Source organism: Agromyces sp. P2_B3, from assembly GCF_056404815.1.
Map to the genome: position 1 here is coordinate 1 of NZ_JBFUDH010000019.1, position 54,839 is coordinate 54,839.

The following is a 54,839-nucleotide window of genomic DNA, read 5'->3' on the forward strand; positions in this document are numbered from 1 at the left end:
GGCGCGATGCGACCCGGCCGGTGGTGCGCGGGGCCGGCGACGAGGTGGGGCGGGCGCCGCGGGCGGCGGCGGCCGGTGCGGTCGTGCTCGTGGCCGTGGCGGCCGCGGTGTCGCTGTGGCAGTTCCGGCTGTACGGGTCGCCGCTCGTCGCGAGCGCGTCGGGCACGCCCGAGGTGGACCCGGTCGCGGTGCTCGCGCCCGTGCTCGTGCTGCTCGCCCTGAGCCTGGCCGCCCTCGGGCTCGCGCGGCCGGCGGGGAGCCTTCTCGAGCGGATGGGCGCCCGGAGCCGGGGGCTGGTCCCGTCGCTGCCCATGCGCCAGCTCGCCCGGCGCGCCGGGCTCTACGCCTCGGCGTCGCTCGTGGTGATGCTCGGCGTGTCGGGGCTCACGCTGGCGGCCGCGTTCGCCGGGAGCTGGCAGGCGTTCGACCGCGAGGCGGCGGCCATCGCCACCGGCGGCGACGTCCGCGTGTCGTTCGCCGGCCGCGACGTCGTGCAGGGCGCCGACCCGCTCGCCCTCGCGGATCCGTTTGCGAGCCTCGACGGGGTCGGCGCGAGCGGCGCGGTGTACCGCGGCGAGGCCCGCATCGGGTCGGATGCCGCGGCACTCGTGGCGCTGCCGGCTGATCGGCTGAGGGCCATCGCCCCGGGAAAGGCGAGTGGGGCCGACGCCTCTGACAGGGACGGGCTCGATCAGCTCGTCGATTCGGGACGAACGGCCGCACCTGACCTGCCCGCGGGTGCGCGCTCCGTCACGGTGAGCGTCGGCATCGAGGCGGCGGCGGGGACGCCCGGCACCGTGACCGTGTCGGCGTGGGTCCTCGGGCCGTCGGGCGAGGCGAGTCGGCTCCCGGGCGTCGCCTTCCCGGTGGCGGCGGGCGGCGGCACGGCCGAACTGCAGCTGCCGGATGCCGCTCCCCTGCGCCTGCTCGGATTCGAGGCCGCCCTCGCCGGGTCCCAGGGCGCCGGGCCGGTCACCGTCGCCATCGACGACGTGCGGGTCGAGGGCGGCGCGGACGGCGCCGCCGCGGTGTCCGCCTCGGGCGAGGTGGAGCTGACCGCGACCGCCCCGAGCGGCCGCGTCGTCGCGACCGCGCCCGACGCCGCCTCGACCTCGGACGACGCGCACCCCGTGCCCGTGCTCCTCGGCGAGGCCCTCGCAGCACGCATCCAAGCCGAGCCGGGCGACGCGCTGGCCTTCCGCCTGCTCACCGGCGGGGCCGACGTCGACGCCGTGGTGGCGGGCGTCGTGCCCGCCGTTCCCGGCGCCGGCGACCGGGGCATCCTCGTCGACCTCGGCGCGCTGTCGACGGCGGCCTTCGCGGGCGACGCCGGCGTCCCCCAGTACACCGAGCGGTGGCTGGCGACCGACGACCCGCAGGCGCTGGCCGAGCGCCTCGGGCGCGAGCGGTCCACGGCGTTCACCGTCTCGACCCGCGCCGACGCCTCCTCGTCGGGCCTCATCCAGCCCGCGGTCACCGCACTCTGGGCGGGGGTGGCCGGCGCGCTCCTCTTCGCCGTCGTCTCCCTCGTGGCGCTCGTCGCGGCCCTCGGCCGGGCCCGGCTCGGCGAGGTCGTCGTGCTGCGGGTCCTCGGCAGTCCGGCGCGCGTGCAGGCCCGCGCCCGGTTCGCCGAGCTCGTCGCCGCCGTCGGGGCCGCGACGCTCGTCGGCATCGCGGTCGGGGCGGTCACGGCGTGGGTCACCGCCCGGGAGCTCGCACGTGCCTCGGTGGCCGGCGCCCCGGCAGCCCTGGCCGTGCCCGTCGAGCTGGCGTGGCTGCCGTGGGCCGCCGGCCTCCTCGCCTTCCTCGCAGTGTGCACGGCGGTCGGCGGCGGTGCCGCGGCATCCGTCGGTCGCCTCGCGTCGCGACCCGGACTCCGGGCGGACGACGCATGAGCGCGCGGTCGCACCTCTCGACGCCGGGTCTCCTGCGCCGGCAGTTCCTCGCCGGCCCCGGGGCGTCGATCGCGCTCGCCCTGCTCGTGCTCGTCGGTGCCCTGCTGGCGACGGCGGTGCCCCGCGCCGTCGCCGCACTGCACACCGCCCAGCTCGCCGAGCTGCTCGACGGGGTCGCCGCGAACGGGCTCGACCTCACCGCGGAGACGCGGGCGCATCCCGACGTCGGCGCGTCGTCGGGCGGCACCTCCCTCGGCGCCGACGCCGACGCCGTGTGGGGCCGCCAGGAGGAGGCGCTCGTCGGCATCCGCGACGCCCTTCCCCAGCCCCTGCGCGGCATCACCGGCGAGCCGCTCACCGTGCTCACGTCCGGGCCGCTGCGGGCGATGGTCCCGGGTGCCTCCCCGAGCTCGCCCGTGTACCGCATCCTGCCGGGCTTCGACCCGCGGCTGCGCGAGCACGTCGAGCTGACCTCGGGCGCCTGGCCGGCACCGATCCCGGGCGACGGGCTCGACGGGGTCGCCGCGGTCGACCTCGTGCTCGTCGACGCCGTCGCGGAGCGCATGGACTGGGCGCTCGGCGAGGAACGGTTCATCGGCATCGGCAGCATCAACCAGCCGGTGCGCCTGTCGGGCACGGTGGCGCCGGTCGACCCGGCCGACGGACTGTGGACGCACCTGCCGACCACGCTCGAACCCGGCGTGGTGGACAACGGCCTCGCCCCACCGCAGATCACGGGCACCGCGTTCATGGATGCCGGATCCTGGCCGGCGTTCGCCGACGTCAACGTGCCCTCCACGATGCAGGCGTGGTTCCCGGTGCGCACCGAGCGCATCTCCGCACCGGAGTCCGCGCAGCTGCAGGCGCAGCTCGGCGAGTTCTCGAGCGACGTGCGCGTCATCGGCTCCGGGGAGTACCGGGGCTGGGTGCCGACGGTGGGCGAGGTGAGCTTCCTCAGCGGGCTCGGCGCGTCCCTCGGCGAGGCGGCCGCCACTGCAGCAGCCGGCGACGCGGTGCTCGCGACGATCGCGTCGGGGCCCATCGGGGTCATGGTGGCGGTGCTCGTCCTCGGCGCTCGGGTGGTGTTCGAGCGCCGGCGCGCGGGGCTCGAACTGGCGGCGGCTCGCGGTGCCTCGATCGGCCAGCTCCGCGGCATCCTCGCGATCGAGGGCCTCGCGATCGGCGTCCCCGCGGCCGTCGTCGGCGGGCTGCTCGGCACCCTCGCGGTCGCCGCCGACGCCGGATACGGCGGATGGCTGCTCGCCGCCGTCTTCGCCGCGACGCCTGCCCTGCTGCTCGTGGCCTCGGCGCCGAGCCTGAGCCCGCTCCGTCGCGCGCGCGCCGACCTGGGCGGGAGCGCTCCGGGCCGGTTCCGCTGGATCGCCGAGCTGCTCGTGCTGCTCGTCGCCGTCGCCGCGGTCGTGCTCCTCATGCGCCGCGGATTGGCGACCTCGGCGGCCCAGGCGGGCGTCGATCCGCTGCTCGCCGCCGTGCCGCTGCTGCTCTCGCTCGTCGCGTGCCTCGTGGCGCTGCGCCTCTACCCGATCCCCCTCGCCAGGCTCGTGCGGTCGTTGGCCGCGCGGCCCGGTCTCGTCCCGTTCCTCGGGTCGGCGCGCGCGCTGCGCGACCCCAGTGCCGGGCTCGTGCCCGTGCTCGCCGTCGTCGTCGGGGTGTCAGTGGCCGTGTTCTCCTCGGTGCTGCTCGGCACGGTGCGCGCCGGGATCGACCATGCCGCCGCGGCGCGGGTGGGTGCGGATGCCGCGGTGTCGGGCCTGCCGTTCACGCGGGCCCAGCTCGACGAGTTCCGCGCGGTGCCGGGGGTCGAGGCGATCGCCCCCGTGTACTCGACACGCGGCTCCGATCTCATCATCGACGGGCGGCAGCGCACGACCACCCTCATCGTGGTCGACAGCGCCGAGATGCGCCGCGTGCAGGCCGGGCGACCGGATGCCACGCCGCTGCCCGAGGCGCTCGCCGCCCCGCCCGGCGATGACGGCGTCCCCGTGCTCGTCTCGGGCGTCGTCGACGAGGTCATCGGCGCGGCCGACGACGTCGAACTCGACGGCGAGCCGTTCCACGCCCTCGCCGTGGTCGATGGCGCCACCGCGTACTCACCGCGGTCGAACTGGGTGCTGATGGATCGTGCGAACGCCGAGCCGTTCACCGACACGCTGGTGCCGCGCGCAGTGCTCGTGCGGTTCGCCCCGGGCGCGGATGCCACGGAGACGACCGCGGCCCTCGCGACGATCGCGGGTGACGGCGCCACGACGGTCACCGCGACCGATCTCGCCGCCGAGCTCGGCGGGCAGTCCACGACCGGGGGACTTGTGACCGCACTCGTCGGCGCCATCGCCCTCTCGAGCCTGCTCACGGTGCTCGCGATCGTGCTCACGCTCGTCGTGGGTCGCCCCTCGCGCGAACGACTGCTGCCGCTGCTGTCCACGCTCGGCCTCGGACGGCGGGGCGAACGGGCGCTCGTCGCCTGGGAGATCGGGCCGGTGGCGGTCGTCGCCGTGGTGGTGGGCGCGGCGCTCGGCGCCGTGCTGCCGTTCGTGGTGCTGCAGGGCGTCGACCTGCGCGCGTTCACGGGCGGCGACGCCCAACCCGCGGTGGTGTACGACCCATGGCTCATCACGGCCGTGCTCGCCGGCTCTGTGCTCGTCACCGCGGTCGCCGCCGCCGCGGCATCCGGTGTCGGCGGTCGCGTGAACGCGGCGCGCGCGATGCGCAAGGAGGAGGAATGATGGTCCCCATGGCCGACCAGCTCGCCGAGCCGCACATCCTGTGCACCGACCTCGTGCGCATCTTCACCGCCGACGGTGTTGAGGTGCAGGCCCTGCAGGGACTCAACCTGCGCGTCGGCGCCGGCGAGATGGTCGCCGTCGTCGGCGCCTCGGGTTCGGGCAAGTCGACGCTGCTGACGATCCTCTCCGGCCTCGACACCGCCACGGCCGGTGTCGCCCGCGTCGCCGGGCACGACCTGCTCTCGATGCGGGCGAGCGAGCGGGTGGCCTATCAACGCCGCACCGTCGGCTTCGTGTGGCAGCAGACCTCGCGCAACCTGCTTCCCTACCTCACCGCCGGCGAGAACGTGGCCCTGGCGATGAACGTCGCCCGCACGCACCGGGGTGCCGAGCGGGCGCGTCGCGTCGACGAGCTCCTCGAGCTGACGGGCGTCGGCGAGGCGCGCGACCGCCGCCCGGGCGAGTTGTCGGGCGGCCAGCAGCAGCGGGTCGCGATCGCCGTGGCCCTCGCGAACGCCCCGCTCGTGCTGCTCGCCGACGAGCCGACCGGCGAGCTCGACGAGGCCACGTCGGCCGCCGTGCTCGACGCGATGCGCGGCGTGAACGAGGAGCTCGGCGTGACCACCCTCATCGTGACGCACGACCCGACCGTGTCCGACCACGTGCGGCGCACGGTGCAGATCCGCGACGGCCGCACGTCGACCGAGGTGCTGCGTTCCACGCGCCTCGACGAGCACGGCGCCGAGCAGCACGTCGCCGAGGAGTTCGCGGTGCTCGACCGCGTGGGCCGGCTCCAGCTCCCCCACGAGTTCGTGCAGCGCCTCGACCTGCGCGAGCGGGTGCGCCTCGCCCTCGAGCCCGACCACGTCGGCGTCTGGCCCGGCCATGAGGGGGCGGATGCCGCGCCGCCACGGGTCGGCGAGGAACCCGCGGCATCGGGCGACCCCGGCGCCTCGGACCGACCCGCGGGAAGCGGCCGGCACGCGGCATCCGGTCAGGAGGAGGACGCATGACGACGCTTCGCGCCGAGGCGGTGAGCCGCGTCTTCGAGACCCGCGGCGAGGCGGTGCACGCCGTGCAGGACGTGTCGCTCGAAGTGCGCCCCGGGGAACTGCTCGTGGTGACCGGGCCCTCGGGGGCAGGCAAGACGACGCTGCTCAACCTGCTCGGCGGCCTCGACCGGCCGACGAGCGGGCGCGTGCTCCTCGGCGACGACGAGCTGTCGGCGCTGGGCGAGGACGCGCTCGCGGCCGTGCGCCGGGATCGGCTCGGCTACGTGTTCCAGTCGTTCGGGCTCATCCCCGTGCTGTCGGCCGCCGAGAACGTCGAGGTGCCACTGCGCCTGCAGCGGATGCCCGCCGCCGAGCGGAACGCGCGGGTGGCGGAGTCACTCGAGCTCGTGGGACTCGCCGGCCACGCGGCGCAGCGACCCTACGAGCTCTCGGGCGGTCAGCAGCAGCGCGTCGGGATCGCCCGCGCCCTCGCGGCACGCCCGCAGCTGCTGCTCGCCGACGAGCCCACCGGCCAGCTCGACAGCGGCACGGCGGCCACCGTCATGGACCTCATCGGCGAGCTCGTGCACGCGCGCGGCGTGGCCGCCGTGGTGACCACCCACGACCCGGCGCTCGTGCGCCGGGCCGACCGCGTGCTCGAGCTGCACGACGGCCGGGTGCGGGCGACTACCGCACCCGCACCGACAGGCACGTGACGCCGGCCTCGAGCTTCTCGAACTCGTCGATCTCGACGGTCACCACCCGGTAGCCCAGGCCGGCGAGCATCGCGGCCGTCTTCGGGGCCGACGACGACATGAGCAGCGACTCGGGCGACAGCTCGACCACGGCGACGCCCTCGGGCTCGGGCACCGGAAGGAACCGCGGGAAGAGGCTCGGCACGTCGACGAGCGCCGGGTCGCCGATGATGGTGCCGTCGGGCAGCGCGGTCATCGTGCTCTTCAGGTGGAGGGCCTTCGTCACGGGCACCGCGACCACGGAGTAGCCGTGCGGGGTGAGCAGGGCACGGAGCTGGCGGATGCCCTCGGCGTTCGTGCGCGTCGACGCGCCGACGTACACCGTGGACTCCACCTTCAGCACGTCACCGCCGTCGAGGGTGCCGGGCAGCTCGATGCGTCGCACCGTGACGCCGGGAATCGTGGCGATCGTGCGCTCGACCGCCTCGACCTCGGACCGGCGCGACTCGGCGCCCGGGCTCGTGATGATCGCGAGGTCGCCGAAGAGCACCACCGTGTCCTCGACGAACACCGAGTCGGCCAGCTCGGGGGCGGCGTCGACCTCGAGCGTCTCCCAGCCCTCGGCGACGAGCGCGGCGCAGTAGTTGTCCCACTGGTCGTCGGCGCGGGCCTTGTCGACCGGATGCCGCTCGCGGTGGGTCAGCTCGCCCTCGTCGAGGTTCGACGCGGGGATGCGCACGAGCGCCATCCGGCGGGCGGGGCGCCGCGGGGCGTATCCCATGATGCCGCGGAAGACCTTCGGCGCGAGGAAGACCTCGCCCGCGATCACCGCGAGGACGAAGACGAGGTTGAGGATCACGAGCGAGCCGACCACGAACAGGAAGAGCGGCCCGCTGAACGGGTTGCCGGCCGCGGTCGCCGTGAACGTCGTCGCGATGAGCGCGGCGAGCGCGCCCGAGGCGAACCCGGTGATGAGCGCGAGGAACCACGCCCGCGTGGCGCCCACGGCGTTCGCCACGGCGAGCAGCACCCACGCGATGAGCGCCGCCAAGGCGAAGTGGCCGAAGAGCTGGTCGAACACCTGGGGCGACTGCCCGTTGCCGATGAACAGCGCGAACAGCGCGACGAACATCGCCCCGACCGCCACCACGCCCGACGAGGCCAGCACCGCCAGCACCCGCCGACCCCGGGTCGGGGCCGGCCTGTACCGGGCAGGGGCGGGCGTGGGCGTGGCGGCGGGGGACGTCATGGCACGAGCCTATCGGCCGGTGCCGGCCCCTCAGCGCGCGGCGTCGAGACGTGCCCGCGCGAGCCGCTCGGCCGCCGCGAGGGTGGTGGTGCCGTGCTCGTCGGCCGAGCGCAGCACGGAGGCCACGGTGTCGCCGATGCCCGCGATCCGCGCGTCGAGGGCGGCCTGGTCGGCGCCCGGCTCGCTCGCGACGTCGAGGTAGATGACGCCGCCGGCGTTCACGACGAAGTCGGGCGCCCACACGATGCCGCGCTCGGTGAGGAGACCGGCGACGTCGCGCGAGGCGAGCTGGTTGTTGGCCGCGCCCACCACGGCGCGGACGCGCAGCGACTCCACGACCTCGTGCGTGAGCACGCCGCCGAGCCCGCAGGGCACGAACACGTCAGCCTCGACGAGGTGCGCCTCGTGGGGCTCGACCCAGGCGGCGCCGAGCTCGTCGGCGAGCGCGCGCTTGGACTCCGCGACATCCGTCACCGTGAGGCGCGCGCCGGCGGCGGCGAGGCTGCGGGCGAGACGACCGCCGACCTGGCCGAGGCCGGCGACGACGAAGTGGCGGCCGGCGATCTCGGGCGAGCCGAAGACGTGGTCGAGGGTGGCGAGGATCGATGCGTGCACGCCGGCGGCGGTGGCATCCGCCGGCTCGCCGACGCCGCCCTGCTCGGGCGGGAGGCCGCAGACGTGCTCGGTGCGCTCGTGCACGACGGCCATGAGCTCGGCGCTGGTGCCGACGTCCTCCGCCGTCATGTAGGCGCCGCCGAGCGACTCGACGGCGTCGCCGAGGTCGAGCATCGCGTCGCGGGTGGTGCGCTCGTCGAGCGTGACGCCGGCGGGGATGCACACGACCGACTTGCCGCCGCCGCGCGCGAGGCCGGCCGCGGAGTTCTTCATGGTCATCGCCTGCGAGAGCCGCAGGGCATCGGCGAGGGCGTCGGTCCAGTGGCCGTAGCGCCAGAGGCGGGCGCCGCCGAGGGCCTGGCCGAGTCGCGTCGAGTGCACGGCGACGACGATGGTGAGGCCCGAACGCGGGCCGCGGGTGATGAGGACCCGCTCGTGCTCGGGGGCCTCGGTGGGAAGTGCTGCGCTGACCTCGGCGGCGGGCTTGTCCGGGGCGTGGGTGATCGTCATCGATCGTTCTCCTTGTTCATCCGCTTCGTGGGCGGAACGGTGGTGGGCGCCTTCTGAGCGCCGCTCACCTCAAGGGTACCGCCGTCGCCGGCGGGCGGATGCCGCGGCATCCGTCACCCCGGTCGCGCTCCTGCTCCCACACCCACGCCATGCATCTTCCTGCGGATATACGATCCGGCGCGCCGCCGTCGCCCTGAAGGATCCGGCGCGCCGGATCGTATATCCGCCCTTCGGTGCACGCCGGCGGACTGGGCAGGGCGAGGCCGGTCCGGAGGGGACGGCAGGGCAGGCACGGCGGGCGGATGCCGCGGCATCCGTCACCCGCACGGCTCAGTGGAAGAAGTGCCGCTCGCCGGTGAAGTACATCGTGACGCCGGCCGCCCGGGCCGCTTCGACGACCTCCTCATCGCGCACGGAGCCGCCCGGCTGGACCACGGCACGCACGCCCGCGTCGAGCAGGATCTGCAGGCCGTCGGCGAACGGGAAGAAGGCGTCGGATGCCGCGACCGACCCCGCGGCGCGCTCCCCCGCCCGCTCGACGGCGAGCCGGCACGAGTCGACGCGGTTGACCTGGCCCATGCCGACGCCGACCGACGCACCTCCCGAGGCGAGCAGGATCGCGTTGGACTTCACGGCACGGCAGGCCCGCCACGCGAACTCGAGGTCGGCGAGGGTGGCGTCGTCGGCGGGGTCGCCCGCGGCGAGCGTCCACTGCGACGCGGCGGCGAAGTGCCGGTCGGCCTGCTGCAGCAGCATGCCGCCCGAGACCTGCCGGAGCTCCACCGCGGTGGGCGTGAACCCCTCGGGCAGGGTGAGCAGGCGGATGTTCTTCTTCTGCGTGAGCAGCTCGAGCGCCTCGCCTTCGAACGCGGGCGCGACGAGCACCTCGGTGAAGATGCCCGACACCGTCTCGGCCATCGCACGCGTGACGATGCGGTTCGCCGCGATCACGCCACCGAACGCCGACACCGGATCGCACTCGTGGGCTCGCCGGTGAGCGTCGGCAATGGGGTCGGATGCCCCGGCCGACGCCACGGCGATGCCGCACGGGTTCGCGTGCTTGATGATCGCCACGGCGGGCTCGTCGAAGTCGAACGCGGCCCGCACCGCGGCATCCGCGTCGACGTAGTTGTTGTACGACATCTCCTTGCCGTGGAGCTGCACGGCCTGCGCGATGCCCGGCCGGCCGCCCTGGGATGCGTAGAGCGCCGCCCGCTGGTGCGAGTTCTCGCCGTATCGGAGGTCGGCGTCCTTCGTCCAGCTGCCGGCGACCCAGGCGGGGAAGGGCGATTCCTCGACCGGCTGGTCGGGCGCGACGACGCTGCCGATCCACGACGCGACCGCGATGTCGTAGGAGGCCGTGTGCCGGAACGCCTCGCGTGCGAGGACCGTGCGCTGCGCGAGCGTCGTGCCGCCGGCCTGCACGGCGGCGGCGATCTCGTCGTACCGGTCGGGCGACACCACCACGGCGACGTTCGCGTGGTTCTTCGCCGACGCACGCACCATCGCGGGCCCGCCGATGTCGATCTGCTCGACCACGGCGTCGGGCTCGGCGCCCGCCGCGACCGTCTCGGCGAACGGGTAGAGGTTCACGACGACGAGTTCGAACGGCTCGATGGCGAGCTCGGCGAGCTCCGTCTCGTGGTGCTCCAGGCGCAGGTCGGCGAGGAGGCCCGAGTGCACGGCGGGGTGCAGCGTGCGCACCCGTCCGTCGAGGTGCTCGGGGTAGCCGGTCACGTCGGCGACCTGCGTGACCGGCAGGCCCGCGTCGGCGATGGCCTTGGAGGTGCCGCCGGTGGACACGATCTCCACGCCTGCCGCCACGAGGGCGCCGGCGAGCTCCACGAGCCCGCGCTTGTCACTCACCGCGATGAGCGCGCGGCGCACGGGGACGACGTCGCGGTGGCGGTAGAGGCCCGGGTCGATGCTGGCTCCGCTCATGATGCGGTGAGCTCCTTCAGGTCGATGTGCGAGTTGGCGATGTCGAGCACGGCCTGGATGAGCAGGCGCCGTTCGACGGGCTTGATGCGGGCGTGCAGGGTCGACTCGGTGTCGCCCGCGAGCACCGGCACGCGCTCCTGCGCGATGATGGGGCCGCCGTCGACCGAGTTGTCGACGACGATGAGGCTGGCCCCGGTCTGGTCGACCCCGGCCGCGAGCGCGTCGCGCACGCCGTGCGCGCCCGGGAACTCGGGGAGGTAGGCCGGGTGCGTGTTGATGAGGTAGGGCGAGAAGGCGTCGACCACGCCGGCCGGCACGAGGCGCATGAGCCCCGACAGGATCACGAGGTCGGGCTCCCACTGGCGCACCTGCTCGATGAGCGCGTCACCCCATGCGTCGCGGTCGGGATACGCCGTGTACGGCACGGTGAAGGTGGGGATGCCGAACTCCTCACCGAGCACGAGTCCGTCGGCCTCGCGGTCGGCGCCGATGGCGACGACCCGCGCCGGGAACTCGGCGTCCTCGGAGGCTTCGAGGAGGGCACGGAGGTTCGAGCCAGTGCCCGAGATGAGCACGACGAGCTTCTGCACCCCTCGAGCCTACCGGCTGCTCGGATGCGCACCGCGCGAGGCATCCGTCGCTCAGCGGTCTCTACTCAGACGCCGCCGTCGATCGACCGCGGGACCGCCAGCTCGTCGTCGGGCACCAGCACCTCGGTCTCGCGATTGAGCGACTCGCCCCGGAAGAACGGCTTCGCCTCGGCGAAGAACGACCACACCACCATCAGCACGGCGCCGAGCAGCAGTGACCCGACCCCGACGACGAAGACCCCGCCGACGCCGAGCAGCACCGTGTACCCGTAGTCGGGATCGAGCATGTCGACCGCCGAGTACACGAACGCGCCGGCGAGCAGCAGCGCACCGAGCAGGGGGAACACGAGGCGGTACCAGAAGTTCCGCCACGACTCGAACAGGGTGGCCCGGAAGTACCAGACGCAGGCGAACCCCGTGATGGCGTAGTAGAAGGCGATCGCGAGGCCGAGCGAGAGCACCGTGTCCTGCAGGATGTTGTCGCTGATCAGGGTCATGCCCACGTAGAAGACGATCGCCACGAAGCCCATGAGCAGGGTCGAGAACGACGGGGTGCGGTATCGCGGATGCACCGTGGCGAACCGCTTGGGCAGCGCCCGGTACACGGCCATCGCGAGCGTGCCGCGGGCGGTCGGGAGGATCGTCGTCTGCGTCGACGAGACCGCCGAGATCATGACGGCGACCACCAGCAGCCAGGCCCACGGCCCGAACAGCGCGTCCTTCAGGGCGAAGAAGACGTCGTCGGCGTTGCCCTCGTTGCCGAGCCCCAGCCCCGCCTCGCCGAGCCCCGCGTACGACATCGCGGCGACCGTGACGCCGACGTAGGTCACGAGCAGGATGAGCGTGGTGAGCACGGCCGCACGACCGGGGATGCGCTTCGGGTCCTTCGTCTCCTCGTTGAGCGCGAGGCAGGTGTCCCAGCCCCAGTAGATGAAGAGCGCCAGCAGCACCGACTCGACGAACGCGTCGAACGACCCGAACGCGAACGGGTCGAACCAGCTGAGCTGCGGCGTCGTGGAGCCCTCGGGCGCCGTGCCGTCGAGGACGCTCCACACGGCGAACAGCACGAACAGGGCCAGCGCGAGGTACTGCACGCCGAGCAGCACGTTCTGCATCCGCTCGCCGATCTCGAGCCCCCGCCAGCTGATCCAGCTCATCAGCGCGATGAACACGACTCCCGTGAGCGTCACCACGAACACGTTCTCGGCGAGGTCGGGCGCCACGAGCAGCCAGAAATAGATGCCACCGATCTGGGCGAGGTTCGCGAGCACCACCGTGCCGGCGACCGCGACGCCCCATCCGCCCATCCAGCCGACCCACGGCCCGAACGCCTTGGTGGCCCACGTGAACGTCGTGCCGCAGTCGGGCACGTCGTGGTTCAGCTCGCGGTAGGCGAAGGCGATGAGCAGCATCGGCACGAACGCGATGATGAACGCGATCGGCGCCTGCTCGCCGACGGTGAGCACGACGAATCCGAGCGTCGCCGCGAGGGAGTAGACCGGTGCCGTGGAGGCGAGGCCGATGACCGTCGATCCCCACAGGCCCAGCGTTCCGGCCGCGAGGCCCTTGCCCTGGCCCGGAGCGGGCGGCACGTCCTGCGCCTTGGAAGCCGACATCCGGAACTCCTTCGTCACGCCGTCACGTCGTCAGCACGCTAGCACCGGGCCGCGACCACCCGCGCCGGTCAGCGCTCGAACGCGCCAACCCGTACGGTGTCGTGCTCGGTTCCGGACGGATCGCCGCCGGCCGAAGGGGCGCCCACGCCGCTCCGGAGCCTGGCGGCATACCCGCCGAGGAGCGCCCCGATGCCCACCGTCGCGGCCGCGACCCCGGCCACGGCCAGCGGCATGGGTCCCACGTCGGCGAGTCGGCCGGGCCCCGCGGCGCCACCCGACCACCAGGCCAGCAGGCCGAGCACCAACGCCGCCGTGGCCGCGGCGCTCGCCGCCACCGCGATCGGCGCCCACCACGCCGCGTCGGGCGGGACGTCGCGGTCGTCGTCGTCGCCCGTGGACACCAGCCACGCGCCGACGAAGCCGAGGAGCATTGGCACCACGAGCCAGATCGCGCCGAGGGCGGCCGCATCCGTCGGCAGTGCGCCCAGCACGGGTACGCCGGGCACGGGGCCGAGCAGGGTTCCGCCGGTGGAGACGAGGCTCCCGGTGCCGATCGCGAATCCGGGTCCGAGCATCCACGACGCCGCCCACACGACGAGGTTCGGCAGCAGCGCGAGCTCGGCGACGGTCAGCGCGATGCCGCCGTCGACGCCGGCGCCGAGCGACTGGTAGAGGCCGGCGATGGTGGCGTAGTCGAGGGCGATGAGCACGGCGACCAGCACTCCGGCGACGGCCAGCACTCCGAATGCGGCGCCCGCGCCGACTCTCACCGACGCGCGTGCGCCAGCGACGAGGCCGAGCGGCAGCCGTTCGAGCAGTCGCCGCACCACGCCGGTCGCGGCATCCGGTGCCCCCGACGGCGACTGCAGCACCTCGCCGACGGCGCCGATCACGACGCCGAGGGCCACGACGAACGCCGGCAGGAGGCCGGCCTGCCACGGGTCGGCCCGCGCGGCGTCGACCCCGGTCGTGAGGGCGAGGATGACCCCGGCAAGGCCGTAGACGACGACCGCCGCGACGCCGCCGCTGAACGAGTGACCGCCGGCCGCCGAGCGACGACCGATGCGCCGGCCCGCCGCGACCGTGAGCAGCGCGAACCCGAGCAGCGCGATGGTGATGGGGAACGGGTCCCCGACCCCCGGCAGGGCGATGCGCCCGGCGGTCACCGGGTCGAGCTGCACGACGAGGTCGACGCCGTGACCCAGCAGCCAGATGTCGCCTGCCGCCCGGAGGAAGACCGCCGCGTCGACGGTCAGGCCGAAGTGCACGGCCCACAGCAGCATCAGCGGAACGACCGCGATGCCGAGGCAGATGAGCGCTGCGACGGATGCCTCGAGGGCAGCCAGCAGGGCGATCGTCGTGCGTCTCATTCCTCCGGGAGCCTATCCCGGGCGGCGCCGCTCAGCCGTCGCGACGTGCGGCGTCGTCGGGAGTCGAAGCGCCCGGTGCGCGCCTCGCCGCCGTTCCCGAGGCGGCGGCCACGAGCGCGGCGTCGGCCTCCTCCTCCGCGATCGCGGCGTCAGCCGCCGCGGTCGTCGCCGCATCGGCCGCCACGACCTCGGCATCCGCAGCCGCCGCCTCGGCCGCCGCGGCCTGCGCCGCGACCTCCGCGGCGGGACGGCGGAGCAGCTCGACGATCAGCACGGCGAGCAGGGCGACGATCACCGTCCAGACGACGGCGCTGACGGTGACCGGGCGGTTGAAGAGCACCACGGCGGTCGCGATCAACGCGATGGCGACGTACACGGCGCCACGCCAACGGTCGAGGCCGATGCCGAACGACCCGGTCGTGACGCCATGCCTGGCCGCGGCCGCGCGGGCACTGGCGAACCCGGCACCCGCGAAGTCCCTCGCGGCTCGTGCCGGTCGCCATGGACCGGAGAACCAGGCGATGACCGCGACGAGGATGGAGAGGACCAGCATCGCCACGATCGTCGAGAGCATCAGTTCGACGAGTCCGTCGAAGATCACCGACGCGGTATCGGACGGCATGATCGACGGACTCACCGTGCCGATGAAGAACGTGCGGCCGATGCCGAGCCCCGCGGCGAGCAGCAGCATGGTCAACGCGAGTCCGGCTGCCGTCCACACCAGGGCCACGGTTCGACGCTTCGCGACGAACACGCCGGCCGCCAGGAGCGCGAGGCAGATCCATGGCAACCAGGTGCCCGCGGCCACGGCGAGCGCGTAGACGGTCTGGACGAGGACGAAGGCGTCGTTCTGCGCGATGACGACGCTCTTCTCGATCACGGGGATGTTCGCGGCGAAGCCGACCCCCTGCTGCACGAGGCGCTCCTTCACCGCCTCGATGATCGGGCCGAGCTGCACCGAGATGGTGCCGTTTCCCCCGATCGCGAGCGCCGCGTCGGGATCACCCTGCACCGCCGCCACGAAGGCGTGATGGCTCGCGCGAAGCGCCGTGGCCCACACGTCGGCGAAGGCCGGCGACTCGACGACCCGGTCGACGATGCCGGAGACGAGCGACTGGAGGCCCTGCGTGGCAGGCGCCTCGAGCAAGCCGAGCGCGGTCTGCGCCTTGGGCGGCAGGTCGAGCTGCTTGATGCCGTCGAAGAGGTCGGCGGTGAGGGCCGGGATGTCGACCTGCTCCTCGATCGCCGTCGTGACCTGGTCGCCGATGTACGACTGCACGGCCGGCTCCTCGGCGAGCGGGGCGAAGGTCGCGACGAACTGCTCGGTGTCCACGAGCTGGAGCCGCGCCCACGCCGTGATCACCGCGATCGGCGTGATCAGGAGGGCGACGACCACGAGGACGACGGCCGCAACGGTGCGCCCGCGGCGGCGACGCTCGTGGGGCGCCGCGCCCGCGACATCCGTTCCGGCGACCGGTCTGGCCGTGACCGCCTCGGTGCGCAACGCCGCATTCTCGGCTTCGAGCTGCGCGATCCGGGCTTCGAGTTGCGAGGTCCCTGCATCCGACATGACCGCCCCCTTTGGTCGAAACCTATCGTCACGACCCCGTTGTGCGCATCACTTCTTCTGGATGAAAGGCCGGGTGCGCCTCCGGAGACGACCCGGGTCAGTGGATGAGGGCCTTCATCAGGATCATCGCGAGGCCGAACCCGGCGGTCGCGAGCGAGCCGGCGAGCCTGATCGGCCACGGGGAGCCGCGGCGCGCGAAGGCCACCCAGCCGAGCACGGCGAGCACCACGACGCCCGCCCACAGGGCCGTCCAGATGGCGTAGACATCGGTGATCGCCTGGGTGGCACCGAGCAGCAGGATGAACGACGGGATCAGGGCGGAGGCGAGAAGCCCGAGGGACCGCCGAAGCGACCCGCGGAACGCCTCGCCGAGGCTGATCATGCGGTCGTGGTCGAGGCCGTGGTGGGCCACGGTGCCGGCGTAGACGTGCGCGGCCCAGAAGACGATCACCGTGCCGATGACCGTCCAGAACACCGACCAGGCCGTGGCGCCGTGGCCGCCCGAGACGAGGATCATGCCGTCGACCAGGATCACGCCGTAGACGGCCTCCTCGGTCACGAACGTCGTGCGCACGATCTTCGAGGCGAGGTTCGGCTGCGCGCCCGGCCCCGAGTTCACCGCGGTGCTCGGAACGACCCGATCCGCGGCATCCGACGTGGAATCACCCATGGATTCAGCCTCTCACGCGAGAGGACATGCCGACAGCGTCGTCTCGCCGCCGACGACACGAGCCCCCGCCGATGATCCGGCAGGGGCTCGTGTTCGCGTCGGAACGCGCCTACAGAGCGGCGTAGACCTCGCGCAGCAGCTGCGCCGTCTCGGACGGCGTCTTGCCGACCTTGACGCCGGCGGCCTCGAGGGCCTCCTTCTTCGCCTGCGCGGTGCCGGCGGAGCCGGACACGATGGCGCCGGCGTGGCCCATGGTCTTGCCCTCGGGGGCCGTGAACCCGGCGACGTAGCCGACGACCGGCTTCGTCACGTTGGCCTTGATGAAGTCGGCCGCGCGCTCCTCGGCGTCGCCGCCGATCTCGCCGATCATCACGATCGCCTTCGTCTCGGGGTCGGCCTCGAACGCGGCGAGCGCGTCGATGTGCGTGGTGCCGATGATCGGGTCGCCGCCGATGCCGATGGCGGTCGAGAAGCCGAGGTCGCGAAGCTCGTACATCATCTGGTAGGTCAGCGTGCCCGACTTCGAGACGAGGCCGATCGGGCCCTTGCCCGTGATGTTCGCCGGGGTGATGCCGACGAGCGACTCTCCGGGGCTGATGATGCCGGGGCAGTTCGGGCCGATGATGCGCGTCTTCTCGCCCTGCTCCTTGGCGTACGCCCAGAACTCCGCGGAGTCCTGCACGGGCACGCCCTCGGTGATGATGACGAGCAGGGGGATCTGGGCGTCGATGGCCTCGATCACGGCATCCTTCGTGAAGGCCGGCGGGACGAAGGCGATGGAGACATCCGCCCCCGTCTGCTCGATCGCCTCGGACACCGAGGCGAACACCGGCAGCTGCACGGAGTTGCCGTCGGCGTCGGTGTGCAGCACCGTGGTGCCGGCCTTGCGGGCGTTCACGCCGCCCACGACCTGGGTGCCCGCCGCGAGCATGCGCGCCGTGTGCTTGGAGCCCTCGCCGCCGGTGATGCCCTGGACGATGACCTTGGAGTCCTTGTTCAGGAAGATCGTCATTGCTCTCGAATCCTTCTCTCGCGCTACGCGGCGTTCGCCAGCTCGGCGGCCTTGTCGGCGCCCTGGTCCATGTTCTCGGCGAGGGTGACGAGCGGGTGCGCCGCCTCCTCGAGGATGCGGCGGCCCTCGACGACGTTGTTGCCGTCGAGGCGCACGACGAGCGGCTTGTTCGCGGTGGAGCCGAGCTCGGCGAGTGCGCCGACGATGCCCTTGGCGACCTGGTCGCACGCGGTGATGCCGCCGAAGACGTTCACGAACACGCTCTTCACCTGCGGGTCGCCGAGGATGATGCCGAGGCCGTTGGCCATGACCTCCGCCGAGGCGCCGCCGCCGATGTCGAGGAAGTTCGCCGGCTTCACGCCGCCGTGGTTCTCGCCCGCGTAGGCGACGACGTCGAGCGTCGACATGACGAGGCCCGCGCCGTTGCCGATGATGCCGACCTCGCCGTCGAGCTTCACGTAGTTGAGGTCGAGCGCCTTGGCCTGCGCCTCGAGCGGGTCGGCCGCGGCCTTGTCCTCGAGCAGGGCGTGGCCGGCGTGGCGGAACTCGGCGTTCTCGTCGAGCGTGACCTTGCCGTCGAGGGCGATGACGTTGCCGTCCTCGTCGAGGATGAGCGGGTTCACCTCGACCAGCGTGGCGTCTTCGCTCGTGTACACGTCGTAGAGCTTCACGAAGACGTCGGCGACCTTGTCGACGAGCTCGGCCGGGAAGTTCGCGGCCTCTGCGATCTCGCGGGCCTTGGTGGGCGTGATGCCGGTGCCCGGGTCGACCTCGACGCGTGCGAGCGCCTCGGGCTTCTCGACGGCGAGCTGCTCGATCTCCATGCCGCCCTCGACGCTCGTGAGCGAGAGGTAGGAGCGGTTGGCGCGGTCGAGGAGCACCGAGAAGTAGAACTCCTGCGCGATGCGGGCGCCGCCCGCCACCATGACTCGCTTGACGACGTGGCCCTTGATGTCGAGTCCGAGGATGGCCTTCGCCGCCTCCTCCGCCTCGTCGGGGGTCTTCGCGACCTTGACGCCGCCGGCCTTGCCGCGGCCGCCCGTCTTCACCTGGGCCTTGACCACGACGACGCCGCCGAGCTTCTCGGCCGCGGCGCGGACCTCTTCTGGGGTGTCGGCCACGATGCCCGGGAGCACCGGGACCCCGTACTGTTCGAACAGGTCTCTGGCCTGGTACTCGTAAAGATCCACGCTCTACTTCCAATCGGTCCGCACGCACGACGGCGCACAGGGGCTGGTGGGTGCGGCCCGGCCTGTGCTCAACGAGCACCGATTGTCTCGATATCGAGATACGCGGGCCGTGGACCATGGTACTCCCCCTCATCCGAGGGTCGGAACCGGGCGGATGCCGCTGGCCACCGTCAGCCCCCGGCTGCGAGACTGGCTCGATGAGCGACCGAGCGGAGCCCATCCACCGCGCAGACCCGCACGATTCCGCGGTGCACGCGAAGTTGAACTGGCTGCGCGCGGGGGTGCTCGGAGCGAACGACGGCATCGTCTCGGTCGCCGCACTCGTGGTCGGCGTCGCCGCGGCCACCACGGATGTCGCGGCGATCCTCATCGCCGGCGTCGCCGCCGTGGTGGCGGGCGCGATCTCCATGGGACTCGGCGAGTACGTGTCGGTCTCGAGCCAGCGCGACACCGAGCGGGCCCTGATCGCCAAGGAGCGGCACGAGCTCGAGACGATGCCCGAGCAGGAACTGGCCGAGCTCGCCGGGCTCTATCGCGCGAAGGGGCTCTCGGCCGCCACCGCCGAGGCCGTCGCGCACGAGCTCACCGCGCACGACGCGCTCGCGGCGCACCTCGAGGTCGAGCTGCACATCGACGAGGACGACGTGGTGAACCCGTGGCACGCCGCCGGGGCATCCGCGCTGTCGTTCCTCGTGGGGGCGGTGCGGCCGATGCTCGCCATCCTGCTCCCGCCGCCCGAGTGGCGCATCGCCGCGACCTTCGTCGCCGTGGTCGTCGCCCTCGCGATCACCGGCTGGCTCAGCGCCTGGATCGGCGGCAGCCCGAGGCTCCGGGCCGTGCTGCGGGTGACCGTCGGCGGGGCGCTCGCCCTGCTCGTGACCTGGGCGATCGGTGCCCTGCTCGGCGTGGCCGTGTGACATGGCGGGGCGTCGGGGGCGTGCGTACGTGGGGATCTCGGGGTGGGTCTACCCGAATTGGCGCGGCGAGTTCTACCCGAAGGGGCTCCGCCAGGCCGACGAGCTCGACTATGCCGCGACGCACCTCGGCTCGGTCGAGATCAACGGCTCGTTCTACTCGCTGCAGCGGCCGGGGAGCTGGGTGCGCTGGCGCGATGCCGTGCCCGAGGACTTCGTCTTCGCCGTCAAGGGGCCGCGGTTCATCACGCACGTGAAACGCCTCGGCGACATCGACGGACCCATGGCGAACTTCTTCGCGTCGGGACTGCTCGCGCTCGGCGACAAGCTGGGCCCGCTGCTCTGGCAGCTTCCGCCGACGCTCGCCTACGACGAGGCGCTGCTCGACGCGTTCCTCGCGCGCCTGCCGCGCAGCCATGCGGCCGCGGCCGGGCTCGCGCGACACCGTGAGCGGCGGATGACCGGACGCACGTCCTACGCGCTGCGGGCCACTCCCGAGCGGCCGCTCGAGCACGCCGTCGAGGTGCGGCATCCGAGCTTCGAGGAGCACGCGGACGCGTGGGCGTCGCTGCTCGAACGGCACGGCGTGGCATCCGTCACCGCCGACACCGCCGGGCGCTACCCGCGGATCGACCGCACGACCGCGACCTTCGCCTATGCGCGCCTGCACGGCGACCGGGAGCTCTACGTGTCGGGGTACGACGAGGAGGGGCTCGATCGATGGGAGGCCTGGATGCGCGGCCACCTCGACGCCGGCCGCGACGCCTACGCGTACTTCGACAACGACGTGAAGGTGCGCGCGCCGTTCGACGCCATGGCGCTCATCGAGCGGCTCGCGCGGGCCTGACGGCGCCCTCGGGTTCCCGGCGAGGCCTCCCCCGCGCGCGGCACATGGGGCACGATGGGGAGATGGGCAAGAAGCACCGTCCGGTCGTCCCCCATCTCACCGACGCCCAGTGGGATCGGCTCGTCGCGCATGGCGTCCCGGTCGACGTCGCGGTCGGCGACATGCTGTTCCGCACCGGGGACCGCTGGTACGACCTCATCCTCGTCGAGAGCGGTTCGGTCGAGGTGGTGCGCGACGCCCTGCCCTGGGTGGGCGAGACCTCGATCGTCACCCTCGGACCGCGCACGTTCGTCGGCGAGCTGGGGCTGCTGAACGGGCAGCGGGCGTTCCTGTCGGCGCGCGCGACGGAGGGCGGCCGCATGTACCGTGTCGACCATGCGGCGCTCCAGCGGCTGATGGCCGAGGACGACGAGCTCTGCGACCTGCTGCTGCGCACGCTGTGGGCGCGCCGCGACTTCCTGCGGCGGGGTCCGGCCGCCCTGTCGCTGAAGATCGTCGGCACCCAGCGTTCGGCGGGTGCCACGGCCCTGCGCCGGTACGCCGAGCGCCTCGAGCTCGCGCACACGTGGGTCGATGCCGACGACCCCGAGACCGCGGCCCACATCTTCGAGCACGGCTTCTCGCGCGGCGACCTGCCCGTCGCGATCGTGCAGGGCGAGAACGTGCGCAACGCGACGCCCGGCCAGGTCGCCGAGATGCTCGGCCTCGCCTACGTGAACGACGACGACACGGCCGCCGACCTGGCCGTCGTGGGCGGTGGGCCCGCCGGTCTCGCCGCGGCGATCTACGGCGCGTCGGAGGGGCTCCGCACGGTGCTGCTCGACTCGATCGCGCCCGGCGGGCAGTCGGCGGCGACGTCGCGGATCGAGAACTACCTCGGGTTCCCGTTCGGCGTGAGCGGCGACGCGCTCACGGGGCAGGCCTCGCTGCAGGCGTTCAAGTTCGGCGTGCGGGTGTTCGCCCCGTGCGAGGTCGCCGGCCTGCAGGACTCGGGCGATCCACTCACGCTCACGCTGGCCGACGGCCGCCTCGTGCACGCCAGGTCGGTCGTGATCACCACCGGGGCGCAGTACCGCACGCTCGACCTCGACCGGTGGAGCGAGTTCGAGGGAGCAGGCATCTTCCACGCGGCCACGTCGCTCGAGCTCCGGCAGGTCATCGACGCGCCCGTCGTCATCGTCGGGGGTGCGAACTCCGCGGGCCAGGCTGCGCTCTACCTCGCCGCGAACGGCTGCCCCGTGCGGCTGGTCGTGCGCGCCGACGGCCTCTCCTCGGAGATGTCGAGCTACCTGGTGGACCGCCTCGCCGAGGACCCGCGCATCCAGGTGCACACGCGCACCCGGGTGGCAGCGCTGCACGGCGGCGAGACCCTCGAGCAGGTGACCCTCGAGGGCGACACGGATGCCACGGTGGACTGCCGCGGCCTGTTCTGCTTCATCGGGGCGCAGCCAGCAACCGACTGGGTCACGCAGCTCGAGCGCGACGAGCACGGCTTCGTGCGCACGGGCGATGACATCCGGAGCCTCGGCCCCGCCTGGGCCGCCCTGCGACGGTCGCCGCTGCCGTTCGAGACGAGCCTGCCCCGCGTGTTCGCCGCGGGCGACGTGCGCCGCGGCTCGATGAAGCGCGTCGCCGCCGCCGTGGGCGAGGGGTCGAGCGCCGTCGCCTCGGTGCACCGGGCGCTGGCCGACGTCACCTGAGCCGCTGAGGGCACACCTCAGGCGACCCGGGGTTCGTCGTGGCGCGCGGCCACCCCGGCGTCGCCAGCATCGTTCCGTCGCGGCGCACGGCGAGCACGTCGATCTGCTCGCGGCCGGTCGCCTCGTCGAGGGCGGCCACGCCCCCGGCGACGATCGCGGTGGCCATGACGTCGGCGGTGACGATGTCCGCCGCGGCGACGCTGACCTGCACGAACGACGCGTCACCCACGTCGGTGGGCGACCAGATGTGGTCGCCGCGCTCGGCCGTGCCCGACGTCGCGACCGCGCGCCGAGCGCCATCGCCACCGCCACCGCCATCGCCATCGCCGCCGTCACCGCTTCCGAGTGCCATCGACGCCAGGAGCGTCCGGTGGTCCCGCGGGTCGACGATGCCGATGATCCACGCCGAGCCGTCGGCGCGCGCACCGCTCACGAGCACGTCCCCACCGGCATCCACTCCCCACTCGTCGACCCCCGTCGCCGCGATCGCCTCCCCCGCCTCGGCGATGGCAAGGGCCTTCACGACACCGTTCAGGTCGATCACCCCGTCGGCCCGGTGCGGCGTGAACGCGCCACCCGTGCGCCCTCGCCATTCCACGGCGAGCGCGTAGGCGTCGCGGAGCTCCACGCTCGCGTCGACCAGGGCGAGCTCGCCCCTGGCGACCCTGCTCAGCTCGGAGTCGGGCCGATACAGGCTGCACCGGCGGTCCCACCGCTCGAAGACGGATGCCGCGACCGCCGTCGCGCGTGCCGCCACCACCTCGCTTCCGCCCGCGCGCACGCTCACGACCGTGCCCATCGCGGCGAACGCGTTCGGCGGAAGCGTTCGATCGGTCATCATCAGAACCCCGCGGCGTCGAGCGCGGCCTGGAGGGACTGCACGTAGGCGTCGCTCGTGTAGGTGGCGCCGCTGACGAAGGAGACCGACGCGGACTGCGAGTGGAGCACCTCGTCCCGCAGGATCGGCGCGGCCCGGTTGCTGATCGACACCGAGCGTCCGTCATGGTCGGTGAGCTGCAACGGCGTGACGTCGGTGATGGCGCCGCCCGAGATCGTGACCTGCACCTGCACGTCGCCGAACCGGGTGCCGACGGTCGTGCCCGCGTAGGTGCCGTCGGCGACACCGGATGCGGCCTGCTGGGTCGTCGAGCCGGTGGCGGCGGCATCCGTCGCGTCGGTCGCCCCGCTCGACGAACCCGACGAGGCATCCGTGCCGCCCGTCGTCGTCGAGGTGCCGCCCTTCGACGCGGCGGTCGGGGCGGGATCGGTGGCCGCCGTGCCGAGCTGCCAGCCCGTGAGGAGGACCGCGGCCGAGGCCGCGGACGCGATGACGAGCGCTCGTGCCCTCACCAGTCGAACCTCTCGTGGTGGATCTGCTCGGGGCGCAGGCCCGCCGCCCGGGCCTCGGCGACGACCGCCTCGGACCAGCCGAGCGGACCGCACACGTAGACGTCGGAGTCGACGACGGCCGGCGCGAACTCGACGAGCGAGAGGCCCTGCCGTTCGGCGTCGGCGCTCAGCCATCCCGCACCGCGCGGACCCGGGATGGTGATGAGGGTGGCGCCACGCGCCCGGCACAACTCGCCCATCTCCTGCAGCAGCCATCCCTCGTCGGCGCTCCTGGTGCGCAGGAGCACCGTCGCCTCTCCCGGCCGGAAGCGCGCCGACTCGAGCAGCGACCTGACCGGCGTGACGCCGATGCCCGCCGCGACGAGCACCAGACGGCTCCGGCTGCGGGATGCCTCGCTGAAGATGCCGTACGGCCCCTCGAGCGCGACGCGCGTCCCGGGCCGGATGCTCGCCAGCCCCGCCGAGCCATGACCGAGGGCGCGCACCGTGATCCGGAGCGCTCCGCCCCGCGGCGCCGCCGACAGCGAGTATGGGTGCGCCTGCCACCACTGCCCTCGGGTCAGGAACCGCCACACGAAGAACTGCCCGCCGGTGGCGCCGAGCCGCTCGAGGTCGTCGCCGCGCAGCCGGATCGAGACGACGCCGTCGCCGGCCGGCCCCACCGGCTCGACCGCCTCGACCACGAGCCGGTGTCGCAGGGTTCGGTACGCGGGCATGCCGAACCGGTACACGACGACGGCCGCGAACGCCGCGATCGTGAGCAGCAGCCAGTACCACCGCTGCCACGTCCCCTCGGCGAACAGCCCGCCGAGGCTGAACTGATGGGGCAGCGCGGCGAGCACCGCCCCGTAGACGAGCAGGTGGATGCCGTGCCACACCTCGTACCGGAACCGTCGGCGCACGGCGACCAGCGAGGTGACGACGATCGCGACGAAGAGCCCGAGGCCAAGTACCGCGAGCGGGATGTCGGGCGTGCTCCACAGTGCGACGACCTCGCCGATGAACCCGCTGCCGTCGGCCACCGCATACCCGGCCACGAGCAGCACCGTGTGCGCGAGCAGGAGGTACAGCACCGGCTTGCCGAGCTTGCGGTGCAGGCCCATCGCGGCATCCTGCCCGACGGCCCGCTCGATGAGCGGCACGCGGGCCGCGAGCACGAGCATGACGAGCACGAGGTCGGTCGCGACGAGCCCGGCCACGATCCCGAGCGCCGTCAGGGCGCCGCCGGGATCGCCGATCCCCATCGCCCCGCCGTCGGCGAGGAACAGCGCGACCGCCACGGCCACCGTGGCCACCGCGGCGGCCTGCAGCAGGTCGACCCGCCACAGGCGACGCGAGGCCCTGCGCCGCTCGGGCGCCGCGACGTCTCGCGATCCGCGCTCGAGGCCCCGTGCGTCGTGCAGGAGGAATGCCATGAGGACATGGTCGGCGCCGCCGCTATCGACCCCCATTGGACCGCCCGGGCATTGGCTGGGAACGCGATCCGCCGCCCAGGCCAGGCTCCACCTCAGCCCGCGACGCCGGCCCGCCCGCCGAACCGGCGCGCCACGGCGGACCCGGCCAGCACCACGGCGACGCCCACGGCGCACCCGATGACCGTCTCGATCACGCGATCGGCGACGAGGCCGCCGAGATCGACGGGAGCCGCGATCCACGCCACCACGAGCGCGAGCGGCGTGATGCAGAGCAACGCGGCGCCGTAGTGCCGGCCCACGAGGATCTCGGCGCCGAACTGGGAGACGCCGACCACGAGCACGAGCAGCCACACCGGCGGGGCGGGCCAGAGCACCAGTGCCGCGACCACCACGCCGCCGACGGTGCCGAGCACGCGGTGCACCGCCCGAGACAGCGAGTGCGCCGCGCCGGCCGGCGGCACCACCGCGATGACGCTCACCACCGCCCAGTACGGATGCCCCGGTCCGAAGGCCAGCGCGAGCGCTCCGGCGACGAGCGCACCCGCACCGTTCTGCCCGACGCTCAGCCAGACGCGCGGATCGCGCACGGCACCCGGGCGGGGAACCGGCGCCCTCGGCAGGTCCTTCAGCACGGCGCGCGTCGCCTCACTCCCGAAGCGACGCAGGAGCCAGCCCGACAGGGTGAGGGCCACGGCGAAGGCGGCCGACACGACAGCGATGCCGATGCGGAGCACGACCTCGCCGGCGGGCGTCGGCACCTGCGCACAGACGAGGAGCCCGAACACGAAGAACAGCGTGGTCGGCGGCGAGAGCGGGGCGGCGTTCACGACCACGACGCCCCCCGCGATCACGGCCACGAGCACGATCGCCTCGACCCACAGCGGGGCGGATGCCGCGGCCAGCGCCGTGCCCGCAGCGACGCTCACGACGAGGCCGGTGGCCGCCACGATCACGGTGCGTGCGCGCACCCGGTACCGCTCGCCACGACCGAAGATCGCGGCCATGCCGCCGAACGCCGCATACGGCGCCAGGTCGGGGCGCCCGACCAGCACGAGGATCGCGAGCGGCACGACCGCCGCGACGGCCGCGCGGAACGCGACCTCGACCTCGAGGCTGCGCCACGCACGCGACCTCGCGGCGGACTCGCCCGCGGTCACAGCTTCTCGATCGGCGCGATCTTGATCAGGAGCTTCTTCTGGCCCGCCGTGTCGAAGGCCACGTGGGCGATGCGCTTGGTGCCCTCGCCCGTGACCTGGGTGACCTTGCCGTCGCCGAAGTCGACGTGCCGGATGCGGTCGCCGGCCGCGAGCGTGAGGTCGCCGTTGTCGCGCACCGTGCCCGTGACCCGGTTCGCCCACTCGGTCTTGGGGCCGGCACTCCTGGTGACGCTGAACCGCTCGAGGTCGCGGTCGCGGGTGCCCCACGCCCCGCCCTGCCCCGGACCGCGCCGGGCGTTGAGCGCCCGCGGCTGGGTGCCGCCGCGGGAGTTGGCCATGCCCGGCGACTGCTTCCAGTCGATGAGCCCCTCGGGGATCTCGCTGAGGTAGCGCGACGGCATCGCTACGGCCACCTCGCCGAACTGCGCTCGGCTCATCGCCAGTGAGAGGAAGAGGCGCTTGCGGGCGCGGGTGATGCCGACGTAGAACAGGCGCCGCTCCTCGGCAGGACCGCCGGGCTCGGACGCGGACATCTGGTGCGGCAGCAGGCCCTCCTCGAGCCCGGTGAGGAACACCGCGTGGTACTCGAGGCCCTTCGCCGTGTGCAGCGTCATGAGGGAGACCGTGCCCGATGCGTCGTCGAGCTCGTCGGCCGCGGCGACGAGCGACACCTGCGTGAGGAAGTCGACGAGCGTCGCACCGGGGTTCTCGCGATCGAAGTCGCGGGTCTGGGCGACGAGCTCCTCGACGTTCTCGGCCCGCGTCTCGTCTTGTGGGTCGCGGCTGTTGCGCAGCGCGTCGATCAGGCCCGAGCTCTCGAGCAGGAACACGAGCACGTCAGAGACCTTCGAGGCGCCCTCGTTGGTGCCCGCCGCGACGCCTGCCGCCGACGGCACGAGCATGGCGGCCGCCTCGTCGAGCACGTTCGCGAGCCGAAGGATCGCGCCCGTGACCTTCGGCCCGAGCCCGAGCCCGTCGGCGGCGCGCATCGCCTGCCGGAACGTCAGCGCGTTCTGCTCGGCGAAGCTCGCGAGCGCCGTCTCGGTGGCGGGGCCGATGCCGCGCTTCGGGGTGTTCAGGATGCGCCGCAAGGCGAGCTCGTCGAGCGGGTTCGCGACGGCGATGAGGTACGCCATCGCGTCCTTGATCTCGGCGCGCTCGTAGAACTTCGTGCCGCCGACGACGCGGTAGGGCAGCGCCGAGCGCACGAAGATCTCCTCGAGCGCACGCGTCTGCGCGTTGGTGCGGTAGAACACGGCGATGTCGCGATAGGCCACGCCGGCGCGGTGCAGCACCTCGATCTCATCGGCGACGAACTGCGCCTCGTCGTGGGCCGTGTACCCGGTGTAGCCGGTGATCTGGTCGCCATCTCCGTCGGCCGTCCAGAGTTTCTTCTCCTTGCGGTCGAAGTTGTTCGAGATGACCGCGTTCGCCGCCGACAGGATGTTCTGCGTCGACCGGTAGTTCTGCTCCAGGAGCACGACCTTCGCACCGGGGAAGTCGCGCTCGAACTCGACGATGTTGCGGATGTCGGCACCGCGGAATGCGTAGATCGACTGGTCGGAGTCGCCGACGACGGTGAGGCTCGCGCCCGGGATGCCGCCCGAGGCATCCACCAGCGGAGCCACGTTGACGCCGTGCTGCTCCATCTCGACCACGCGGTCGGCCGGGACCGGCTGGGTGAGCTCCCGGATGAGCGAGTACTGCGCGTGGTTCGTGTCCTGGTACTCGTCGACCAGGATGTGGCGGAACCGCCGCTGGTAGAGCGAGGCCACCTTGGGGAACGCGCGGAAGAGGTAGACGGTCTCGGCGATGAGGTCGTCGAAGTCGAGCGCGCTCGCGTCGCGGAGCCGCCGCGTGTACTGCCGGAAGATCTCGAGGAACATGACCTCTTGCGGGTCGCTCGTGTTCGCGTTGCGCGCATACGTCTCGACGTCGGCCAGCTCGTTCTTCAGCTTCGAGATCTTCGCCTGGGCGCTCGCGGGCGTGAAGCCCATCGTGTCGGCGTCGAGCTCCTTGATGATGCGCTTGAGGATCGTGCGCTGGTCGGCGGAGTCGTAGATCGTGAACGTCGAGGAGAGCCCGATCGACTCGGCCTCGCGCCGGAGGATGCGCACGCACGCCGAGTGGAACGTCGAGATCCACATGCCGCTCGCGCTCTCGCCGAGCAGTGCCTGCACCCGCTCGCGCATCTCGGCGGCGGCCTTGTTCGTGAACGTGATCGCGAGGATCTGGCTCGGCCAGGCCTCGCGGCTCTCGATGAGGCTCGCGATGCGGTGCGTGAGCACCCTGGTCTTGCCGGATCCCGCGCCCGCGACGATGAGCAGGGCCTGGCCGCGGTACTCCACGGCCTCCCGCTGCTCGGGGTTCAGCCCGTCGGTGAGGCGCGAGCCGGTCGTGGTGGAGGGTGCGGAGGGCGCCTCGCGCCAGCCGGCCGGGTCGTCGGGGTCGAGGATCAGCGTCATGTCCCTGCAATTCTAGGCGCGGCATCCGACACCCACGCCGGCCGATGCGCGGTCGATGACGGATGCCGCGTGCCGCCGCCGCGACGCCGCGTGCCGATGCCGCGCTCAGCCGGCCATCGCGCGCCGCGCCTCGACGCCGAGGTCGGGGTGGTCCACGAAGATCCCGTCGACCCCGGTCGCGATGACCTGCTCGAACTCGCCCATCCAGTCGCCGAACGCCGCCCGGGAGCCGCCGCGTCGATGCGACGCCGAGAGGAACCGGTTCTCGGGACGCAGCGTCCAGGTGAAGACCCGAAGGCCCGCGGAGTGCGCCGCGTCGACCAGGTCGGCGCCGACGAGGGTCGCCGTGCGCGACCGCGACCGTGGCGAGCCGTTCGAGCCGACACGGGGCGCCGCGAGCAGCCGGGCCTTCCCGACGCTCACCCCGTGCACGCGACCGGCGAGGCCGAGCAGCCCCGCCTCGGTCACGTACGCGTCGTACGCGGGGGCCGCCGGCCCGAGCGCCTGCACGACGTCGACCGGCGAGCCGGTCGCCTCCACGAGGAACACCCGCTCGCCCCTGATGCCCCGGGCGCCGAGCCGGTCGAGCACGTCGAGCTCGAACGACTCCATGACGAGGCGCTCGCCGCCCCGATCCCAGCCCGCGTCGTCGAGCTCGGCGGCGAAGAGCTCGTCGAGCGGAAGCCCGATCGCCGCGAAGTGGCTGGCGTGCTTGAACTCCGCGACCATGCGCACGAGCCGGCGCTGCTCGTCGGCGGCCGTGTCGATCAGCTCGAACAGGTCGCGCAGCCGCAGGATCGGATACCGGCCGTCGAAGCTGGCGCTCGACTGGCGGAGGCTCCCGAGCCGCTCCTTCGCCAGCAGGGTCGAGAGCTCCGCCCATGTGAAGTCCTCGGTGAACCATCCCGTGAGCACGGCGCCGTCGACCTCGCGCGAGGTGCGGCGGGACGCGAACTCGGGCCTCGACGCGACATCCGTCGTGCCCGAGATCTCGTTCTCGTGCCGCAGCACGAGCACGCCGTCGCGCGAGGCCACGATGTCGGGCTCCACCGCGTCGGCGCCGAGCGCGAACGCGAGCTCGTACGCCGACCGCGTGTGCTCGGGCCGGTACCCGGACGCACCCCGGTGCCCGATCACCATCGGGAACGCGCCGGAGTCGTGCAGCATGGGCCTCAGCGTAGCCACGCACCGTGCGCATCCGCGGGAATCCGCGCGGAACTCTGGGCGTTGTCCCTGCTACGACCGGTAGATTGGTGCGTGGCACGGATGCCGCATCCGGTCGCCTGTCCCCCGCACCGACGACAGCCGAAAGCAGAGGAACCCATGGCTCTCGACAATCCCGCGTTCTCGCGGAATTCCGCCTTCTCACAGCAGGGAGCCGTCGCGGCCACGCAGAACGTGTCCGCGCAGCAGCTCCAGGAGCTGTACGACAAGCCCGCGACGCTTCCCGACCGCGAGGTCATGACCGTCGAGAACACCATCGCGAAGACCGCCGCCGCGTTCGGCGTGCTCCTGGTGTTCGCAGCGGTGGGCTGGCTGCTCACGCCCTCGATGCCGTGGCTGTTCTGGGCGTTCTCGATCGTCGGCTTCGTGCTCGCGCTGGTGAACATCTTCAAGAAGGAGCCGTCGCCCGCCCTGATCCTCGCGTACTCGGCCGCCCAGGGCGTCTTCATCGGCGGCATCTCGGTGATCTACGAGTCGGCCTACTCGGGCATCATCGCCCAGGCCGTCATCGGCACGATCGCCGTCTTCGGCGTCACCCTCGCGCTGTTCGCGAGCGGCAAGGTGCGCGCGTCGAAGAAGGCCACCAAGGTCTTCCTCATCGCGATGGTCGGCTACCTCGTGTTCTCGCTCATCAACCTCGTCCTCATGTGGACCGGCGTGAACCAGGACCCGTGGGGCCTCTACGGCGCGGAGATCGCCGGCATCCCGCTCGGCCTCGTCATCGGCGTGCTGGTCATCATCATGGCGGCCTACTCCCTGGTGCTCGACTTCGACATGATCCAGCAGGGAGTGCGCAACCGCGCCCCCAAGAAGTACGGCTGGACCGGCGCCTTCGGCATCATGGTCACCGTCATCTGGCTCTACCTCGAGATCCTGCGGTTCCTCGCCATCGCGCGCAACTAGCCCTCGAGGCACTCACGTCGGAACGGCCGCCCTCGGGCGGCCGTTTCGCATTCCACCCAGCTCGATCGGCGGCCCAGTCTCATCGAGTGCGAACGGATGCCGCGGCCGACTCCTCTGGGCGCCGAGCACGCGACCTGCGTCCCGCCAACGCGACCACGCGGTCGCGCACCGGCGCCAGGCGCTCGGCCAGGGCGACACGCATGAGGGCGGTGGATGCCACGCGCAGGCGCTGCGTGGGTCGCCGCCTGGCCCTGTCGTAGGCCGCCAGGGCGTCGGCTGGGGGCATCCGCTCGAGCAGGTCGCCGAGCGTGACCGCGTCGATGAGGGCCTCGCAGGCGCCTCGACCGAGGTTGGGGGTCATGGCGTGGGCGGCGTCGCCGACGAGCACGACGTTGCCGCGGTCGTAGGACGAGAGGCGCGGCGTCGTCCAGATGCGCTGGGCGAGCGTCGTCTCGGGGGTCGCGGCCGCGAGCACGCGGCGGAGCGCCGGCGCGGCGTCCCGATGGCGGTGGCGGGCGAGTTCGATCGCCTCGCCCACGTCGACGTGCCGTGGCCCGAGGTCGGAGCGGAACGAGGTGTACCAGTTCGTGCCGTCCCGATGCGGGCCGAGTCCGAAGAGCTGCCCCCGCCCCCAGTACTCCCCGAGCTCAGCGGGCGACAGCACGTCGGGCACGACCCCCCGAACGGCCAAGGCGGGCGTCGATCGGGCATCGGCCCCCGTGCCCCAGTTGCGCCGGCGCACCGCGCTGTGCACGCCGTCGGCGCCGACGACCACGTCGGCCTCGATGCGGTCGGGCTCTTCGACTCGCTCCGTGACGCGGTTCACCGTATCGGGCACCGCCGCGTCGAGCGCCGCGAGGAGGTCGTGTCGACCGAGCAGCAGGCCGTCGGCGGGCACGTTCGCCAAGGCCATGCCCGATTCGCTCCAGAGCGGGAAGCGGTCGAGCGCGATGCCGACCCCTCGGAGCCGGTCGAGCACGCCGATCCGCGCGAGTGCCTCCTTCGCCTCGGGCCACATCGCCAGGCTCGTGCCGGTGGTCGGCAGCTCCGCCCGCTGTTCGTGCAGGGTGACATCGAAGCGAGTCGGGTCGAGCACTGCGGCCAGCGCCGATCCGGCGATGCCGCCGCCGATGATGTCGACGGTGATCCGATCCATGCGTGCAGGCTACTACGTTTGTAGTGCCAATGCACTACTTCTGTAGTGATTGGCTACACTCTCGGCATGGACCGCCGCACGCTCGTCGCCGACGCAGCCCTCGGCATCGTCGCGGGGCAGGGCATGAAGGCCCTCACGCACCGCGCCGTCGATGTCGCATCGGGTTCCCCCGAAGGCACCACGTCGAACTACTTCCGCACCCGCGCCGCACTCGTGGCTGCAGCCGTCGACCGGCTCGAGGAGCGGGATCTGGCGCTGTGGTCGGTCGGCACAGACGAAACGACCGCACCCCCACTGCCTGACGGGCCGGAAGCCCTGGCGGAGTCGCTGGCGGCGTACGTGGCGATCCTCGCCGGGCCGCAGGCCGACCTCACCCGCGCCCGCCTCGTGCTCTCGCTGGCCGAGCCCGACGCGGTCGCCGCCGGGCACGCTCGCTTCATGAGGGTCGCGCGGGGCATGGTCGAGGCATCCGGCATCGACCGCGCCGACCAACGGGCGCGCTGGCTCGCCGACTACTGCGACGGGGTGCTGCTGCACCAGCTCACGGCGCGACGCGGGGAGCCGTTCGACCGCGCGGAGGCCGAGTCGGCCATCGGGCGCCTGCTCGCCTGAGCGGCGCTCACTCCCACTCGATGGTGCCCGGCGGCTTCGACGTGACGTCGAGCACCACCCGGTTCACCTCGGGAACCTCGTTGGTGATGCGGTTCGAGATCTTCGCGAGCACGTCGTACGGCAGGCGCGTCCAGTCGGCGGTCATCGCGTCCTCCGACGACACCGGGCGCAGCACGATGGGGTGCCCGTAGGTGCGGCCGTCGCCCTGTACGCCGACCGAGCGCACGTCGGCGAGGAGCACGACCGGGCACTGCCAGATCTCCTGGTCGAGGCCGGCCGCGGTGAGCTCCTGGCGCGCGATCGCGTCCGCCTCGCGGAGCAGGTCGAGCCGCTCGCGCGTGACCTCGCCGACGATGCGGATGCCGAGACCGGGCCCGGGGAACGGCTGGCGTCCCACGATGGCCTCCGGCAGCCCCAGCTCGCGCCCGATCTGGCGCACCTCGTCCTTGAAGAGCGTGCGCAGCGGTTCGACGAGCTCGAACTGGAGGTCGTCGGGGAGGCCGCCCACGTTGTGGTGGCTCTTGATGTTCGCGGTGCCCGTGCCGCCGCCCGACTCGACCACGTCGGGATACAGCGTGCCCTGGACGAGGAACCGGATCGGCTCACCGTCGGCCGCCGCCTCGGCGACGAGGTCGCGCTCGGCGCGCTCGAACGCGCGGATGAACTCGCGGCCGATGATCTTGCGCTTCTCCTCGGGATCGCTCACCCCGGCGAGCGAATCGAGGAACGTGTCGACGGCGTCGACAGTGACGAGGCGGATGCCGGTCGCCGCCACGTAGTCCTCCTCGACCTGCCGGCGCTCGTCCTTGCGGAGGAGGCCGTGGTCGACGAAGACGCACACGAGCTGGTCGCCGACGGCCTCGTGCACGATGGCGGCCGCGACGGCGGAGTCCACGCCGCCCGAGAGCCCGGCGATCACGCGGGCCGAGCCGACCTGCTCGCGGATGCGAGCGACCTGCTCGGCGATGACGTTGCCCGAGTTCCAGTCGGCGGGGATGCCGGCTGCGCGGTGCAGGAAGTTCTCGATGACCCGCTGGCCGAACTCGGAGTGCTTCACCTCGGGGTGCCACTGCACGCCGTAGAAGCCCTGCTCGTCGTTCGCGAACGCCGCGACGGGGGTCGTCGCCGTGGAGGCGAGCACCTCGAAGCCGTCGGGCGCACGAGACACCGAGTCGCCGTGGCTCATCCACACGGTCTGCGCCTCGGGCTGGCCCGAGAGCAGCGCGTTGTCGTCGTCGGTGCGCGCGGTCACGGCGGTGGACCCGTACTCGCGGTGGCCGGTGTGTGCGACCTCGCCGCCGAGCTGCTGCGCCATCACCTGGAAGCCGTAGCAGATGCCGAGCGTGGGCACGCCGAGCTGCAGGATGCCCTCGTCGAGTGCGGGCGCACCGGCCTCGTACACCGACGACGGCCCGCCCGAGAGCACGATGCCCACGGGGTTCTTCGCGCGCACCTCGTCGGCGGTGATCGTGTGCGGCACGATCTCGGAGTAGACGGATGCCTCGCGCACGCGCCGCGCGATCAGCTGCGCGTACTGGGCGCCGAAGTCCACCACGAGCACCGGGCGCTGGTCGGTCGGCTGCTCGGCGGCCGCCGCCGACGCGGTGGGCTGCAGGAGCGGCTCGGTCGTGCCGGCCGTGGCCGTCTCGTCGGTCGGCTCGGTCGTGCCGGTCGGCTGGTCGGTCACTGCTGGGCCTCCACGGTGTCGGTGGTGCTCGTCGCCGCATCCGGAGCACCGGAGGAGGCGTCGGACGCGGTCGACGAAGCCGTCGCGGCCGCGGCGTCGGCTTCGCGTCGGTCGAGGTACGTGCGCACCTCACGGCCGATGCGCGCCTCGAGGATGAACGAGAGGAACGGGATGATGCCGCCGAGCGCGATCAGGATGAACCGCGTGAACGGCCAGCGCATGAGGCTCCAGAGGCGGAAGTCGCTGAAGAGGTAGACCACGTAGAACCAGCCGTGCACCATGAGGATGCCGGTCGAGAGGTTCACGGCCGTCACGGTGTCGATCGGCACGAAGGCGAGGAAGCCCTGGGGACCGCCGAGCTCGAGCTCGAGGCCGAACCCGTACTTCAGGATCATCTCGGTGCAGAGCAGCAGCAGCAGCACACCGGTGATGACCGAGGCCACCTGGTAGAAGCGCAGCGCCCCGCGAATGCGCGGCAGATCGGCGAGTTTCGGCTCGAGGGGCATGCCTCCAGTCTACGGCGCGTCGACGAGCTCCCGGGGCACGACGAAGACGTCGACGAGCGCCCCGCCTCGCCACACCGTCATCTCGACCTGCCGGTCGATCGCATCCTCGACCATGAGCCGCTGGATCGTGGTGGCCGTGACGACGCCCTTGCCGTCGAGCGAGACGACGATGTCGCCGCGCAGGATGCCCGCGAGCTCGGCCGGGCTGCCGGGCGCGACGCCGGCGACCTGCAGTCCCGTCGGCGAGCCGATGCGCGCCGCCAGCTCGGGCGCGAGCTGCACTCGCGCGCCGGCGATGCCCAGCCACGCCCGCCGCACCCGACCGACGCGGGTCAGCGTGTCGATGATCTCGCGAGTCGCCCGGTTGATCGGCACGGCGAGTCCGAGGCCCACGCCGGCGACGGCGGTGTTGACCCCGACCATGCGACCCTGTCCGTCGGCCAGCACGCCGCCGGAGTTCCCGGGGTTGAGCGCGGCATCCGTCTGGATCACCTCGTCGATGACCCGCCCCGACGCCGTCGGCAGCGACCTGCCGAGGTTCGACACGATGCCCGCGGTGACGCTGCCGGACAGGCCCATCGGGTTGCCGAGCGCGACCACCAGCTGGCCCACCTGCAGCGTGGTGGCCTCGCCGAGCGGCACGGGCGGCGGCACGGGACCCCTGGCGCGGAGCACGGCCAGATCGGACAGCACATCGCGGCCGACGACGTCGACGGTCACGGAGGTGCCATCGCCGAACGTCGCCTCGGCGGACACGGAGCCGACGACCACGTGCGCGCTCGTCAGCAGGACGCCGTCATCGGAGATCACGCTCGCACTGCCCGCACCCCCGCCGCGCGGCGAGCGAACGGCCAGGCTCGCGACGCTCGGCAGCACTTCGCGCGCGACGCGGGTGACGACGGCCGAGTAGGCGTCGAGGGGGTCCTCTTCGTGGTCCACACCGGAATCATCGCCCCGCGGCGGAGACGCGGTTCCCGAGTTCGCCGCTGGCGGAACGGTCAGTCGCGGGTGTCGCCGCCGGCAGGCCCGGCGCCCGCTGCTGCCCCGGGTTCGGCGGCCCGCGCCGCCTCCGCGGCATCCTTGGCCTCCTCGGCCTCTGCCGCCTCGTCGCGCTCGCGCTCCACGGCGTCGCGGACCAGGCGGTACCAGAGGAAGATCGCGAACCCCGCGAACACCGCCCACTCGACGGCGTAGAAGATGTTGAGCCAGTTGAGCTCGACCGACTCCTCGGGCGGCGGCGACGAGATCGCGTCGAGCCCGGCGATGGGCTCGGCCGCCGTGACGTAGGCGAAGTACACGGGCCGGTCGTCGTAATCGGCCCAGACGTTGATGAGCTGCGCCACTGCGACGCTGCGGATCGCCAGAGGATCCTGGTCGTCCTCGGGCGCGATCGGCGCCTCGCTCGGGAGGAAGCGTCCGACCACCGTCACCTCACCGCCGGCGGCGACGTCCGCGTCGAAGCGCGCGGCGGCCTCGCGGGCGGTGTCGAGGTCGTCGGTCCAGCCGAGGGCGACGGGAAGGCCGCCCGGCGTGGCATCCGTCACCTCGAGGTGCGCCACCGGCCAGTACCCCATGACGCCGTCGTTCAGGCGACCCTCGACCACCACGGTGTCGCCGGCCACGAACGTGCCCGACACCTCGACGCGCTGGCCGGTCGAGGCCTGCAGGGTGGGTCCGTCGGGCTCGGCCACGTCGGCGAGGGGCCGCACCTCCTCGGTCGGCCGCTCCACTACCACGGCCTGTTGGACGGCGCGCTCGAGCTGCCACTGGCCGAGCAGCGCGAACGCCGCGGCGATGCCGAGGGCGAGCAGGAGCGCGAGCACCCAACGCGGGCGCAACATCATCTGGAGCATCAGGCCTCGGTGTCTCCGCCCGCGCCCTCACGGACGGCCCGGAAGACGACCTCGATGCCGTCGGTCGGCCCGACCGCGACGAGGGTGTCCCCGGCGAGCAGGACGTAGTCGGCCGGGGGCGACGGGTGCGCGTGGTCGTCGCGCACCACGGCCACGAGCACGACTCCGGATGCCGCAGGCAGGTCGCCGATGGTGCGCCCGGCGATCGCGTCGTCGGCTTCGATCGTGACCCAGTCGATCGGCACTCCGGGCAATTCGTCGAGCTCGGCGATGGACTCCACGATGCGCGTGCCGCCGAGCAGCTCGGCAACGGTGCGCGCCTCGTCCTCGTCGAGCCGCACGGAGATCGCCTCATCGTCGTCGCGTGCGCCGGCGGGCCTGCTCACGAGGTCGCTGGAACCGGTGCGGTGCGCCACGACCGCGATCTCGGCCCCTTCCATCGTGGTGATGGAGTGCAGCACGCCGACCCCGGGGAGGGTGACCCGGCGGACATCAACCATGGCGCGGACTCTCCTCGGTCGGGGGTGGTTCGCGCCCCAGTCTAATCTCGCCCGCTCAGTCGACCTTGACGATGTCGGGCGCCTCCAGCCGCACCCGGTCGGCGGACTCGTCGTCGGGCTGCTGCTGCGACTCGCGCTCGGCGGCGACGCGCTGCAGGTAGCGCTCGACCTCGAGCGCCTCGCGGGCCTCGTCCCAGCCGAGCACGCCGCCCATGAGCCGCGCGGCGACCGGCGCGGCCGACACCCCGCGGTCCCACGCCTCGATCGAGATGCGCGTGCGGCGCGCGAGCACGTCGTCGAGGTGCAGGGCGCCCTCGTGCGAGGCCGCGTACACGACCTCAGCGCCGAGGTAGTCGTCGGCTCCCGGCAGCGGCTCGCCCAGCGAGGCATCCGCGCGGATCAGGTCGAGCAGCTCGTCGGTCATCGTGCCGTAGCGGTTCAGCAGGTGCTCGATGCGCACCTTGTGCACCCCGAACGCCTTGGCGATCTTGCCGCGCTTGTTCCACGCGGCCTGGTAGCCCTCCGCCCCGAGCAGCGGGATCTCCTGGGTGGTCGACGGCGGCACGCGGCCGTCCATCGCGTCGGCCGCGGCGTCGATGGCGTCCTTCGCCATCACGCGGTACGTCGTCCACTTGCCGCCGGCCACGACGACGAGGCCGGGCACGGTGTGCGCGACGATGTGCTCGCGCGAGAGCTTCGAGGTCTGGTCGCTCTCGCCCGCGAGCAGCGGACGCAACCCGGCGTACACGCCCTCGACGTCTTCGCGGGTGAGCGGCACCGCGAGCAGCGCGTTCACGTGCTCGAGCAGGTAGTCGATGTCGGCGGCGGTCGCCGCGGGGTGCGCCTTGTCGAGGTTCCAGTCGGTGTCGGTCGTGCCGATGAGCCAGTGCCGGCCCCACGGGATCACGAACAGCACGCTCTTCTCAGTGCGGAAGATCATGCCCATGGCCGACTGGATGCGATCGCGCGGCACCACGAGGTGGATGCCCTTCGACGCGCGCACCTTGAACGTGCCGCGCTCCCCGACCATGCGCTGCGTGTCGTCGGTCCACACGCCGGTGGCGTTGACGACCTGCTTCGCGCGGATCTCGAAGTGCTCGTCGGTCTGCAGGTCGTGCGCCTTGACGCCGACGACCCGCTCGCCGACCTTCACGAAGCCCTCGACCTTGACGCGGCTCGCGACGTGCGCGCCGTAGAACGAGGCCGTGCGGGCGAGGCTGGCCACGTAGCGGGCGTCGTCGACCTGTGCGTCGTAGTACGTGAGGCCGCCCACCAGCGCGTCGTTCGACAGTGACGGGATGGCGCGCATGACCTGCCGCTTCGACAGGTGGCGGTGGTGCGGCACGCCCGGCGGGCGCCCGCCGGTGTAGCTGAAGACGTCGTAGAGCAGCATGCCGGCGCCCACGTAGATGCGCTCGAACACCCGCCGCTTCAGCGGGTAGAGGAAGCGCACGGGCTTCACGAGGTGCGGCGCGATGCGCTGCAGCAGCAGCCCCCGCTCGATGAGCGCCTCGCGGACGAGGCGGAAGTCGAGCTGCTCGAGGTACCGGATGCCGCCGTGCACGAGCTTCGACGAACGGCTCGAGGTGCCCGACGCCCAGTCACGGGCCTCGAGCAGGCCGGTGGAGAGCCCGCGCGTCACCGCGTCGAGCGCCGCGCCCGTGCCGACGATGCCGCCGCCGACCACGATGATGTCGAGTTCCTTCTCCTTCAGCCGCCGGATCGCGGCCTCGCGCTCCTCGGGCCCGAGCTTGGTCGAGCGCGTCACCGACTTCTGCGTCGTCAGCCTCTGTGTCGCCATCGTCGCTCTCCGTCCCCGCGGCCGCACGACGCCGCCGCGTGATCCCGTTCCACGCTACCCGCTGGGTACGACGGATGCCACGGACGCGCAGGGGCTTGCGGCGAGGACTCAGGCGCCCTGGTACGGCGCGACGACGACCTCGACGCGCTGGAACTCCTTGAGGTCGGAGTATCCAGTGGTCGCCATGGAGCGCCGCAGGGCGCCCACGAGGTTCGCGGTGCCGTCCGCAGCGGGCGCCGGGCCGTAGAGGATCTCCTCGAGCGCGGCGACCTGGCCCACGTGCACGCGCTGCCCGCGCGGGAGCTTCGAGTGGTGCGCCTCGGCGCCCCAGTGGTAGCCGCCGCCGGGCGCGTCGGTCGCCCGGGCCAGGGCCGCGCCGAGCATCACCGCATCGGCGCCGCAGGCGATGGCCTTCACGATGTCGCCCGACTTGCCGACGCCGCCGTCGGCGATGACGTGCACGTAGCGGCCGCCGGACTCGTCGAGGTAGTCACGACGCGCGCCCGCGACATCCGCCACCGCCGTGGCCATGGGCGCATGGATGCCGAGCGTGGCACGCGTGGTCGAGGCGGCGCCGCCGCCGAACCCGACGAGCACGCCCGCCGCGCCCGTGCGCATGAGGTGGAGGGCCGCGGTGTAGGTGGCCGCGCCGCCGACGATGACCGGCACGTCGAGCTCGTAGATGAACTTCTTGAGGTTCAGCGGCTCCTGGTTCTTCGAGACGTGCTCGGCCGAGACCGTGGTGCCCCGGATCACGAACAGGTCGACGCCGGCCGCGACGACGGTCTCGTAGAGCTCCTGCGTGCGCTGCGGCGAGAGCGCCCCCGCGACCGTGACCCCCGCCGCGCGGATCTCCGCGAGCCGGGCGGTGACGAGGTCGGGCTTGATGGGCTCGGCGTAGAGCTGCTGCATCCGCTCGGTCGCCTGCTCGGGCGTGAGGTTGCGGATCTCGGCGAGCACGGGCTCGGGGTCCTCGTAGCGGGTCCAGAGGCCCTCGAGGTCGAGCACGCCCAGGCCGCCGAGCTCGCCCATCATGATCGCCGTGCGGGGCGACACGACCGAGTCCATCGGCGCGGCCAGGAACGGGAGGTCGAACTGGTACGCGTCGATCGACCAGCCCACCGAGACATCCTCGGGGTCGCGCGTGCGGCGGCTGGGAACGATGGCGATGTCGTCGAACGCGTAGACGCGGCGGCCCCGCTTTGAGCGGCCGATCTCGATCTCCTGGGTCACCCCTCAACCCTAGCGAACGGGTCCGGCGCGGCCCGCAGGCGCCCGCATCCGCCGCAGCCGGCTCACCGCTCGCGCACCACGCGCCCCTCATCCCACACGGGCGCATCCGCCTCGACGACCTCGCCGTCGGAGCGGAACACCACGAACCGGTCGAAGCTGCGCGTGAACCACCGATCGTGGGTGACCGCGAGCACCGTGCCGTCGAAGCGCGACAGCGCGTCCTCGAGCGCCTGCGCCGAGACGAGGTCGAGGTTGTCGGTGGGCTCGTCGAGCAGCAGCAGGGTGGCGCCCGACAGCTCGAGCATCAGGATCTGCAGGCGCGCCTGCTGCCCGCCCGACAGCGACTCGAAGCGCTGCTGGGCGGATGCCGCGAGCCCGTACCGGTCGAGCGCCGAGCTCGCCGCCTCCCTCGCCATGCCGTCGCGGTTCGCGTCGCCGCGATGCAGGATGTCGAGCAGGGTGCGCCCGCGGAACTCGGGGTGCTCGTGGTTCTGCGCGAACCACCCGGGCACCACGCGAGCGCCGAGCACCGCCCGGCCGGCGTGCGGCACCCGCGCGAGCGTCTCCCCCACGGTCGTGACGTGGCCGAGCGTGCGATCGGGCTCCGTGCCGCCGCCCGCGAGCAGCCTCAGGAAGTGCGACTTGCCCGACCCGTTCGAGCCGAGCACCGCGACGCGGTCGCCGTACCAGACCTCGAGGTCGAACGGCCGCATGAGGCCGGTGAGCTCGAGCCCCTCGCACACGACGGCGCGCTTGCCCGTGCGGGCGCCCCTCAGCCTCATCGACACGTCGTGCGCCGGCGGCCGCTCCTCGGGCGGCCCGGCCTCCTCGAACTTGCGCAGGCGCGTCACCGCCGCCTGGTAGCGCGACGCCATGCCGTCGTTGTACGTCGCCTTCACCTTGAGCGTCGCGACGAGCTGCCTCAGCGCCGCGTGCTGCTCGTCCCATCGGCGTCGCAGCTCGTCGAGCCGCTCGAAGCGCTCCTCGCGAGCCCGGTGGTAGCCCTCGAAGCTCCCGCCGTGCACCCACGCGGTGTTGCCTGCCGCGCCGAGCTCGAGCGTCACGATGCGGTCGGCGGCGCGCGCGAGCAGCTCCCGGTCGTGGGAGACGAGCAGCACCGTCTTCTGCGTCGCGCGCAGCTCGCCCTCGAGCCAGCGCTTGCCGGGCACGTCGAGCGAGTTGTCGGGCTCGTCGAGCAGCAGCACCCGCTCCGGCCCGCGCAGCAGCGCCTCGAGGGCGAGCCGCTTCTGCTCCCCGCCTGAGAGCGTCGAGAGGTCGCGCCACTTCGCGCGCTCGAACGGCAGCCCGAGTGCGGCGGTCGTGCAGTGGTCCCAGACGACCTCCTGCTCGTAGCCGCCCGCCTCCGCGTACTCGGCGAGCGCGGTCGCGTAGCGCATCTGCGCGGCGGTGTCGTCGCGTTCGATGAGGGCGTCCTCGGATGCCTCGAGCTCGAGCGCCGCGTCGCGCACCCGCTTCGGCGCCACCGAGACGAGCAGCCCGGCGACCGAGTGCGAGGCGCCCGGCGCCGTCTGACCGGTGCCGACGAACTGGTCCATCACGCCGAGGCCGCCGTCGACCTGCACGCTGCCCTCGTCGGGTCGCAGCTCACCGCGGATGATGCGCAGCAGGGTCGACTTGCCCGCGCCGTTGGCCCCGATGAGCGCGGTCGTGCGTCCCTCGGTGACACGGAACGCGAGGTCGGCGAGCAGCGGCCGGCCGTCGGGCAGCGAGAAGGAGACGCCGTTGACGTCGATGAAACCCATGCGAGTGTCCGTTCGGTTCGCGGCATCCGCCACGGCGCCCGAAGGCAGCCGATCAGACTATCGCCACGCGGCATCCGTCGCCACCTCGCCCGAGTCGTGCGGCAAGCTGGAGGCATGCAACGCGTCGCCGCCGAACCGCTCGATGTCCTTCGCACCCGCACGAGCGCGAAGTGGCGCTCCTACCCCGACGACGTCCTGCCGCTGCCCGTCGCCGAGATGGACTACCCGCTCGCCGAGCCGATCGCCAGGGCCCTGCACGCCGCCGTCGATCGCTCGGACACGGGGTACGTCGCGAGCAGTCGCCCCGTCGCCGAGGCCTTCCAGGGTTTCGCCGACGCGCGGCTCGGCTGGGACGTCGACCCCGCCCGCGTGACCTGCACCGCCGACGTCAGCCTCGGCAACGTCGAGGTGCTCCGCCGCGTCACCCGACCCGGCGACGGCGTCATCATCACACCGCCGGTCTACCACCCGTTCTTCGACCTGCTGCCCGAAGCAGGGGCCACGGTGGTCGAGGTGCCGCTCCTCGGCGGCATCGACGAGGGCTGGTCGCTCGACCTCGACGGGATCGACGCCGCGTTCGCGGCGGGCGCACGGGCGATGCTGCTCTGCAATCCGCACAACCCGACGGGCACGATCCCGGATGCCGCCGAGCTGGCCGCACTGGCCGAGATCGCCGCCCGCCACGACGCGACCATCGTGTCGGACGAGGTGCATGGTCCCCTCGCGCAGCCGGGCACGCCCTACACGCCGTTCCTCACGGTGTCGGATGCGGCCCGCGAGCACGGGATCGCGGTCACCGCCGCCACGAAGGCCTTCAACCTCGCCGGGCTCAAGACCGCGCTCATCGTCACGGCGAGCGAGCGGGGCGACCGCGTTCGGGGCTCGCTGCCGTACGAGGTGGAGTGGCGCACGAGCCAGTTCGGCGCGATCGCGACGATCGCGGCATTCCGCGAGGGCGGCCCGTGGCTCGACGGCGTGCTGGCGAGCCTCGACGACAACCGCCGGCTGCTCGCCGACCTCGTCGCCGACGAGCTGCCCGGCGTGCGCTACCGGATGCCGGACGCCACGTACCTCGCCTGGCTCGACCTCACGGCGCTCGGCTGGGGCGACGACCCGGCCGCGTACGCGCTGGAGCACGCCCGGGTCGCCCTCGCGAACGGACCGATGTTCGGTGCCGTCGCCGGTCGCGGGTATGCCCGCCTCAACTTCGCGTGCACGCCCGAGGTGCTCGACGAGGCGGTGCAGCGGCTCGCCGAGGCCCGGAGGTGACGTGACGGAAGCGTGTCGCGGCTTCGCCGCGCCACGCTGACCTTCACCGCGTGTAGTTCGGCGCCTCCACGACGATCTGCACGTCGTGGGGGTGCGACTCCTTGAGCCCGGCCGGAGTGATGCGGACGAAGCGGCCCTTCGCCTTCAGCTCCTCGACCGTGCGCGCACCGACGTAGAACATCGACTGGCGGAGCCCGCCGATGAGCTGGTAGGCCACGGCGGAGAGCGGACCACGGAACGGCACCTGGCCCTCGATCCCCTCGGGGATGAGCTTGTCGTCGGAGGGGACATCCGCCTGGAAGTAGCGGTCCTTGGAGTACGAGGTCTTCTTGCCGCGGGTCTGCAGCGCGCCGAGCGAGCCCATGCCGCGGTACGTCTTGAACTGCTTGCCGTTCTGGAAGACGAGCTCACCGGGGCTCTCGGCGGTGCCCGCGAGGAGCGAGCCGAGCATGACGGTGTCGGCACCGGCGACGAGCGCCTTCGCGATGTCGCCCGAGTACTGCAGCCCGCCGTCGGCGATGAGCGGCACGCCGGCCGGCTTCGTCGCCTTGGAGGCCTCGTACACAGCGGTCACCTGCGGCACGCCGACCCCCGCGACGACGCGCGTCGTGCAGATCGAACCTGGGCCGACCCCGACCTTGACCGCGTCTGCGCCGGCGTCGACGAGCGCCTGCGCGCCCTCGCGGGTCGCGACGTTGCCGCCGATCACGTCGATGTGCGCGAACGACGGGTCGGACTTGAGGCGGCGGATGATGTCGAGCACGCCCGCGCTCTCGCCGTTGGCCGTGTCGACGACGAGCACGTCGACGCCCGCGTCGCGGAGCGCCTCGGCACGCTCCCACGCGTCGCCGAAGAAGCCCATGGCCGCGCCGACGCGGAGACGGCCCTCTGCATCCTTCGTGGCGTCGGGGTACTGCTCCGACTTGTCGAAGTCCTTCACCGTGATGAGGCCGGTGAGCCGCCCGGCGCCGTCGACGAGCGGCAGCTTCTCCACCTTGTGCTGCGCGAAGATGGCGATCGCCTCGTCGGGGTCCATGCCCACGCGACCGGTGATCAGCGGCATCTTCGTCATGACGTCGCGCACGAGCGTCGACGGCTTCTCGAAGTCGGAGACGAAGCGCATGTCGCGGTTCGTGATGATGCCGACGAGCACGCCGTCGCCGTCGATGACCGGCAGGCCGCTCACCCGGTAGGTCGCGCACAGGTGGTCGACCTCGGCGACGGTCGCATCGGGGGTGGTCGTCACCGGGTTGGAGACCATGCCCGACTCGCTGCGCTTGACCCGGTCGACCATGTCGGCCTGCTCGGCGATCGAGAGATTGCGGTGCAGGATGCCGATGCCGCCCTGTCGCGCCATGGCGATCGCCATGCGCGCCTCGGTGACGGTGTCCATCGCGGCCGACAGCAGGGGGGTCGCGACCTGGATGCGACGGGTGAGGCGCGACGTGGTGTCGGCCTCGCTGGGGATCACGTCGGTGTGACCTGGCAGGAGCAGGACGTCGTCGTAGGTCAGCCCTGTGAATCCGAACGGATCTGCCTGATCCATGTCTCCCCTTCGTTCCGAGTCTGGGTGCGCGCCCGCACGGCGAGGGTCGCGCGACGGGATGCATCAATGTTAAGCGAGTTTGCACGGCGGGCATTCCCCGGATAACAATCGAGGGCCATTGTCTCCGTGCATGAAACACATGGGACATAATCGGCACGTACTGTCGACGACGACGTCGACGGGGAAGACCCGGACCCGAGACGGCCAACAGCCGGCCGGGACCCTTGGAGGTGCAGTGGAACCCACGCAAACAGTCGCACGACGTTCACGCGGGAGGTGGCTCATCCTCCTCGGAATCCTTCTTTCCGCACTCACTCTGTCCGGCATCGCAGCGTCCCCTGCGATGGCGGAGGCCGGGAGTGCGGCGACAACGGAAGCCGAGGAGTTCGAGTACTTCTTCGTGGGCAACGTCACGTTCGACGACAAGCCGCTGCGCGGCGTCCAGATCAGCGTCGAAGGCAACGGCTACGACGCTGAGACGAAGACCGACGCCGACGGCAAATGGCGCCTCGGCGTGCCCGAGAAGGGCGAGTACAAGCTGACCCTCGACGAGGAGACCCTGCCCAAGGGCGTCGTCGTCAAGGAGGGCCAGAACACCGTCACCGCCGAGTTCGGGCTCACGAAGCTGAAGGCGGTGAACTTCTTCCTCGGCGAGGGCCAGCGCACCACGACCGACCTCGGCGCCCAGGTGTTGATCCGCGTGATCAATGGCCTGAACTTCGGGCTCCTCCTGGCGCTCGCGGCGATCGGCCTGTCGCTGATCTTCGGCACCACCGGCCTCTCGAACTTCGCCCACGCGGAGATGATCACGTTCGGCGGCCTCATGGTGCTCACCTTCGGCGTCGACCTGGCCCTGCCGATCTGGCTCGCCATCATCATCGCCATCGTGCTGAGCGCCGCGCTCGGCTGGACGCTCGACGCCACGATCTGGAAACCGCTCCGGCGGCGCGGGGTGGGCCTCATCCCGCTCATGATCGTGAGCATCGGCCTCTCGCTCGCGCTGCGGTACACCTACCAGTTCTTCTACGGCGGAGCGACGAGGCAGCTGCCCGGTGCGACCATCCCGTCCGACATCCACCTCGGACCTGTGACGCTGTCGTGGATCGACGTCGCGAGCATGGCGACCTCGATCGTGGTGCTGCTGGCCTTCGCGTTCTTCCTGCTGCGCACGCGCATCGGCAAGGCGACGCGGGCGGTCTCCGACAACCCGAGCCTCGCCGCGGCGAGCGGCATCGACGTCGACCGGGTCATCCGCATCGTGTGGATCGCGGGCGGCGCGCTGGCGGGCCTCTCCGGCATCCTGTGGGCCTACTTCCGGCCCGGCGTCAGCTGGGACATGGGCTTCCAGATCCTGCTGCTCGTGTTCGCCGCGGTCACCCTCGGTGGCCTGGGCACTGCGTTCGGCGCGCTCGTCGGGTCGATCATCGTCGGCCTCTTCATCGAGCTGTCGACGCTGTGGCTGCCTTCCGACATGAAGTACGTGGGCGCACTGATCGTGCTGATCCTCGTGCTGCTGTTCCGACCGCAGGGCATCCTCGGTCGCCGCGAGAGAATCGGCTAAGGAGGACCGACCATGATCGACTGGATTGCGATCTTCTCCAACGCGGCGCAGGAGCTCATCAGCCCCACGACCGCCGCCTACGCCCTCGCCGCCCTCGGCCTGGCGATCCACTTCGGGTACACGGGCCTCCTGAACTTCGGTCAGGCGGGCTTCATGGCCCTCGGTGCCTACGGGTTCGCCATCTCGACGCTGTCGTTCGGATTCCCCGTGTGGGCGTCCGTGCTCGTCGGCGTCGGGGCATCCGTGATCTTCGCGCTGATCCTCGGCATCCCGACCCTTCGGCTCCGCGCCGACTACCTCGCGATCGTCACGATCGCGGCGGCCGAGATCCTGCGGCTCATCTTCACGACGAACACGTTCGACTCGCTCACCGGCTCGGCGAGCGGCCTGCAGGGCTACAAGGGCGGCTTCGCCGACCTGAACCCGATCCCGCCGGGCACCTACGGCTTCGGTCCATTCACGTACAACGCGTACGACTGGTGGATCCGGATCGTGGGGTGGACGCTCGTGATCGTGTTCGCGCTGCTCACCTGGCTGATCATCCGCAGCCCGTGGGGTCGCGTCATCAAGGGCATCCGCGAGGACGAGGACGCCGTGCGCGCGCTCGGCAAGAACGTCTACTCCTACAAGATGCAGAGCCTCATCCTCGGTGGCGTCTACGGCACCCTGGCGGGCATGATCTTCGTCCTGCCGCGCGCGGTCGTGCCGGCGAACTACCAGACGTCGCTCACGTTCTTCATCTACGCGATCCTGCTCCTCGGCGGGGCCGCCACGATCCTCGGGCCGATCGTCGGCTCGATGATCTTCTGGGTGCTGCTCTCCTTCTTCTCGGGCTTCATGGCCCGGGCGGTGGAGGCGGGCTGGTTCCCGTTCATGACGCAGGTGCAGGCCGGGCAGCTCCGGTTCATCCTCGTCGGCATCGCGATCATGTTGATCGTGGTCTTCAGGCCCCAGGGCATCTTCGGAAACAAGAAGGAGCTGGCCTTTGTCAAGTGATGTCACTCCCACGTCCAAGCCGGTGAAGACCACCGGCCTCCACGTCGGCGAGGCCGGACCGGGTGTCCGCAAGGTCGACCCGATCCTCATCGCCGACGGCGTCAAGCGCACCTTCGGCGGCCTGACGGCCGTCGACGTGGGCCACGTCGAGATCCCGCGCGGCGCGATCACCGCGCTCATCGGCCCGAACGGCGCCGGCAAGACCACGTTCTTCAACCTGCTCACGGGCTTCGACAAGCCAGACGAGGGCACGTGGGAGTTCGACGGTCGCTCGCTCGCGCACGTCCCCGCCTACCGGGTGGCGCGCATGGGCCTCATCCGCACGTTCCAGCTCACCAAGGCGCTCGGCCTCCTCACCGTCATGGACAACATGAAGCTCGGGGCCAAGGGCCAGGGCGGCGAGAACCTCTTCCGCTCGGTGCTCCCGTTCCTGTGGCGCAAGCAGGAGGACGAGATCGAGGAGAAGGCAGTCGAGCTCCTCACCCGGTTCAAGCTCGACACCAAGCGGGAGGACTACGCGGCGAGCCTCTCGGGCGGCCAGCGCAAGCTCCTCGAGATGGCGCGGGCGCTCATGAGCGATCCCACGCTCGTGATGCTCGACGAGCCGATGGCGGGCGTCAACCCGGCGCTCACCCAATCGCTGCTCGAGCACATCCTCGACCTGAAGTCCCAGGGCATGACCGTGCTCTTCGTCGAGCACGACATGCACATGGTGCGGCACATCGCCGACTGGGTGATCGTGATGGCCGAGGGCAAGATCGTGGCCGAGGGCGACCCGCACACCGTCATGCAGGACCAGGCCGTGATCGACGCCTACCTCGGCGCCCACCACGACACGGACATCGGCATCGAAATCGACACGGAGCATGTCGACGTACTGAAGGAGCTCATCGATGACGAACAGTGAACCCGCCGCCGGCGCGGTACTCGACCCCGTGGCCGACACCGTCGTCGAGGTCGACGCCATCACGGCCGGCTACCTTCCCGGCGTGAACATCCTGAACGCGTGCTCCCTGGTCGCCCGGCAGGGCGAACTCATCGGCATCATCGGACCGAACGGCGCCGGCAAGTCGACGCTGCTCAAGTCGATCTTCGGGCTCGTGAAGGTCCGCCAGGGCACGATCAAGCTCAACGGCGAGGAGATCACCAACCTCAAGGCGAACAGGCTCGTCGCCAAGGGCGTCGGGTTCGTGCCGCAGACGAACAACGTGTTCCCGTCGCTCACCATCCAGGAGAACCTGGAGATGGGCATGTTCCAGAAGCCCAAGGGCCTCAAGGAGCGGCTCGAGTTCGTCACCGAGATCTTCCCCGAGCTCGGCAAGCGACTCGGCCAGCGCGCCGGCTCGCTGTCTGGCGGTGAACGGCAGATGGTCGCCATGTCGCGTGCCCTGATGATGGGCCCGCACGTGATGCTCCTCGACGAGCCGTCGGCCGGCCTCTCCCCCGTGCGCCAGGACGAGGCCTTCCTGCGCGTCAAGGAGATCAACCGCGCGGGCGTCACGACCATCATGGTCGAGCAGAACGCGCGTCGCTGCCTGCAGATCTGCGACCGCGGCTACGTGCTCGACCAGGGCCACGACGCCTACACCGGCACCGGCCGGGACCTGCTGAACGACCCGAAGGTCATCGGCCTCTACCTGGGTACGCTCGGGCAGGACTGAGTCACCACTCCACGAAGGGGCGGATGCTGCGGCATCCGCCCCTTCGTCGTTCGTGGGCGCTGCGCCGCTCGGCGGGAGGACCCCTCAGACGTCGAGGTCGAAGCCGAGGTCCACATCCGTCGCGGGAACCCCGTGGAGGCCCCAGTCCTCGAGCGGCGGCTCGTGGAGGACGACGATCAGGTCATCGGGCGAGACGCCGAGGGCGGCGAAGCGCCGCGCGATCGACGCGAAGAGCGATCGCTTCGCGTCCGCCGAGCGTCCGGGGAAGATCGTGATCTCCACGAGCACCGTGGAGGCGCCGGGATCTGCGACCGAGAAGCGCTCCGCCGGGTACTCGAGGTACCGGATGTGCCGGTCGTCGACGGGCACTCGGAGCGCCTCGCGTTGCGCCTCGTACACCGCCTCGATGAGCCCGTCGCGGACCTCGATGGAGAACGCGCCGCGGACCTCGATCTTCGCCAACGGCATCGGACGCTCCTTTCGCTCGGTGGCGAGGGCGAGCCCCACGGGCGTGCAGGACCGCCCGCGCCTCTCCGGTCAGGCTACGGGCGCCGGCGGGCACGCGAAAGGGCCCCAGCCGAAGCCGGGGCCCTTCCGTGCGACACGCGTACTAGTTGATGCGCTCGTACTTGTTGTCGTCGCCGTACTGGTAGACGCCGATGGTCGCCTCGGTGGGGTCACCGTGCTCATCGAGCGTGATCGGGCCGGAGGGGCCGTCGTAGTTGATCTGGTTGCCCTCCTGCAGCTGGGTCGCGCCGGCCGTGAAGTCGGTCACGACCTCGCCGTCACCGGTGCCGCCCGACACCTGGCGGAGGTACTTGGCGATGTCGGCACCCTCGGTGCTGTTCGCCGCGTACGCCGCAAGGGCGATGAGCATGGTGGCGTCGTACGACTCGGGGCCGTAGCTGAAGTCGGCGAGGTCGGGGTTCACCGCGAGCATGCGGTCCCGGAAGTCGTCTTCAAGCTTCGGGCCGGGCAGCGTGCCCTTCGAGCCGGCGATGAGGCCGGGTGCGAAGTCCGCGCTGTAGTCCGACAGGTTGCCGTCGACGAAGTACAGCTGGTCGCCGGGGTAGCCCGAACCGACGAGCGCGGGGACGACGACCTTGGCCTCGTCGAAGGTGATGACGGCGACGGCGTCGGGGTTCGCGGCCTTGATGGCCGAGAGCTGCGCGTCGAAGTTCGAGTCACCCGTGTTGAAGAGCTCCTCGGCGACGACCTCGCCGCCGGCTGCCTCGAACGACTCCTTGGTCGCAGCCGCGAGGCCGGTGCCGTAGGGGTCGTTCAGGACGAGCAGGCCGAGCGTGGATGCGCCGTCCTCGGCGATCTGGTTGCCGAGCACCTCACCCTGGAGCAGGTCGGACGGCGCGGTACGGAAGTACAGGCCGTTGTCCTCGTAGTCGGTGAAGTCGGGCGACGTGTTCGCCGGCGAGAACTGCACGACACCGGCCGAGGTGATCTGGTCGATGACCGTGAACGAGACACCCGACGAGGCGGCACCGACGATGGCCGAGACATCCTGCGAGAGCAGGTCGGTCACCGAGACGGTCGCGATGTCCGTCGTGGTGTCACCGGAGTCGCGGTAGACGACCTCGATGTTGAGCCCCATGTCGGCCTCGTTGATCTCCTTGGCGGCGAGCGCGACGCCGGCCTCCTCGGGCGGGCCGAGGAACGCGAGCGTTCCACTCTGCGGAAGGATGGTGCCGATCTTGAGGGTCAGGTCGCGGTCGCCTGCCTCGATGGGCAGGGCGTCGCCGGCGGCGGCCTCGGTCGGTTCATCCGACTCGGCGGGGGCCGGGGCACCCGAACTGCACGCCGTGAGGAGGAGGGCACTGACGCCGGCGAGGGCGACCCCCGTCCATGCTGCGCGAGCCGAGCGCGAGGCCGTGGCCTTCGCGAATACGCTCATGTTGCTCCTTGGGACTGAAGGATTGGTACACAAAAGCAGCGTCTGGTGACGCCGTGTTTTGACACTATGGTGCCTCCAAGGCCGAAACAAGTCGCCGCGGTCACAACCGTGTAACACCGCAGGAATCGTTACCTTGCCGACACCTTCCCCGGCCCACGCGCAGCAAATCGTCGTGTCCGCTGGAGTTCACGCGCGGATCGCGCGTGACCCCCACCCGGGGGCAATCGAGCCGCCGGCCGGTCAGATGGGCTCCTCGAGCACCTCGGCGGCGGTTCGCCGGGACGACCGGGCCCCGCGCACGAGGTCGACGGTGAGCACGACGAGGGCCACCCACACGAGCGCGAACCCGACCCATCGTTCGGGGGGCATGGGCTCATGGAGCACGACCACGCCGACGAGGAACTGGATGAACGGGGCGAAGTACTGGATGAAGCCCATGTAGATGAGCGGGAGCCGACGGGAGGCCGCCGCGAAGAGCAGGAGCGGCACCGCGGTGACCGCGCCGAGGCCGATGAGCAGCACGGTGTGCCAGGGGTTCACCGTGCCGATGGTGAGCCCGGTGGTCAGCGCCACGAACACGAGCTGCACGATGGCGAGCGGCGCGAGCCAGACGGTCTCGAGCGTGAGGCCAGACACCGCGTCGACCTTCGGTCCGACGCGCTTCTTGATGAGGCCGTAGAACCCGAAGGAGAAGGCCAGCACGAGGGCGATCCACGGCAGCTGTCCGTAGCCGACCGCGAGCACGACGACCGCCAGGATCGAGATGCCGACCGCGACCCACTGCGTGACGTTCAGTCGCTCCCGCTGCACGAGCACGCCGAGGAAGACCGTGACGATCGGGTTGATGAAGTAGCCGAGGGCCGCCTCGACGACCTGGTTCGTCGTCGCGGCGAAGACGTAGGTCTGCCAGTTGATGAAGATGAGGAGCCCCGCCAGGCCCATCGTGAGCAGGATGCGCCGATCGCGGAACAGCACGCCGAGCGCACGCCAGGCCCGCGTCACCGTGATGAGCAGGGCGCAGAAGACGAGGGAGAAGAGCACTCGCCACGCCACGATCTCGACCGGGCCCGAGGGCGCCAGCGCGATGAAGTAGATCGGGAGGAAGCCCCACAGCACATAGGCGCTGACCGCGAACGCCAGCCCCGACCGGCTCACCGGAGCGTGATCGGGGGTCGTGGGGGGCGTGAGCGGTTCCGAGCGTGACACTCGATCCAGCCTACGCCGGGGGCATCGCCGGGAGCTCGAGGCCGGCTGCCATCGGGCGACGACATGCCGTCAGGGCGACGACCGGCGCTGCGGCATCCGGAGACGGCAGAAGCCCGGATGCCGTATGGCATCCGGGCCTCTGAGCGTGCGTGTCGACTAGCGGACGACGACGGCGAGCACGTCGCGCGCCGAGAGCACGAGGAGCTCCTCGCCGCCGAACTTGACCTCGGTGCCGCCGTACTTCGAGTAGATGACCTTGTCGCCGACGGCCACGTCGAGCGGGACGCGGTTGCCGTTGTCGTCGATGCGGCCGGGGCCCACTGCCACGACCTCGCCCTCCTGGGGCTTCTCCTTGGCGGTGTCGGGGATCACGAGACCCGACGCGGTGGTCTGCTCTGCCTCGACCTGCTTGATGACGATGCGATCCTCGAGCGGCTTGATGGAAACCGACACGGTTGACCTCTTTCTTGACGGAAGACTGGTTAGCAGCCTCACAGCGAGAGTGCTAAACCGAGTCTAGGGCCGATTTGGCACTCGTGCAACGTGAGTGCCAGCGCGCGGGAACGGGGTGCTAGCGTGGCCGGGTGGAACGCGCCGAGCTCGTCGAACTGCTCTCGCCCGAGGGCCTCCGGCTGCTCGACTCGCTTCCCGATTGGGACGCCAAGGCCGACATCGTCCGCGTCGTCGCCGAGTTGCGCCGCGCGGGCCACTCCCCGGGGCTCGTGGCCACCGTGCTCAGCCAGTCGAGGCTGAGGTCCCGCGCGCACGCCAAGTTCGGCGAGTTCGCCTCGCGCATGCTCTTCACCGAGCCGGGCCTCGAGCAGGCGACCCGGCTCAGGGTGGCCGCACTCCACGCCGGCAGGTTCGCCCGCGCCGGCGTCGGCCACGTCGCCGACCTCGGGTGCGGCATCGGCGGCGACGCGCTCGCCTTCGCCGCGGTCGATCTCGAGGTGACGGCCGCAGAGGCCGACGAGGTCACCGCGGCGATCGCCGCCTACAACCTGACCCCGTTCCCCAGGGCCCGCGTGCTGCACGCGCGGGCCGAGGAGGTGCCGCTCGGCGGCATCGGCGGCGCGTGGCTCGACCCCGCCCGCCGCACGTCGGCCGGCGGCACCACCCGTCGACTCGCGGATGCCGCTGACTACTCGCCCTCGCTGGAGTTCGCCTTCGGCCTGGCCGCCCGCATGCCGGTCGGCGTCAAGCTCGGGCCCGGCACCGACCGCGACGTCATCCCCGCCGGCTCCGAGGCGCAGTGGGTCTCGGTCGACGGCGACGTGGTGGAGCTGGCGGTGTGGCAGGGAGCGGTGGCTCGGCCCGGGATCGGACGCGCTGCGCTGGTGATCCGCGGTGACGCGGCCGCCGAGCTCACCGCCGAAGCCGACACCGAGGACGCGCCGAGCGGCCCGCTCGGCGACTACCTCTACGAACCCGACGGCGCGGTGATCCGTGCCCGCCTCATCGGCGACCTGGCCAGGGCGAACGGGGCGTGGATGCTCAGCCCCGGCATCGCCTACCTGACCTCGGACACCGCCTTCGACTCGCCCTTCGCCCGAGGGTTCCGCGTGCTCGATCGGCTCCCGTCCGACGAGCGCCAGCTGCGCCAGGTGCTCGCGGCGCGTGGCATCGGCACGCTCGAGATCAAGAAGCGGGGTGCCGACGTCGATCCGGCGGCGCTGCGCACCAGGCTGAAGCTCCGCGGCGACCGGAGCGCCACGATCGTGCTGACCCGCGAGGAGGGACGTCGCGTCGTGCTCCTCGTGGAACGCCTCTGAGGCCCCTCCCACGGAGGTCCCTCCGATGGGAGACCCGCCCGCCGACGGAGGCGTCAGCGCGGCAGCGCGCCGAAGACGATCGCGTAGTAGCCGATCCACACCGACGAGAAGACCAGCCCCGCGATCCCGGTGCCGATGCCGACGAAGGCGAGCGTGCGACCCTCCTCCTCGCGTCGGAGGCCGAGCACACCGAAGACGATGGCCGCGATGGAGAGCGGCAGCAGCCATCCGAGGAAGAGCGACGCCGCGGCACCGATGACGCCGAGGATCGCCGAGATCCAGCTGTAGACGCGGCGCTGCTCCTCGTCCTCCTCGGCGTCGGCGACGCGGGCGAGCTCGGCGCGGTGCACGACGAGCAGCTGGCCGGTCGGCAGCGACTGCAGCTCGCCGGTGTCGAACGGCACCTCGTACTCGCGCACCGCCGGGTCCGCCCGCAGCGTGGGCTCGGCTGGCGCGACGACCGTCAGCTCCTCGTCGACGGCCGGCTGCCCGCCATCAGGTTCGACTGCGGATGCCGATGCGGGTGCGGCTGCGGATGCGTCTGCAGGAGCGGACGGCGATGGATCGGGATGCTCCGGCTCGGGCGAACGCGAGGGGGCCCCGCCCTCGGGCGGGACCCCTTCGCGGTCGGACATCTCCGGCCTCAGTAGTTGTAGTACGGAACGCTGGCGAAGGCGACGCTCCACAGGATGATGGAGAGCAGGCCGATCGCGATGCCGACGAAGCCGAGGATCATGCCGGTGAGCCACATGCCCTTCGCCGCGGGCTCCTTCTTGCGGCCGAGGAAGCCGAGCACCACGGCCGCCGCGGGGATGAGCAGCTGCATGATGCCGCCCACGATCGGGATGAACACCACGAAGAAGCCGACGAGACCCACGATGCCGGCGATCAGCGAGATGAGGCTGAGCACCGGCGTCGACTTGACGGGCGCCGTCGTCCCGTAGGCCGGGGCTGTGTAGCCAGGCTGGCCGTACGCGGTCTGCTGGGCGCTGCCGTACGGCGAGCCGCCGTCGACCGCGGCCGCCGCTGCGGCGGGAGCGCCGTACGCACCCGCGGGCGGCGGAGGCGGCGGCGTCGCCGATCCGTACACGGGCGGGACCGGGGGCGCCGGCGGGGCCGGGGGTTCTGGTGCCGAGGGCGCCGACGGCGCGCCGGGCGCCACGGGCGGCGCCTCGGG

The 54,839-nt window shown here is 72.0% G+C and carries 47 protein-coding genes; 15 read left to right on the plus strand and 32 right to left on the minus strand.

What is annotated here, in order from left to right:
- The 4 genes from AC1DZA_RS17945 to AC1DZA_RS17960 all read left to right on the plus strand — a co-directional run.
- On the plus strand, positions 1–1,895 hold a 1,895-nt coding region (locus AC1DZA_RS17945), incomplete at its 5' end, for a hypothetical protein (RefSeq protein WP_476773773.1).
- Positions 1,892–4,639: an FtsX-like permease family protein gene (locus AC1DZA_RS17950; RefSeq protein ID WP_476773774.1), complete on the plus strand. Its 2,748-nt coding sequence runs from the start codon at positions 1,892–1,894 to the stop codon at positions 4,637–4,639. The genes AC1DZA_RS17945 and AC1DZA_RS17950, both read left to right, overlap by 4 nt.
- Entirely contained in the window at positions 4,636–5,652 is a 1,017-nt protein-coding gene (locus AC1DZA_RS17955; RefSeq protein WP_476773775.1) for an ABC transporter ATP-binding protein, read from the plus strand. The genes AC1DZA_RS17950 and AC1DZA_RS17955 overlap by 4 nt, the downstream gene beginning before the upstream one ends.
- The gene (locus AC1DZA_RS17960) at positions 5,649–6,347 is read left to right on the plus strand and encodes an ABC transporter ATP-binding protein (RefSeq protein ID WP_476773776.1); all 699 of its coding nucleotides are present in this window, start codon (positions 5,649–5,651) and stop codon (positions 6,345–6,347) included. Before AC1DZA_RS17955 ends, AC1DZA_RS17960 begins: the two co-directional genes overlap by 4 nt.
- Here AC1DZA_RS17960 and ddaH read toward each other — a convergent pair.
- The 10 genes from ddaH to sucC all read right to left on the minus strand — a co-directional run bounded on the left by ddaH (position 6,319) and on the right by sucC (position 18,659).
- Positions 6,319–7,575, minus strand: coding sequence for a dimethylargininase (gene ddaH, locus AC1DZA_RS17965; protein ID WP_476773777.1), 1,257 nt, complete (start codon positions 7,573–7,575; stop codon positions 6,319–6,321). The two genes, AC1DZA_RS17960 and ddaH, sit on opposite strands and share 29 nt — an antisense overlap.
- A gap of 30 nt (positions 7,576–7,605) precedes the next feature.
- The gene (locus AC1DZA_RS17970; RefSeq protein WP_476773778.1) at positions 7,606–8,700 is read right to left on the minus strand and encodes a Glu/Leu/Phe/Val dehydrogenase family protein; all 1,095 of its coding nucleotides are present in this window, start codon (positions 8,698–8,700) and stop codon (positions 7,606–7,608) included.
- A gap of 330 nt (positions 8,701–9,030) precedes the next feature.
- Positions 9,031–10,641 carry a bifunctional phosphoribosylaminoimidazolecarboxamide formyltransferase/IMP cyclohydrolase gene (purH, locus tag AC1DZA_RS17975; RefSeq protein ID WP_476773779.1) on the minus strand — a complete coding sequence of 537 codons (1,611 nt, stop codon included), beginning with the start codon at positions 10,639–10,641 and terminating at the stop codon, positions 9,031–9,033.
- Positions 10,638–11,231, minus strand: coding sequence for a phosphoribosylglycinamide formyltransferase (purN, locus tag AC1DZA_RS17980; protein WP_476773780.1), 594 nt, complete (start codon positions 11,229–11,231; stop codon positions 10,638–10,640). The genes purH and purN overlap by 4 nt, the downstream gene beginning before the upstream one ends.
- A 65-nt stretch (positions 11,232–11,296) precedes the next feature.
- On the minus strand, positions 11,297–12,847 hold the full coding sequence (locus AC1DZA_RS17985; RefSeq protein ID WP_476773781.1) for an APC family permease: 1,551 nt from the start codon (positions 12,845–12,847) through the stop codon (positions 11,297–11,299).
- 68 nt (positions 12,848–12,915) lie between these two features.
- On the minus strand, positions 12,916–14,217 hold the full coding sequence (locus AC1DZA_RS17990) for a cell division protein PerM (protein WP_476773782.1): 1,302 nt from the start codon (positions 14,215–14,217) through the stop codon (positions 12,916–12,918).
- Positions 14,218–14,248: 31 nt separating this feature from the next.
- Entirely contained in the window at positions 14,249–15,787 is a 1,539-nt protein-coding gene (locus AC1DZA_RS17995) for a hypothetical protein (RefSeq protein WP_476773783.1), read from the minus strand.
- A 97-nt stretch (positions 15,788–15,884) separates the two neighbouring features.
- Positions 15,885–16,457 (minus strand): hypothetical protein, encoded by a 573-nt coding sequence (locus AC1DZA_RS18000; protein ID WP_476773784.1) that lies wholly within the window; start codon positions 16,455–16,457, stop codon positions 15,885–15,887.
- A gap of 109 nt (positions 16,458–16,566) precedes the next feature.
- Positions 16,567–17,469: a succinate--CoA ligase subunit alpha gene (gene sucD / locus AC1DZA_RS18005; protein ID WP_476762575.1), complete on the minus strand. Its 903-nt coding sequence runs from the start codon at positions 17,467–17,469 to the stop codon at positions 16,567–16,569.
- 23 nt (positions 17,470–17,492) lie between these two features.
- Positions 17,493–18,659, minus strand: coding sequence for an ADP-forming succinate--CoA ligase subunit beta (sucC, locus tag AC1DZA_RS18010; RefSeq protein ID WP_309977433.1), 1,167 nt, complete (start codon positions 18,657–18,659; stop codon positions 17,493–17,495).
- A 197-nt stretch (positions 18,660–18,856) separates the two neighbouring features.
- On the opposite strand from sucC, the gene AC1DZA_RS18015 reads away from it, so the two are divergent.
- The 3 genes from AC1DZA_RS18015 to AC1DZA_RS18025 all read left to right on the plus strand — a co-directional run bounded on the left by AC1DZA_RS18015 (position 18,857) and on the right by AC1DZA_RS18025 (position 22,120).
- Complete coding sequence (locus tag AC1DZA_RS18015; RefSeq protein WP_476773785.1) at positions 18,857–19,576, plus strand: VIT1/CCC1 transporter family protein; 720 nt, start codon at positions 18,857–18,859, stop codon at positions 19,574–19,576.
- A gap of 28 nt (positions 19,577–19,604) precedes the next feature.
- On the plus strand, positions 19,605–20,420 hold the full coding sequence (locus AC1DZA_RS18020) for a DUF72 domain-containing protein (protein ID WP_476773786.1): 816 nt from the start codon (positions 19,605–19,607) through the stop codon (positions 20,418–20,420).
- Positions 20,421–20,482: 62 nt separating this feature from the next.
- A complete protein-coding gene (locus tag AC1DZA_RS18025; RefSeq protein WP_476773787.1) occupies positions 20,483–22,120 on the plus strand; it encodes an FAD-dependent oxidoreductase in 1,638 nt (545 codons plus the stop codon).
- Here AC1DZA_RS18025 and AC1DZA_RS18030 read toward each other — a convergent pair.
- From AC1DZA_RS18030 to AC1DZA_RS18055, 6 genes are all read right to left on the minus strand, one after another.
- Positions 22,113–22,958, minus strand: coding sequence for an FAD:protein FMN transferase (locus AC1DZA_RS18030; RefSeq protein ID WP_476773788.1), 846 nt, complete (start codon positions 22,956–22,958; stop codon positions 22,113–22,115). The genes AC1DZA_RS18025 and AC1DZA_RS18030 overlap by 8 nt on opposite strands.
- Positions 22,959–22,960: 2 nt before the next feature.
- Positions 22,961–23,470 carry an FMN-binding protein gene (locus AC1DZA_RS18035; RefSeq protein WP_476773789.1) on the minus strand — a complete coding sequence of 170 codons (510 nt, stop codon included), beginning with the start codon at positions 23,468–23,470 and terminating at the stop codon, positions 22,961–22,963.
- Positions 23,467–24,885 carry a ferredoxin reductase family protein gene (locus AC1DZA_RS18040; RefSeq protein ID WP_476773790.1) on the minus strand — a complete coding sequence of 473 codons (1,419 nt, stop codon included), beginning with the start codon at positions 24,883–24,885 and terminating at the stop codon, positions 23,467–23,469. Before AC1DZA_RS18040 ends, AC1DZA_RS18035 begins: the two co-directional genes overlap by 4 nt.
- 92 nt (positions 24,886–24,977) lie before the next feature.
- Positions 24,978–26,042: an FUSC family protein gene (locus AC1DZA_RS18045; protein WP_476773791.1), complete on the minus strand. Its 1,065-nt coding sequence runs from the start codon at positions 26,040–26,042 to the stop codon at positions 24,978–24,980.
- A complete protein-coding gene (locus AC1DZA_RS18050; protein WP_476773792.1) occupies positions 26,039–28,507 on the minus strand; it encodes an ATP-dependent helicase in 2,469 nt (822 codons plus the stop codon). The genes AC1DZA_RS18045 and AC1DZA_RS18050 overlap by 4 nt, the downstream gene beginning before the upstream one ends.
- Positions 28,508–28,612: 105 nt before the next feature.
- Entirely contained in the window at positions 28,613–29,674 is a 1,062-nt protein-coding gene (locus AC1DZA_RS18055) for a glycerophosphodiester phosphodiesterase family protein (protein WP_476773793.1), read from the minus strand.
- A 156-nt stretch (positions 29,675–29,830) separates the two neighbouring features.
- Between AC1DZA_RS18055 and AC1DZA_RS18060 the strand changes: the two genes are divergently transcribed.
- On the plus strand, positions 29,831–30,634 hold the full coding sequence (locus AC1DZA_RS18060; protein WP_309977412.1) for a Bax inhibitor-1/YccA family protein: 804 nt from the start codon (positions 29,831–29,833) through the stop codon (positions 30,632–30,634).
- A 79-nt stretch (positions 30,635–30,713) separates the two neighbouring features.
- Here AC1DZA_RS18060 and AC1DZA_RS18065 read toward each other — a convergent pair whose 3' ends face one another.
- Entirely contained in the window at positions 30,714–31,790 is a 1,077-nt protein-coding gene (locus AC1DZA_RS18065) for an FAD-dependent monooxygenase (protein ID WP_476773794.1), read from the minus strand.
- Positions 31,791–31,856: 66 nt separating this feature from the next.
- Between AC1DZA_RS18065 and AC1DZA_RS18070 the strand changes: the two genes are divergently transcribed.
- Positions 31,857–32,402, plus strand: coding sequence for a TetR/AcrR family transcriptional regulator (locus AC1DZA_RS18070; protein WP_476773795.1), 546 nt, complete (start codon positions 31,857–31,859; stop codon positions 32,400–32,402).
- A 7-nt stretch (positions 32,403–32,409) separates the two neighbouring features.
- Here the strand turns inward: AC1DZA_RS18070 and guaA are convergent, their stop codons facing one another.
- From guaA to AC1DZA_RS18110, 8 genes are all read right to left on the minus strand, one after another.
- Positions 32,410–34,017: a glutamine-hydrolyzing GMP synthase gene (gene guaA / locus AC1DZA_RS18075; protein ID WP_476761622.1), complete on the minus strand. Its 1,608-nt coding sequence runs from the start codon at positions 34,015–34,017 to the stop codon at positions 32,410–32,412.
- A gap of 68 nt (positions 34,018–34,085) precedes the next feature.
- Complete coding sequence (locus AC1DZA_RS18080; protein WP_476761620.1) at positions 34,086–34,595, minus strand: DUF3817 domain-containing protein; 510 nt, start codon at positions 34,593–34,595, stop codon at positions 34,086–34,088.
- A gap of 9 nt (positions 34,596–34,604) precedes the next feature.
- Complete coding sequence (locus AC1DZA_RS18085; protein WP_476773796.1) at positions 34,605–35,534, minus strand: S1C family serine protease; 930 nt, start codon at positions 35,532–35,534, stop codon at positions 34,605–34,607.
- A gap of 59 nt (positions 35,535–35,593) precedes the next feature.
- Positions 35,594–36,436: an SURF1 family protein gene (locus AC1DZA_RS18090; RefSeq protein ID WP_476773797.1), complete on the minus strand. Its 843-nt coding sequence runs from the start codon at positions 36,434–36,436 to the stop codon at positions 35,594–35,596.
- 11 nt (positions 36,437–36,447) lie between these two features.
- Entirely contained in the window at positions 36,448–36,948 is a 501-nt protein-coding gene (locus tag AC1DZA_RS18095) for a cation:proton antiporter regulatory subunit (protein WP_476773798.1), read from the minus strand.
- Between the two features lie 55 nt (positions 36,949–37,003).
- Entirely contained in the window at positions 37,004–38,749 is a 1,746-nt protein-coding gene (locus AC1DZA_RS18100; protein WP_476773799.1) for a glycerol-3-phosphate dehydrogenase/oxidase, read from the minus strand.
- A 108-nt stretch (positions 38,750–38,857) separates the two neighbouring features.
- Complete coding sequence (locus AC1DZA_RS18105) at positions 38,858–39,982, minus strand: GuaB3 family IMP dehydrogenase-related protein (RefSeq protein ID WP_309977398.1); 1,125 nt, start codon at positions 39,980–39,982, stop codon at positions 38,858–38,860.
- Between the two features lie 62 nt (positions 39,983–40,044).
- Positions 40,045–41,745, minus strand: a complete 1,701-nt coding sequence (locus AC1DZA_RS18110; RefSeq protein WP_476773800.1) for an ABC-F family ATP-binding cassette domain-containing protein — start codon at positions 41,743–41,745, stop codon at positions 40,045–40,047.
- A gap of 114 nt (positions 41,746–41,859) precedes the next feature.
- Between AC1DZA_RS18110 and AC1DZA_RS18115 the strand changes: the two genes are divergently transcribed.
- A complete protein-coding gene (locus AC1DZA_RS18115; protein ID WP_476773801.1) occupies positions 41,860–43,014 on the plus strand; it encodes a MalY/PatB family protein in 1,155 nt (384 codons plus the stop codon).
- Between the two features lie 43 nt (positions 43,015–43,057).
- Here AC1DZA_RS18115 and guaB read toward each other — a convergent pair whose 3' ends face one another.
- The gene (gene guaB / locus AC1DZA_RS18120; RefSeq protein ID WP_476761349.1) at positions 43,058–44,560 is read right to left on the minus strand and encodes an IMP dehydrogenase; all 1,503 of its coding nucleotides are present in this window, start codon (positions 44,558–44,560) and stop codon (positions 43,058–43,060) included.
- A 343-nt stretch (positions 44,561–44,903) separates the two neighbouring features.
- Between guaB and AC1DZA_RS18125 the strand changes: the two genes are divergently transcribed.
- From AC1DZA_RS18125 to AC1DZA_RS18140, 4 genes are read left to right on the plus strand one after another with little or no spacing between them, the layout of a single operon-like run.
- Entirely contained in the window at positions 44,904–46,121 is a 1,218-nt protein-coding gene (locus AC1DZA_RS18125) for a branched-chain amino acid ABC transporter permease (RefSeq protein ID WP_476761348.1), read from the plus strand.
- A gap of 15 nt (positions 46,122–46,136) precedes the next feature.
- The gene (locus AC1DZA_RS18130; RefSeq protein ID WP_476761355.1) at positions 46,137–47,117 is read left to right on the plus strand and encodes a branched-chain amino acid ABC transporter permease; all 981 of its coding nucleotides are present in this window, start codon (positions 46,137–46,139) and stop codon (positions 47,115–47,117) included.
- Entirely contained in the window at positions 47,107–48,024 is a 918-nt protein-coding gene (locus tag AC1DZA_RS18135; protein ID WP_476761347.1) for an ABC transporter ATP-binding protein, read from the plus strand. Before AC1DZA_RS18130 ends, AC1DZA_RS18135 begins: the two co-directional genes overlap by 11 nt.
- Positions 48,011–48,778 (plus strand): ABC transporter ATP-binding protein, encoded by a 768-nt coding sequence (locus tag AC1DZA_RS18140; RefSeq protein ID WP_476761346.1) that lies wholly within the window; start codon positions 48,011–48,013, stop codon positions 48,776–48,778. The genes AC1DZA_RS18135 and AC1DZA_RS18140 overlap by 14 nt, the downstream gene beginning before the upstream one ends.
- Positions 48,779–48,862: 84 nt before the next feature.
- On the opposite strand, the gene AC1DZA_RS18145 is transcribed toward AC1DZA_RS18140, so the two are convergent.
- From AC1DZA_RS18145 to groES, 4 genes are all read right to left on the minus strand, one after another.
- Entirely contained in the window at positions 48,863–49,246 is a 384-nt protein-coding gene (locus tag AC1DZA_RS18145) for a tautomerase family protein (RefSeq protein WP_476761345.1), read from the minus strand.
- Positions 49,247–49,388: 142 nt separating this feature from the next.
- Positions 49,389–50,684 (minus strand): ABC transporter substrate-binding protein, encoded by a 1,296-nt coding sequence (locus AC1DZA_RS18150; protein ID WP_309977382.1) that lies wholly within the window; start codon positions 50,682–50,684, stop codon positions 49,389–49,391.
- 240 nt (positions 50,685–50,924) lie between these two features.
- The gene (gene rarD / locus AC1DZA_RS18155) at positions 50,925–51,890 is read right to left on the minus strand and encodes an EamA family transporter RarD (protein ID WP_476773802.1); all 966 of its coding nucleotides are present in this window, start codon (positions 51,888–51,890) and stop codon (positions 50,925–50,927) included.
- A 156-nt stretch (positions 51,891–52,046) separates the two neighbouring features.
- Entirely contained in the window at positions 52,047–52,343 is a 297-nt protein-coding gene (groES, locus tag AC1DZA_RS18160) for a co-chaperone GroES (RefSeq protein WP_309977380.1), read from the minus strand.
- A gap of 131 nt (positions 52,344–52,474) precedes the next feature.
- On the opposite strand from groES, the gene AC1DZA_RS18165 reads away from it, so the two are divergent.
- Complete coding sequence (locus AC1DZA_RS18165) at positions 52,475–53,662, plus strand: class I SAM-dependent methyltransferase (RefSeq protein ID WP_476773803.1); 1,188 nt, start codon at positions 52,475–52,477, stop codon at positions 53,660–53,662.
- A gap of 53 nt (positions 53,663–53,715) precedes the next feature.
- On the opposite strand, the gene AC1DZA_RS18170 is transcribed toward AC1DZA_RS18165, so the two are convergent.
- Together AC1DZA_RS18170 and AC1DZA_RS18175 are read right to left on the minus strand one after the other, a co-directional pair.
- The gene (locus tag AC1DZA_RS18170) at positions 53,716–54,297 is read right to left on the minus strand and encodes a DUF4190 domain-containing protein (protein ID WP_476773804.1); all 582 of its coding nucleotides are present in this window, start codon (positions 54,295–54,297) and stop codon (positions 53,716–53,718) included.
- An 8-nt stretch (positions 54,298–54,305) separates the two neighbouring features.
- Positions 54,306–54,839, minus strand: a 534-nt coding sequence (locus tag AC1DZA_RS18175; RefSeq protein WP_476773805.1) for a DUF4190 domain-containing protein, incomplete at its 5' end; no start/stop codon positions are given.

Excerpts from the sequence above, each read along its gene's own strand:
- AC1DZA_RS17950 (WP_476773774.1), top strand. The coding sequence starts at position 1,892 with ATGAGCGCGCGGTCGCACCTCTCGACGCCGGGTCTCCTGCGCCGGCAG.
- AC1DZA_RS17955 (WP_476773775.1), top strand. The coding sequence starts at position 4,636 with ATGATGGTCCCCATGGCCGACCAGCTCGCCGAGCCGCACATCCTGTGC.
- AC1DZA_RS17960 (WP_476773776.1), top strand. The coding sequence starts at position 5,649 with ATGACGACGCTTCGCGCCGAGGCGGTGAGCCGCGTCTTCGAGACCCGC.
- ddaH (WP_476773777.1), bottom strand. The coding sequence starts at position 7,575 with ATGACGTCCCCCGCCGCCACGCCCACGCCCGCCCCTGCCCGGTACAGG.
- AC1DZA_RS17970 (WP_476773778.1), bottom strand. The coding sequence starts at position 8,700 with ATGACGATCACCCACGCCCCGGACAAGCCCGCCGCCGAGGTCAGCGCA.
- purH (WP_476773779.1), bottom strand. The coding sequence starts at position 10,641 with ATGAGCGGAGCCAGCATCGACCCGGGCCTCTACCGCCACCGCGACGTC.
- AC1DZA_RS17985 (WP_476773781.1), bottom strand. The coding sequence starts at position 12,847 with ATGTCGGCTTCCAAGGCGCAGGACGTGCCGCCCGCTCCGGGCCAGGGC.
- AC1DZA_RS17990 (WP_476773782.1), bottom strand. The coding sequence starts at position 14,217 with ATGAGACGCACGACGATCGCCCTGCTGGCTGCCCTCGAGGCATCCGTC.
- AC1DZA_RS17995 (WP_476773783.1), bottom strand. The coding sequence starts at position 15,787 with ATGTCGGATGCAGGGACCTCGCAACTCGAAGCCCGGATCGCGCAGCTC.
- AC1DZA_RS18000 (WP_476773784.1), bottom strand. The coding sequence starts at position 16,457 with ATGGGTGATTCCACGTCGGATGCCGCGGATCGGGTCGTTCCGAGCACC.
- sucD (WP_476762575.1), bottom strand. The coding sequence starts at position 17,469 with ATGACGATCTTCCTGAACAAGGACTCCAAGGTCATCGTCCAGGGCATC.
- AC1DZA_RS18015 (WP_476773785.1), top strand. The coding sequence starts at position 18,857 with ATGAGCGACCGAGCGGAGCCCATCCACCGCGCAGACCCGCACGATTCC.
- AC1DZA_RS18025 (WP_476773787.1), top strand. The coding sequence starts at position 20,483 with ATGGGCAAGAAGCACCGTCCGGTCGTCCCCCATCTCACCGACGCCCAG.
- AC1DZA_RS18030 (WP_476773788.1), bottom strand. The coding sequence starts at position 22,958 with ATGACCGATCGAACGCTTCCGCCGAACGCGTTCGCCGCGATGGGCACG.
- AC1DZA_RS18040 (WP_476773790.1), bottom strand. The coding sequence starts at position 24,885 with ATGGCATTCCTCCTGCACGACGCACGGGGCCTCGAGCGCGGATCGCGA.
- AC1DZA_RS18050 (WP_476773792.1), bottom strand. The coding sequence starts at position 28,507 with ATGACGCTGATCCTCGACCCCGACGACCCGGCCGGCTGGCGCGAGGCG.
- AC1DZA_RS18055 (WP_476773793.1), bottom strand. The coding sequence starts at position 29,674 with ATGCTGCACGACTCCGGCGCGTTCCCGATGGTGATCGGGCACCGGGGT.
- AC1DZA_RS18060 (WP_309977412.1), top strand. The coding sequence starts at position 29,831 with ATGGCTCTCGACAATCCCGCGTTCTCGCGGAATTCCGCCTTCTCACAG.
- AC1DZA_RS18065 (WP_476773794.1), bottom strand. The coding sequence starts at position 31,790 with ATGGATCGGATCACCGTCGACATCATCGGCGGCGGCATCGCCGGATCG.
- AC1DZA_RS18070 (WP_476773795.1), top strand. The coding sequence starts at position 31,857 with ATGGACCGCCGCACGCTCGTCGCCGACGCAGCCCTCGGCATCGTCGCG.
- AC1DZA_RS18080 (WP_476761620.1), bottom strand. The coding sequence starts at position 34,595 with ATGCCCCTCGAGCCGAAACTCGCCGATCTGCCGCGCATTCGCGGGGCG.
- AC1DZA_RS18090 (WP_476773797.1), bottom strand. The coding sequence starts at position 36,436 with ATGTTGCGCCCGCGTTGGGTGCTCGCGCTCCTGCTCGCCCTCGGCATC.
- AC1DZA_RS18095 (WP_476773798.1), bottom strand. The coding sequence starts at position 36,948 with ATGGTTGATGTCCGCCGGGTCACCCTCCCCGGGGTCGGCGTGCTGCAC.
- AC1DZA_RS18100 (WP_476773799.1), bottom strand. The coding sequence starts at position 38,749 with ATGGCGACACAGAGGCTGACGACGCAGAAGTCGGTGACGCGCTCGACC.
- AC1DZA_RS18110 (WP_476773800.1), bottom strand. The coding sequence starts at position 41,745 with ATGGGTTTCATCGACGTCAACGGCGTCTCCTTCTCGCTGCCCGACGGC.
- AC1DZA_RS18115 (WP_476773801.1), top strand. The coding sequence starts at position 41,860 with ATGCAACGCGTCGCCGCCGAACCGCTCGATGTCCTTCGCACCCGCACG.
- guaB (WP_476761349.1), bottom strand. The coding sequence starts at position 44,560 with ATGGATCAGGCAGATCCGTTCGGATTCACAGGGCTGACCTACGACGAC.
- AC1DZA_RS18125 (WP_476761348.1), top strand. The coding sequence starts at position 44,904 with ATGGCGGAGGCCGGGAGTGCGGCGACAACGGAAGCCGAGGAGTTCGAG.
- AC1DZA_RS18140 (WP_476761346.1), top strand. The coding sequence starts at position 48,011 with ATGACGAACAGTGAACCCGCCGCCGGCGCGGTACTCGACCCCGTGGCC.
- AC1DZA_RS18145 (WP_476761345.1), bottom strand. The coding sequence starts at position 49,246 with ATGCCGTTGGCGAAGATCGAGGTCCGCGGCGCGTTCTCCATCGAGGTC.
- AC1DZA_RS18150 (WP_309977382.1), bottom strand. The coding sequence starts at position 50,684 with ATGAGCGTATTCGCGAAGGCCACGGCCTCGCGCTCGGCTCGCGCAGCA.
- AC1DZA_RS18170 (WP_476773804.1), bottom strand. The coding sequence starts at position 54,297 with ATGTCCGACCGCGAAGGGGTCCCGCCCGAGGGCGGGGCCCCCTCGCGT.